Origin of the sequence: Chlorobium sp. (genome assembly GCF_049593655.1) — a bacterium.
Classification (GTDB): domain Bacteria; phylum Bacteroidota; class Chlorobiia; order Chlorobiales; family Chlorobiaceae; genus Chlorobium.
The window spans coordinates 1-41430 of record NZ_JBAWHG010000055.1 but is presented as its reverse complement, the minus strand read 5'-3'; the positions used below and the strand labels follow the sequence as shown (position 1 = coordinate 41430).

Genomic DNA, 41430 nt, shown 5'->3' with positions numbered 1-41430 from the left:
CAGGAAGGCTGCGGAATGCCGTTCCGCAGCATGAAAAGATATTCCGGCCGGAACCCTTACTCCCACTCGATGGTGGCGGGCGGTTTCGAGGAGATGTCGTAGGCTACCCGGTTGATGCCGCGCACCTCGTTGATGATGCGGTTCGAGACGCGGGCGAGGAAATCGTGGGGGAGCTGCGCCCAGTCGGCGGTCATGCCGTCGGAGGACTCCACGGCCCGCAGTGCAAGCACGTTTTCGTAGGTGCGTTTGTCGCCCATCACGCCGACCGACTGAACCGGCAGCAGCACGGAGAAGGCCTGCCAGACGTGCTGGTAGAGGCCGCTCGATTTCAGCTCTTCGAGATAGATTTCATCCGCATCGCGCAGAATGTCGAGCCGTTCCTTCGATACCGAACCGAGCACCCTTACGGCGAGGCCGGGGCCGGGGAAGGGGTGGCGCATGAGGATGTCCTCGGCAATGCCGAGCTCGCGTCCGACCGCCCGCACCTCGTCCTTGAAGAGTTCGCGGAGCGGTTCGATGAGCTTCAGCTTCATGCGCTTGGGCAGGCCGCCCACGTTATGGTGCGACTTGATGGTTTCCGACGGACCTTTCACGCTGACGCTTTCGATCACGTCGGGGTAGAGGGTGCCCTGCACCAGGAATTTTTCTTTGTGCAGCTGCTCTTCGAACACCTGAATGAAGGTTCTGCCGATGATCTTGCGTTTCTTTTCCGGCGAAGCCACGTTTTTCAGCCGTTTGAGAAAGAGCTCCGAAGCGTCGGCCAGCGTGAGCCTCAGGCCGAGATGCTTGAGAAACTGCATCACCTTGTCGGCCTCGTTTTTGCGCAGGAGGCCGTTATCGACAAACACGCAGTGCAGGTTTTTTCCGATGGCCCGGCTTACCAGAACGGCGGCGACGGAGGAGTCGACGCCTCCGCTGATGCCGCAGATGACGGTTTCCTCTCCGGCCGTCCGGCGGATCTCCTCGATCTGGTGATCGATGAAGTGTTTCGGCGACCAGTCGGGGGTGATGCCTGCGATGTCGATAAGGAAGTTGGAGAGCAGCTGTTTTCCGTACAGGGTATGCTGCACCTCCGGGTGGAACTGCAGGCCGTACACCTTAAGCGCGGCCATGCTTCCGCAGCTTTCGAGCGCACACATCTCCGAATTCGCGCTGCTTGCCGTGATGCGGAACCCTTCGGGAAGATTGACCACCTTGTCGCCGTGGCTCATCCAGACATCCGAGTCCGGAATGTTGCGGAAAAGCATGCTTTCCGTCTCGTCGTCCCGGCTGACCAGCATTTTCGCCCGCCCGAACTCCTGTTTGGCCGAAGAGGCCACCTCTCCGCCGAAGTGTTTGGCGATGGCCTGCAGGCCGTAACAGATGCCGAGAATCGGCAACCCGAGCGAAAAGATCCCTTCGTGGGGAAGAATGGCCGATTCCCCGTACACACTTGTCGGACCGCCCGAAAGGATGATCGCTTTCGGACTGTGCTCCCTGATCGTGTCCGGCGTGGTGTTGTAGGGCAGGATTTCCGAGTAGATACCCAGCTCCCGGATGCGCCGGGCGATCAGCTGGGTATACTGGGAACCGAAGTCGAGTACGAGTACGGATTGCATGGTGAATTGGTATTGATTGATGCCTCAGAACCCGCCCTCCCCGGCGGGTTCTTCGACGGGAGCGCCCTGGGGTTCCGTCGACTCGCCGCCTTCCGAAGGCGTGCCGGTTTCTTCCCCGTCGTTCCGTGCCGGCTGTACCGGACGGGATTTGTAATAGTTGAAGCCTCTCGGGGTGTAGTATTCGATATACACATCACTGCCCATCAGATCGGATGGCGTGTTGGTGTTGCCCGAAATCGGTACGGCAATCACGTTTTCAGGAATGTGGAAATACCGGTTTTCAAGCTTCAGCGACGGATCGCTGTACGCCCGTTTCATGAAGAGCGCCCATATCGGAAGCGCTGCTCTTGCGCCCTGACCGTACTCCATCGAGGTGAATTTGACGCGCTCATCGTCGAAACCGGTCCAGACGACGGCGGCAAGCTGCGGAGTGAATCCGGCGAACCATGCGTCCCGCATGCTCTGGGTTGTACCGGTTTTTCCCGCGGCTTCGTTGTCGAAACCGTAACGGGCCCTGACGGCAATACCGGTGCCTTTGTTGATCACGTCCTTGAGCATCGAAACCATCACGAAGTTCGAGGTCGAGTCGATGGCGAAACGGCTGTTGGGGCGGTATTCCGAAATAATCCGGTTATGCTTGTCTTCGACCTTCAGGATCGATACCGGCTCGTTCCAGATGCCGTTATTGGCAAAGGTGGAGAAAGCGCCGGCAAGTTCGAGCGGCGTGACTTCTGCAGTGCCGAGCACGATGGAGAGGTTCGAAGGCATGGGAGAGGAGATGCCCATTCTTCTTGCATAACTGATGATTTCCGGGATTTTCAGATGTTCGTAGGCCAGCCGTACCGTGACCTGGTTCAATGAGCGGCTCAGTGCTGAACGGAGGGTGGTGAGCCCGCCCGAGGATCCGTCGGAGTTTCTTGGCGACCAGATTCCGCTGCCGCTTTTCAGCGCAATCGGCTGGTTCAGCACCCTGAAATTCGCAGGAATACCCTTGTCGATGGCTGCGGTGTAGACAAAGGGCTTGAACGTGGAGCCGGGCTGCCGTTTGGCCTGCCAGACATGGTCGAACTGGTAGCGGTAATCGTCAGGGGAGAAGTTGTTGCCTCCGACCCACGCCTTGACGTGTCCGTTTTTCGGATCGATGACGACAAAGGCTACCTGTATTCTGGTTTTTTCGTGGAGCAGGTTTCTCAGCCACACCCGGTCCGCTTTAAGCCTTGCCATGGCGCTCTGTTCACTTACGCCCTCTTCACGGAGTTCCCTGAAGCGCGGACTCTCCCTGATGATCTGGTTTTTCAGCGGTTCCGGCCAGCGCCACGAACGGTCGAATGAGGACTGGAGCGACGAGAGATGCTCCTTGACGGCCTGCTCGGCATAGATCTGCATGCGGCTGTCGAGTGTTGTCTGAATGGTGAGCCCGTCACGGTAAACGTTGATATCTCCGAGCATCGAGGCCGGTTTGATGGTCTGGCGGATATACTCGGTGAAATAGGGGGCGAGCCCGTGATGGTTTACCGGGGTGAATTTCAAGACCAGACGGCTTCTTTTCGCCGCGGCAGCCTGTGCCGGGGTAATGAATTTTTCCTTTTCCATCAGCGACAGAATGAGATTTCTTCTGCCTATCGAGCTTGACGGATTCTTGACAGGATTGTAGCCGGTAGGGTTCTTCAGGGTTGCAATGAGCGTCGCACTCTCCGGCAGCGTCAGCTGGCTTGCCGGCTTGCCGAAATAGGTTCTCGATGCAGCCTCGATGCCGTAGGCTCCCGAACCGAAATAGACGGTATTGAGGTAGAGGGCGAGAATTTCATCCTTGGTATAGGTTTTTTCGAGTTCTATGGCCGTAATGAACTCCCTGGCTTTTCGGCTGATGGTCCGTTCCTGGGTCAGAAAGAGGTTTTTTGCGAGCTGCTGGGTAATCGTGCTCGCGCCGTGCCATCTTTTGCGTCCCTTGATCAGATTTTCACCCATAACCAGGGCGAGCCTTCTGAGATCGACGCCCCAGTGACTGTAGAACGAGACGTCCTCGGTGGCTATCAGGGCGTGCTGTGCCGATTTCGGGATGGATTTCAGGGGTATGAAGGTGCGGTTCTTCAGAAAGAACTTGTGCAGCAGCACGCCGTCTTCTGAATAGACCAGGGAAGCGAGTTCCGGGTTGGGATTTTCAAGTTCCTCGAGGCTCGGCAGTCCCATGAACGGGTTGAGCGCGAAGGCGGAAGCCGCAGAAAGTGAAATGAGCAGGAACGCGATAAAGGCGGAACAGAGGTTTTTTGCAAATGGTTTCTTCACAGTGTCGTTCGGTCTTTGGTTTTTCACGGGTAAACACATCGTCACGTAATGGTAGTCAGGGAATCATATACTGTTCACAGGGTTCAATCTCCCCGGGAGTCTTTTTATAAAATTGTCCGGCAAATTCAAAATGTTTTTTCAGTACGCCGCCGTACGCCGCCGTATCTTCAAGCATGGGCAGATGCCCCAGGCTCATGAACCGGGCAAGCGATGTCGGAGCCTCCGACTGCACCCTGCGTCTTTCGAAAAGGGTTATGGTGCCTTCCGGCGGAATGGTGTGGTCTTCCATTCCTACGCAGCACAGTACCGGAGAGGCTATGGCGATGACATGGCTGGTGTATGCCCTGAGAGCCTCTGGATCGATCGAGAATTTACCGACGGCGTTGGTTGCATCCCGGTCGGACATGGTGAAATCCTCGATGATGATATCGCTGTACTGCCTGCCGATCTCTTTTGCCGCAGCCCTCTTAATGAAAAGGCTTCTGAGCGGTTCCGCCTGGAAGATGTTTCTGAACTGCATGGACACGTCAATCAGTCCGCCGAGAAAAAAAAGGCCGAGCGAGGTGAAGGCGGTCTCCTCGAAAATGCCGCATGCGGTTATGGTTGCCGAGAGCAGGGCCTCCCTGTAACGCATGCAGAGCTCCGTGGCTACCATGCCGCCCATGGAGTGCCCGACAATGTGCAGGTTTCTTGACGTGTGCAATCCGAGATGCTCGATCAGTTCCGCAGCCTCGTCGGCGAACCCTTCGATGGTGAAGGACGGTTTGTGCCCCTTGATGAGCGTCCTTCCTGTTCCGCTCTGATCGTAGGTGATGCAGCGGAAATCACCGCTCAGCATATCCGTCAGCGGTTTCCAGTAGCGTGATGATATCGCCCATCCGTTTACGAACAGAACGGCAGGCTTGTCCTTCAGTGCCGGATCATGATCGGCACTGTCCTCATAAAAAAGCCTGCAGCGCGAAGAAGCCAGATAGCTCATGGTTAGCAAACCTTTGCCGGTGGAGTAAAAACGACAATATAATAATTAATTATGGCTTTATAATTCAGTCACTGCCCGCATCCGGCAGCGTTTCAGGCTGCCGGATTGCCGCTATCGTTTTGCGGGGAATGCCGCCAATCGCTACATTACGCATGCGCTCAGGAGCTCCCGATCTGTAAACGACAACGCATGGAAACATCTTTTACCGGCTTTCTTTATGCCGTAGCCGATTTTATCATCCATATCGACAAACACCTTCAGGTGCTTGCTTCGGAATACGGTTTGTGGCTTTACGGCATTCTGTTCGTGATTATCTTCTGCGAGACCGGTCTGGTCGTGACCCCTTTTCTTCCGGGAGATTCCCTGCTCTTTGCCGCCGGCTCGCTTGCCTCGGTATCCGGTTCGCAGCTCGACGCGCATCTGCTCTTTGTTGTCTTTTTCGTCGCTGCCGTGCTTGGCGACAGCGTGAACTATGCGGTCGGCCACAAGCTCGGCCCGAAAGTTTTCGATTTCAGGAAGTCGCGCTTTTTCAATCCCGACCATCTGGCAAAAACGCACGCCTTTTTCGAGAAGTACGGCGGCAAAACCATCATCATCGCGCGCTTCATCCCCATTATCAGAACCTTTGCCCCCTTTGTCGCCGGAATCGGAGCGATGGCCTATCCGAGATTCATTCTTTTCAATATTCTGGGGGCGCTTCTTTGGGTAGGGCTTTTCAGTTACAGCGGATATTTTTTCGGCCAGCTTCCATTCGTTCAGGAAAATTTCAAATTTCTGATTCTCGCAATCATCGTTTTTTCCCTGCTTCCCCCGGTTATCGAGTACCTCAAACACCGCTACGGAGCCTCGGGCCGGTAGGCCTGCAGGCTTTCTGTCCGTGTCGGCAGAGGCTTTTCCACAGGTTGTTGATGCAATGTTGATAACTTGTTTATGCCCGGGACCCGGAAGATGAGTTCAGGAGGGAAGCGGTGCTGTTTAACGGGGTGTATGTCTATTAAGTTGTTGATATGAAATGGTTTATATCAATAACTCCATGAAGGGGGCAGGCTCTCCTGAATTTTGCGGAAAAGCAGGTTATCCACAGCAAAACTGTTGATAACCTGTCCGGCAGGCCGACAGGGAGGGTAAAAACCCCGGGGTGGGGTGTCGGGGGATAACCGCCGGATTGTGTCTCCGGCAGCCTTTCTCGTCGAATCCTGAAAAATCCGTAAAAAAGTATTACATTAATTACCTGAATTTGTTATTATTGCTTCCCTTGATGGTCAAAATCGGCGTATAGCGCAGCCTGGTAGCGCACTTCCTTGGGGTGGAAGGGGTCGTGGGTTCAAATCCCGCTACGCCGACTCTTCTGTTTTTCCCCTGAAAAAATTTCATGTACAGCATTTGTGGTCCGTATCCCGGTCCAGCTGATCGCTTTCGGCAGCAGCCGTCTTTTTTCCCTTTCGCAACGATAACGCCTGTTGCTCTTTTTTTTAAAAAAAGAGGGGCGGTCAGCCCCTCTTTCGTAAAGATTGCGAGGCATTTCACGAAGGAAGGCCACCTGCCAGAATAAGGGCCAGCAGCTTCTGGAAAAAGGCAATGATCAATTGCAGTAGCAGGGCTGTCATGGCGTGCTCCTTTTTGGTTCGTTATAATTGTTTGGTCTGATGGGGGCAGAGTAACAAAATCTGCTTTTCAAAGTTATTCAAACTATTGCTGAATACCAACAGTGATTTTATGGTAAGCGCTTGCGGTTCTGCGGATAACCCGGCGGCGTTCCGGTTGTCATGACTGAAGAAAACGGTTTCTGATGCGCCCATGTATAACGATCGTCATATCATTGTAATCGGTGCGGGCATCGGCGGCCTGGCTGCCGGCGCACTGCTTGCCGCAGAGGGAGCCTTTGTGACCGTGCTCGAGGCTCAGGCCTTTCCGGGGGGATGCGCCGCGACATTCAGGAGAAACGGCTGCCTGTTCGATGCAGGAGCAACCGTTGGCTGCGGGTTTCATCCTGGCGGTCCCATGGACGAACTGGGCAGGGATCTCGGCATCGACTGGCCCGTCGAGGCGGAGCGGGTGGCATGGCAGTACCGGCATGGGGAGATGCGGCTCGATCTTGGCCGTTCGAGAGCGGAGATTTTCGAGCGGTTTCCCCATTCCCTGCCGTTCTGGAAAGAGCAGGCGCGACTTGCCCGTCTGCTCTGGCGCCTGGCTTCCGGCGGTCTGTCCTGGCCGCCCGGTAATCCGGGTGATCTCGCCGGACTTCTGCGCAAGGGGATGTATGGCCTGCCCGATTCTGCCCGTCTCGTTCAGTTCGCGCCGAAAACAGCCCTTGCATGGCTCGCAGCCCACCAGCTCGATGGCGACAGGGAGTTCGTGCGTTTCATCGATGCGCAGCTCCTGATTTCGACGCAGACAACCTCGCCTTATGCCAACGCACTCACTGCCGCCATAGCGCTGGACCTTCCGGCTTCCGGGGCGTGGCACGTGAAGGGGGGGATGGGGCGGGTAGCGGAACTGCTTGCAAAGAGCATTGAAGAGCATGGCGGGGCGGTGCTCTACGGGAAAAGGGCCGTCAGGATCGATTCGGTTCGAAAAGAGGTGATGGGCGTGGAGACCGCTGACGGAAGCGCCTATGCCGCCGATATGGTGCTTGCCAACCTTACGCCCGGTGCTTTTGCGGAGCTGGTTGGAACCCACTCTGCGGTTCGCCTGCCAAACAGGGGGACTTCTCCGGAGTGGAGCGCCTTTACGCTCTATCCCGTAATGGATACCTCCTCGTTCGCTCCTCCCGAATGCCGTCATCTGCAGATCGCAGCCTCGGGCGGGGAACTCGGTGAAGGTAACAGCATCTTTGTTTCGTTTTCCCGTCCGGGAGAGTCCGGCATTGCGCCTGAAGGTCTTTGTGCGGTCACGGTATCGACGCATACCCGTCCGGAGCCCTGGTTTGCAGCCTTCAGCCGAGGCGGCCAGGAGTATCTGAAGCTGAAGAACGCGTACACCGAAAGAGTGCTCGATCTCATGGCTTCCCAGCTTCCGGGCGCTCGCGAGGCAATCCGGTCGCTTGAGGCCGCAACGCCTCTCACCTGGCAGCGGTATACCGGAAGAGCGGGGGGTTATGTCGGCGGATACCCGCAAACTTCGCTTTTCGATGTCCGGGGCCCCTCCACAGGGTTCGATAACCTGTTCCTTGTAGGCGACTCCATCTTTCCCGGCCAGTCGCTTCCCGGAGTGGCAACCGGAGCACGGCGCACTGTCGAGCTGGTCAGGAGGGTGAAGCGTGTGGGCGGCGGGCAGTGAGCGGGAAGATGGGCGGGGTCGAGGAAAACCCGGATTCTTGACTATATTTTTCAGATGGAGACGCTCGACAAATTACAGATACTTTCCGGAGCTGCACGTTACGACGCTTCGTGCTCGTCCAGCGGCAGCCGGCGAGAGGGTCCGTCATGCGGAACCGGCAACACCTCCCAGGGCGGCATCTGCCACTCCTGGTCGGATGACGGCCGCTGCATTTCGCTCCTGAAGATTCTGCTCTCCAACGACTGCATCTACGACTGCGCCTACTGCGTGAACCGCGCCACCAACCCTGTTCCGAGGGCCTCCTTCAGCGCCCGCGAAGTGGTGGAGCTGACCATGGAGTTCTACAGGCGGAACTATATCGAAGGGCTCTTTCTCAGTTCGGCGGTCATGCAGAGTCCCGATCATACGATGGAGCGGATGGTCGGCGTGGCTGAGCTGCTTCGAACCGAAGAGCGGTTCGGAGGGTATATTCATCTGAAAATCATTCCCGGAAGCAGCAGCGCGCTTGTGCAGAAGGCTGGACTCTATGCCGACCGCATCAGCGTGAACATCGAGCTCCCCTCGCAGGAGTCGCTCAAACGGCTTGCTCCGCAGAAGCATAAACAGGCCATTCTCGAACCGATGTCCCTTATCGGCCGCCAGATACAGGAGAGTATGCTCGAGCGAAAGGCCAGCCGCCATGCGCCGCGCTTCGCCCCGGCGGGGCAGAGCACCCAGATGATCGTCGGTGCAAGTCCCGAAAGCGATCTCCAGATTCTCAGGCTCTCCGAGGGGCTCTACCGGAAAATGCATCTCAAACGGGTCTACTATTCGGCCTTCGTTCCGGTCAATGACGATAACCGCCTGCCGGTTCTCGCATCTCCGCCGCTGCTTCGTGAGCACCGCCTTTACCAGGCCGACTGGCTGCTGCGTTTTTACGGATTTTCGGCCGCCGAGATTCTCTCGGACGACGCCCCAAACCTCGACGAAACGTTCGATCCCAAAACCTCATGGGCGCTCCGTCACCCGGAATTCTTTCCGGTCGAGATCAACCGAGCCGACTACGGCACGCTGCTTCGTGTTCCTGGCATCGGGGTCACCTCGGCGCGCCGCATTGTCGCCGCCCGCCGTTTTTCGGTCATCACGCCCGAGGGACTGAAAAAGATCGGGGTGGTCATGAAACGGGCGAAATATTTTATCACCTGCTCCGGCAGGCCTTTTGAAAAGACAGACCGGCAGCCGGCTCTTCTGAAAAGCCGCCTTATGCTTGCCGGCAGCTCCGCTGCGGAACCTCCCGGGCAGCTTGTGCTGCCCGGTCTTTTTGCCTGATGCCATGAACCGCTACCTGTATGACGGAACCCCGGAAGGCATGCTCTCCGCGGCCGCCCGGATTTTCTCCGAGGAGCGCGATCCGGAGACGGCATCTCTGGATGAACGCAAGGATACGCTCTTCGAAGAGGGTGTCTTCATCGGTACCGATCCGGTATCGGCCGAAGCGTTTTTCAGGAGGCTCCGCCTTGCAGCCCCCGACGCCGCATACACCTTCTACTGCTTTACCCTTGCCGAAAAGGAGGGGATGGAGACCTCTCTTCTTCACTATCTTTCCCAGGCGCTTCGCCACGGCGACAGGGTCAACGGGAACCTTGCCCATCCCGCGGTACGGGAAATCGTTACCGTTTCACGAAAAGCCCAGCGCGAACTGCACCGCATGAAAGGGCTGGTACGTTTCGAGAAGCTTCGTGACGGGGCATATCTGGCGCGGATGGAGCCCGATCACAACATCCTGCAGCCGCTCGCCGGGCATTTCAGCCGGCGGCTCAGGGCACAGGACTGGTTCATCTACGACGTCCGGCGACGCTTTGCGGCCCGCTGGCACCAGGGCAGGCTGCAGTTCGGCTCTATCGAACAGTTCGTCGCTCCGGCGCTTTCGGACGAAGAAAAAGAGGTGCAGGCGCTCTGGCAGACATTCTTTCGTACCATCGCCATTCCCGACCGGAAAAATCTCCGTCTGCAGAAGTCGAACATGCCCATGAAGTACTGGAAGTACCTGACCGAGAAGCAGGGGGAGTGAGAATGGTCGCAATCCGGGAGTCGTGCACGATTTCAGGCTGACCGGCAACGGGAGCCGGGCGTTGTCCGTCGGCTCCGCGCAGGACAGAGCGGAGACCGCTTACAGCGGAAACTCCAGGCGCATGCCGGCGTAGCCCGGTTCGACGGGGCAGTGCAGATTCCGGCGGAAGTATGTTGCCGCAGCCTCGCCGGTGCAGTGGCAGGGGATGACGCGCCCGATGTCGAAGGTGTTGAGCTCATCGACCGTCAGCCGGAGGCGTTCGGGTGAAGCCGCCGAGAGGTGAAAGCCTCCGATGAGTGCGGCGATGCGTCCGCTTCCGGTCAGTTCGGTAACGTACCTGAGGGTGTTGACGATGCCGGCATGGCAGCATCCGGTCACAAGCACCAGTCCGTCACGGGTTTCAAGCCAGATCGAGAGATCGTCGTCGACAGGGTCGGGCCTGGTGCCCTCCGGGTCGAGATAAAACGGCCCCCCTGTATCTTCGTAGGAGGTTCTTCGGGGAACCGGTCCGGTAACCGCCGCACTGTATGAGAGCACGGAAGGCTGTTCGATGAGGTTCAGCTGCTGTTCCGGCAGCGAGTTGAGCGCAGTCAGGGCGGGCTCGGGCATATGCACCGGTTTGGGTATGCCGTCGCGGATGCTGTAGCGCTGCTGAAAAGCCGCACGATGCAGGAAAACGGATGCATCAGGCGCAAGTTCGAGCAGTTCGGCTATGCACCCCGTATGGTCGTAGTGCCCGTGGCTGAGTACGAGCTGTTTTGTCCTCGACAGATCCACGCCGAGTGCCGCGGCGTTCGAAAGAAGCGCGTTTTCCCTTCCGGTATCGAAAAGAATGGTGCTCTCCAGGGTTTCCATCAGCAGTGAAAAACCGTGTTCGGCGCTGCAGCCAGAGGCTGCATTGTTGTCCGAAAGGATGGTCAGCGACAGCGTGTTTCCGGCCATGGAATGAAATGGTTGGCTTTGTTGGAGAGAGGATAAAAAAGCCCGTCCTTGCAGACGGGCTTGTCCAGAGTCATGCTGATGCAGGGGTTCAGAGGCCTACTCTGAGGCCGAGCATCACGTTGTGGCTGTCGATGCTGAATTTTACATCGTCGAACTCGGCATCATCGGCGATCATGTAACGGTACTTCGCGTCGAGCGTCACCATCGGGGCGATGCTGAACCCGGCGCCGACGCCGATCTGGCCGGCAAGCACGGTGCTGCTGTCGTCGGAGAATCCAACGCCTTCATATCTGACGTCGGCAAGTCCGATGCCGGCGGTAAGGTAGGGAGTGATCGGGCTGGCGGGAACACCGAGGTCAATGTAGCCGTTGGCCATGTAGGTGGTTATCGACATATCGAGATCATCTGCGTCCTCTATGCCGTTCTGCTGATAGCCGATTTCACCTTCGAATCTCATTTTTCCGGTGTCCAGACCCACCGCTCCGGTGAGGGCATAACCGGTGTCGTAGGACTGGTAATAGGATACTCCACCATCCTCAACATCGGAATCTCCTCGAAAGACAAGGCCAACAGACCCGCTGATATAGGGCGTGGCGGCTTCGGCCATTGCTGCTGAACCCATAAGGATCATTGCGCCGGCGATTGCTGTTCTCATCATCTTCATCATGTTTTCCTCCATTGTTATCGTTGCATAATATAAGGGCCTAGACCCAACAGCAATGTAAGCACACCTGATGAGTCTGCAAATTTTTTTTTGCCGGGACGCAAGCATGTGCTGGATGTTGCCGGTTTCGCGGGGAATTGGTTATTATGGTATCGTTTACCTTCAACCGGAGCAACGCTCAACGACAGGAATCCATATCATGCACAAGGAAACAATCACCATTCTCGGTTGCGGCTGGCTCGGGCTGCCGCTTGCCAAAACCCTCATTGCCGAAGGACATGCCGTCAAGGGCTCCACGACGAGGGAGGATAAACTCGACCTGCTTCGCGATGCAGGCGTCGAACCCTTTCTGGTGAAGCTCGATCCTGAAATGGAGGGCGAGGATCTTGCCGATTTTCTGCAGAGCGATATTCTGGTGGTGAACATTCCACCTCCGCGCCGCGACGATGTAGCGGAGTTTCACATCCAGCAGATTTCGTCGCTTATCGACGCACTCCGGCAGTCACCGGTACGTTCGGTGCTGTTTGTGAGTTCCACTTCGGTCTATCCGATGCTCAACCGTGAGGTGAGCGAAGATGATGCCGTCGATCCCGAGTCTCCGGTCGGGCAGGCGCTGCTGCATGTCGAGGAGATGCTCCTGCAGGAACCCGGATTCCAGACCACCGTTCTGCGTTTCGGAGGTCTTGTCGGCTATGACCGCACTCCTGAAAAATATTTAGGTCGGATGACGGAAATCGCTTTTCCCGATCAGCCGATGAACCTGATTCACCGGGATGATTGCGTGCAGATCATGGCGGAAATCATTCATCTGCAGCAATGGGGTGAGGTGTTCAACGCCTGCAGCCCACTGCATCCCCGAAAGCTCGACTATTACAGCAGTGCTGCCGAAACATCCGGCATTCCTCTTCCGCCGCAGGCATCGGCAGACGGACCTTCGCCTTTCAAGCTGGTCAGCAGCCGGAAACTGGTCGGAGCGCTCAATTACACGTTTCTGCACACCGGTGCGTAAAGCGGAGGGCTGACTGAGGTCACAGGCATTATGGCAGCAAAGCAGACAGCATTTCTTCTCGCAGCGCCTTCAAGCGGTTCCGGCAAAACAACCATCACCCTCGCCCTTTTGAGGATTCTTTCCCGGAGGGGCTTCAGGGTTCAGCCGTTCAAGTGCGGGCCCGATTACCTCGATACCCGCCTGCATACGCTCGCGGCATCCTTCGGAGGTCGTGCGGCCGACGGCATCAATCTCGATACCTTCATGTCTTCGGAGGCTCATGTTCACGATCTGTTTCAGCGCTACAGCCGCAATGCGGACGTCTCGGTCGTCGAGGGCGTGATGGGACTTTTCGACGGAGCGGAAAAGGCACGGGGAAGCAGCGCCGAAATAGCCAGACTGCTCGATATTGCGGTCATCATGGTGGTCAATGCAAAGAGCATGGCTTATTCTGCAGCTCCGCTGCTTCACGGTTTCCGTACCTTCGACCCCCGCCTGCGGCTTGCCGGTGTCATTTTCAATCAGGTGAACACCCCTTCGCACTACCGTTTTCTGGAGGCCGCGGCTCTGGACGCCGGGGTGGAACCGCTTGGCTATGTGCCGCGGAACGAGGATGTCGTCATCAGCGAGCGGCATCTCGGGCTCAACACATCTGCGGGTTACGACCGGGAAGCGGTTATCGAGGCGATGGCCGCCCATGTCGAAAAAACCGTTGCCGTCGACCGGCTTCTGGCGCTTGCCGAAAAAGAGATTCCGCAGATTGTCACAGGCCGTGCCTGCCGTGGCAATCGCTCGCGCGAAACCCGTCGCCGGGTCATTGCCGTTGCCCGTGACGAGGCGTTCAGCTTTCTCTATGCGGAGAACCTCTCCGTTCTGCAGGATCACGGAGATATTGTCTATTTCAGTCCGATGGAGGATCGCTCTCTTCCGCAAGCCGATCTGCTCTATCTTGCCGGGGGCTACCCGGAGCTCTATGCCGGCAGACTTGCCGCCAACCGGGACATGCGCAAGGCGATTGCCGCCTACTGCGCCGCAGGCAGGGCGGCTTATGCCGAGTGCGGGGGCATGATGTATCTCGGAGAGTCGCTCATGACGGCTGACGGCACGCCGCATCCGATGTGCGGCGTGCTGGACCTCGACACCACCATGCAGGGAGCCCGTCTGACCCTTGGCTACCGCAAGGTGCGACTTGAGGGCCTTTATCCTGATGAGCTGCGGGGACATGAATTTCACTACTCCCGGATCGGGCGGCAGGGAGAACTCCGGAACATCGCCTCCGTCTCCGATGCACGCGATGAGCGATGTTCAACGGGGGTTTTTCGGGCCGGGAACACCGTTGCATCCTATATACACCTTTACTGGGGAGAGACGCGGGGCTTTCCGGAATTTCTCATGGAGCGGCGTTAGTCGGGGAGAAGAGCATGGAGGGGTACATCATTACCGGAGGGCCGGGAAGCGGCAAGAGCACCCTGCTCGACGCGCTGTGCCGCGCAGGGTACCGATGCTACGGCGAGGTGTCGCGGGAGCTTATCCGTGAGCAGAGTCAACTGCCGGATGGCGTGCTGCCGTGGAAAAATATGCCCGCCTTCGCTCGCCTGGCTTTCCATGCGATGGCAAGCCAGCATGAGCATGCCCTCCGGAGCGGCGGCATCTGCTTTTTCGATCGCGGACTTCCCGATATTTTCGGCTACCTCGAAGCCGGAGGCTATCCGGTGCCGCAGGAGTATCTTGACGTTCATGCCGCCTGCCGCTACCAGAGAAGGGTTTTTGTCCTGCCTCCCTGGCAGGAAATCTTCGTGAACGACAGCGAGCGCCCCCAGAGCTATCCGGAGTCCGTGGAACTCTACCGGTCGCTCTGCCGCGCTTATGAGCGGCTGGGCTACGAGTTGTGCGATGTGCCGAAAAGTACGGTTTCACAACGGGTCGCCTTGCTTCGCTCCGTTACAGGATAAACTCCAGATCGCACCCTTCCTTTTCGCTTTCACGGACGAACGAGAGAAGCTTTTCGAGGAATTCGAGCGTTTTCTGCGGATCTATCCTGCGCAGGTAGGCGACGGCAACCGGCTGATCCTGCCATCCGAGCACTATGGTTTCGCTCTTTTGCCGGTCGATTTTTCCTGCGGCATCCGACAGGATGGCCGCAAGCCTTGCAAGGTTGCTCCTGTGCAGGAACGCCTCATCCCAGCTGTCAAGGCCGTTTGCTGATTCAGAGAGAAAGGTCAGGGCATTGCACGCTTCGATGACTCGGTAGTGAAAGAGTGCCGCATAGTCGTGGGCATCGATCTCCAGAGCGGCATAGACGCGGTAGTCGGTGTCCTCCAGCCGGATTCTGTTGATGGCGCCGGACCGGCAGATCGACAGTTCGCGGTGTTCCGGGTTCAGGTCGTCGATAAGGATATGGTGAACGTTCATTGCTGTGCTCTTTACGTCAGAAACCTTTAATGGCGGGATGCTGTTTTGCTTTTACGGTCATTGGTTTTAAGGCCTGATATTTATATAATTAATTAAGGTTTATTGATGGTCATCCATATTTGATTGTTACACGACCCGAATGCCGGGTCGGCCGTTGCCCGGAAAGCCGGTGTGCCTGGTGCATATTCCGGTTTTCCAGCTCCGACCGCCGTGCAGTCGAGCTGTTTCGGACAGTAAAATAAAGATGCCCTGACCTGTATCGGGGAGCCGTTAGCGCAGAGTGACTTTCAACAGGGTTGTAAAACAATCTTATCATCATAGAAAAAGAAATGGAAGGAAATTTTTCGAATAGAGTACAGGACGTTATCCGGCTGAGCCGTGAAGAGGCGCTGAGGCTGGGTCACGATTATATCGGCACCGAGCATCTTCTGCTTGGTCTCATCCGGGAGGGGGAGGGCATTGCCGCCCGGATTCTGAAAAACCTTAAAATCGACCTGTTCAGCCTGAAGCAGAAAATAGAGGAGAGTACGCATCCCAAGGTGCCGGCAACGCAGATGGGCAATGTGCCGCTTACCAAACAGGCAGAAAAGGTGCTGAAGATAACCTATCTGGAAGCTAAAATCTGCAAGTCGAACGTCATCGGGACCGAGCATCTCCTGCTGTCGATTCTCAAGGGCGACGACAATATCGCAGCCCAGATTCTCGAGCAGTTCGGAGTGACCTACGATATGGTGAGGGACGAACTGATCAGCATCACCACGGGAAAAAGCGACTCCGACGAACCGCCGCTTGAGGGCTCCTTTTCTACCGGTTCGGCCGAGCGGTCGCCGAAAAAAGGCGATCCCAAGCGAGGGGAGCGCACCAAAACGCCGGTACTCGACAATTTCGGGCGCGATATTACCAGGCTTGCCCTTGAGGACAAGCTCGATCCGATTATCGGGCGAGAAAAAGAGATCGAACGGGTCGCACAGGTGCTCAGCCGCCGCAAAAAGAACAATCCCGTGCTGATCGGCGAGCCGGGCGTGGGAAAGACCGCGATTGCCGAAGGTCTGGCGCTCAAGATCGTGCAGCGCAAGGTTTCGCGCGTGCTGTACGACAAGCGGGTCGTGGCGCTCGATCTCGCGGCGCTTGTGGCCGGCACCAAATACCGGGGCCAGTTCGAAGAGCGCATGAAAGCGCTCATGAACGAGCTCGAGCGTTCCCGTGATGTCATTCTCTTCATCGACGAGCTGCATACCATTATCGGCGCGGGGGGAGCTTCGGGCTCGCTCGACGCGAGCAATATCTTCAAGCCGGCTCTGGCCCGCGGTGAACTGCAGTGTATCGGAGCCACCACGCTCGACGAGTACCGGCAGTACATCGAGAAGGACGGGGCGCTCGACCGCCGGTTCCAGAAAATCATGGTTGAGCCTGCGACGGTTGATGAAACCATCCAGATTCTCAACAACATCAAGTCGAAGTACGAGGCGCACCACCATGTGCAGTACTCCGAAGATTCCATCGAAAAGGCTGTCAAGCTGTCGGAGCGTTACATTACCGACCGCTTCCTGCCCGACAAGGCCATAGACGTTATGGACGAGGCCGGAGCCAGGGTCCATCTGAGCAATATTCATGTGCCCCAGGAGATTCTCGAACTTGAAAAGTCTATCGAGGAGATCAAGACCGAGAAAAACCAGGTGGTGAAGATGCAGAATTTCGAGGAGGCCGCGAAGCTTCGCGACAAGGAGAAGAGCCTGCTCGATGCACTCGACCAGGCCAAACAGGAGTGGGAGGAGCGTGCTTCGGAGAGCGTGTACGATGTAACCGAAACCGATATCACCTCGGTGATCGCCATGATGACCGGTATCCCGGTGGTCAAGCTTGCCCAGTCGGAGTCCAAGAAGCTGCTCTCCATGGAGGCCGACCTTATGAAGGAGGTTATCGGTCAGGACGAGGCCATCAAAAAAATCACCAAGGCCATCCAGCGGACCCGTGCAGGGCTCAAGGACCCTTCCCGTCCGATCGGCTCCTTCATTTTTCTCGGCCCGACCGGCGTCGGCAAGACCGAGCTTGCCAAGGCGCTGACCCGTTACATTTTCGACAGTGAGGATGCCCTGATCAGGGCCGACATGAGCGAGTACATGGAGAAGTTCTCCGTCAGCCGTCTTGTCGGCGCGCCTCCGGGCTATGTCGGTTACGAAGAGGGCGGCCAGCTGACCGAGAAGGTACGGCGCAAACCCTACTCGGTGGTGCTGATCGACGAAATCGAAAAGGCGCATCCCGACGTCTTCAATATTCTCCTCCAGGTGCTCGACGAAGGCATTCTGACCGATGGTCTCGGCCGCAAGGTCGACTTCCGCAACACCATCATCATCATGACCTCGAATATCGGGGCGAAGGATATCAAGAACATCGGAGCGGGCGCGGGCATGGGCTTCTCCCCTCCGGATGATACCGCGGGCAGTTACAAGGCCATGAAGTCCACCATCGAGGATGCGCTCAAGAGGGTGTTCAACCCGGAGTTTCTGAACCGCATCGACGATATCGTGGTGTTTCATCAGCTTGAAAAGCAGCATATTTTCAAGATTATCGACATCACCGCCGGCAAGCTCTTCAGGCGACTCCGGGAGATGGGTATCGAGGTGGAAATCGACGAGAAAGCCAAGGAGTTTCTTGTCGACAAGGGTTACGACCAGAAGTACGGAGCCCGTCCGCTCAAAAGGGCGCTGCAGAAGTATGTAGAGGATCCTCTGGCCGAAGAGATGCTCAAGGGCCGCTTTCCCGAAGGCAGCCTGATAAGGATCATCTACGACGAAGCCGACAAGGAGCTGCGTTTTATAGAGGGGCATGCCCAGGAGCCGAGCGGAAAGGTAGAGGTGACGCCTCCCGAAGGGAAATGACCTTCTGAAGGAGCGTCGTGGTCATTTGGCAGGGCACCCCCGGTTTTCAGGGGGTGCCCTTTTTTTTACCGTTCCGGTGGTTTCGGATGATCCTTCACGGCTTCGAGCGACTGAGCGAGCAGTTCTTCGGGCAGCGCGCAGTCTGTGAGTTTGCCCGACATGAAGGCGTCGTAACCCTGCAGGTCCATCAGTCCGTGACCTGACCAGTTCATGAGGATCACCTTCTCCTTTCCCTCCTCTTTCGCTTTTTTCGCTTCACGGATTGTCTGGGCGATGGCGTGCGAGGTTTCAGGCGCGGGAATGAACCCTTCGGTATGGGCGAAAAGCAGCGCCGCCTCGTAGCACTCGCTCTGCGGCAGCGCAGTGGCTTCGATGAGGCCAAGCTGCATGACATGGCTCACCAGCGGGGCCATGCCGTGGTAGCGCAGTCCGCCGGCGTGGATGGCTGGAGGAATGAAGCGGTGTCCCAGGCTGTGCATGGGCAGAAGCGGCGTCATTTTCGCAACGTCGCCGGTATCGTATATGTAGGGACCTCTGGTCAGGGTCGGGCAGGCCTCCGGTTCGGTGGCGATGATCTGCACCTGGCGTCCGTGGATTTTATCGCAGATGAACGGAAAGCTTATGCCGGCGAAATTCGACCCGCCTCCGGCGCATCCGATCACGACATCCGGATAGAGCCCTATTTTATCGAACTGCTTTTTCGCTTCAAGTCCGATGATGGTCTGGTGCAGCATCACATGGTTCAGGACGCTGCCGAGCGCATAGCGGGTATCATCGCGTTCGACGGCCTGCTCGATAGCTTCACTGATGGCGATGCCGAGGCTTCCGGGCGTATCGGGCATCTCCTCCAGGATTCTGCGTCCTGCGGCGGTCTGGGTGCTCGGGCTGGCGATGCACTCGGCTCCCCAGGTTTTCATCATGATCTTCCTGAACGGCTTCTGGTCGAAGCTGATGCGCACCATGAACACCTTGCACTCGATGCCGATCAGTTTGCAGCTCATGGCCAGGGCGCTGCCCCACTGGCCCGCTCCGGTTTCGGTGGTGAGATATTTGATGCCGAATTCCCGGTTGTACCAGGCTTGCGCAACGGCCGTGTTCGGCTTGTGGCTGCCGGCAGGAGATACCCCTTCGTTCTTGTAGTAGATTTTCGCCGGAGTGCCGAGAGCTTTTTCAAGCCTTTTGGCCCGGTAGAGCGGAGAGGGACGCCAGAGCTTCAGGATGCCGAGCACCTCTTCGGGAATGTCGATCCATCTTTCGGTGCTCATTTCCTGCTCGATCAGGTTCATCGGAAACACTCTGGCGAGATCGTCGGGCGAAATCGGCAGGCCGTTCATGCCAAGAGGCGGCGGCATGGGCGAAGGCAGATCGGCCTGGATGTTGTACCACTGTCTTGGCAATTCGTGTTCTTCGAGGATGACCTTGGTGAGATCGGCACTCATGGCGGTAAGATTTTTGTTTGCGAAAAAACGCTGAGAAAACAGGAAGGGTGGGCGCGCCACCTCCTCAAAGGTAGTCAATATCAGGGATAATGGGCAAGTCTTCGAGGGGAAAGCATGTGGATTGTGGTGCCGAAGGCGGGAATCGAACCCGCACGTCCATTGCTGAACACAGGATTTTAAGTCCTGGGCGTCTACCAGTTCCGCCACTTCGGCATCCGGAAAATCCGGGAAGGGAAGTCAATTTACTATCTTCCCTGTTTTTAACAAAATAATCGCGCCGCTATTAATCCGTGAGGCCTGGAATTTCCGGCTTCCGGTGCTGTCCTGCAGCGGTGAGCCGTTCGAATGACCCGGCTCCCGGCCTCACGTCCTGAAATGGTCGTAGCCGCCGAGATCGTCGAGGCTGAGGGTCATTCCGTAGATATCGGAGAGCAGGACGCCTTTCTCCTTTTCCGTTATTTCCCCGATAACCGAGATATCCCGGTTGCCGGCCAGGAAAGCGGCCTGTTCCTTCGGCAGGGTAAAGAGCAGCTCGTAGTCCTCGCCACCCGACAGAGCCCAGGCAAGGGCATCCTCCTGCAGTTCATCGGCTATTTCCCGGGCCTGGGTGTTGACGGGGATGGCTCGTTCATGAATAAGCGCACCGGTATCCGAACACCGGCACAGATGTCCGAGATCGGAGCTGATCCCGTCGGAAATGTCGATCATTGCGCTCGGTGTGACGCCTGAAGCGTGAAAAAGCCGGATCGTGTCGAGCCGGGCGGCGGGCAGAAGCTGACGGCGGATGGCATCGCTGTACTCCTGCAGGTCGGCCATGAGGCTTTTGCTGTATGGTTCGTTGTTCGACAGATGGTCGAGCATGATATTTTTTTCCCGCATAAGCATTTTCAGGCCTGCAGCGGCCCCTCCAAGCGTGCCGGTCACGCAGATCAAATCCCCCGGTTTTGCACCGCTGCGCATGGTGAGCCGTTCTTTTGCCGTCTCACCGGTCATGGAGATGGTGATCACCAGTCCGGATCGGGATGAAGAGGTATCGCCTCCGGCAATGGCCAGCCCGTAACCGGAGGCCGCATGGCTCATGCCGCGATAGAGCTCTTCGACCATCTCGACGGAAAAAGAGGGCGGTATGGCAAGGGAGACCAGAGCATAGGTCGGCAGGGCGTTCATGGCGCAGATATCCGACACGTTGACGCTGATGCATTTGCTGCCGAGATGCCGGAGCGGCGTGAAGAGCAGGTCGAAATGCACCTCTTCGGCAAGCAGGTCGGTTGTCGCGACCTGCATCAGGGTTTCCGAAAGCCGGTAGACGGCACAGTCATCCCCTATTCCTTTCACCAGGGATGGGGCTTCGGCGAGGGTTGGCTCGACAAGTTTCGAGAGCCGGCTGATCAGTCCGAACTCGCCGATATCCGAGATGGCTTTGTATGGCATATTTTTACGTACATTGAAGGGCACCTCTATAACTTGTTGCGTGAGCAGATTGCTGCGTTATCCCGATGCGTCAGGATCGAAATCTTCATCCCGGTTTACCGGGACTCAGGTTTCTCCGCTTCGTCCGGCCTGCTCTGTACCCGCTCGTGACACTTTTTGGAGGCCCCCGGTAAAATCCGGGTGCAACGCAAGGGATAAGTATGCAGCAATGTACGGCAATATCCGGAAATGCCGCCGGAGCGGATGCTCCACTCATTGCAAGTAAATAAACATAGACATTTTTCCGTTCATCATGGGTTTTTTCGACAATTTCAAAATATCGCGCCTTAAAGAGGGACTCAGCAAGACAAGGGATACGTTTCGTGAAAAGCTTTCCGTCATCACGCAGGGTAAAACCGAAATCGACGATGAGTTTCTTGAGGAGCTGGAAACCATTCTCGTTGCTGCCGATGTCGGAGTTGAAACCACGCTCGGCATCGTCGAAGCGGTAACCGAGCGGGCAAAAAAGGAGACCTATCGTTCTGAGGGTGAGCTGAACGGGATGGTGATGGAAGAGATTCAGCAGATGCTTCTCGATACCGACAGCGCGCATCCTCTTGATTTTGACGCGCAGCTTCCCGAACGTCCCTATGTGATTCTTGTGGTCGGCGTGAACGGCGCCGGCAAGACCACCAGTGTCGCCAAGCTCGCCCGCAATTACGACAAGGCAGGCAAGAAGGTCGTTATCGCCGCCGCCGATACCTTCAGGGCCGCAGCATATGAGCAGCTGAAGATATGGGCCGACCGGGCTGGAGTTCCGATCATCGGCCAGGGCCAGGGCGCCGATCCGGCATCGGTAGTCTACGATGCGGTCAGTTCCGCCGTGGCTCACCATACCGACGTTGTGCTTGTCGATACCGCCGGCCGGCTGCACAACAAGAGCCATCTCATGGAGGAACTCGCCAAAATCATGCGGGTTGCCCGGAAGAAGGTGCCTGCCGCACCCCATGAAGTGCTGCTGGTGCTCGACGGCACGACCGGTCAGAACGCCGTCCAGCAGGCAAGGGAGTTTACGAAGTTCGTCAATGTGACCGGCTTGGTGCTTACCAAGCTCGACGGTACCGCCAAGGGGGGGATCGTGCTCTCCATTTCCCGGGAACTGAAGCTCCCGGTGAAATACATAGGCGTCGGCGAAAAAATCGACGACCTGCAGCTGTTCGACCGGGAAAAGTTTGTCGAGGCGCTCCTGGGCCGTCAGGAGTAGTGTTCGCTGGAGCTGGTGGTTACGCCCATATCCGGAAGTTCCCCGAGGAGCCGGACGAGCAGCGGGCCGTAATCGGTGCAGTAGAGAAGATGGGTACTGTTTTTCGTGTCCTGCGCTCCGAGCCGAGCCGCGGGAACAGAGGTTTCGGGAGCCGCTTCGAGGTGGCGGGCCAGAACCGGTTCGAGTTTTTCCGGGCTCCGGATGATCAGGATATGGAAAATACATGATTCCGGACGGTCGAGCAGGTAATCGATATGCCAGTGCGGTTTTTTTTCGGAAGCGGCCTGCGGTGTTTCTGCAGCCATGCCGTTTTCCAGCAGCATCTGCTGTAAAGCTTTTCTTATGGCATGCGGCGTTCTCCCTGCGGTTCTTGACGCATGCCGCATCAGGCGCCGTGCAAGCGGGTACCGGTTGTTCCCCTTGCCGAGTGCCGAGCCGAGATAGAGATAGCAGCCGGCGGGCAGGAGCAGCGGGTTTCCTTTCCGGAAGCGGCCGAAAGGCAGCTGAACGGTTTTTGCAAGCCGTATGAACAGCAGATAGGCGCCCTGCTTTTCCATGCCGCCCGCAAGGGTGAACTGCCCTCCGGGAATTGTTTTTTCTGGATTTTGATGCAATATTAGCGGTGCCTGGTTAATGCAGGTAACGGTAATGCTGAAAATAAGGCTTTTGGAACTGCGGATAACTATCTTTTTCCGGAGGAGTTTCCAATGAATGAATCCGAAAAGATTATGGCCGCAAGGCGGAGCGAAATGGTCCGGGACCTCCGTCGTAAAGGCATTATCGATGAACGGGTGCTCGAAGCCATCGGAAGTGTCGAACGGCACCGTTTTGTTCATGAGGAAAGCCTTGATTATGCATATGATGATGCGGCCTGGCCGATAGGATACGGGCAGACCATTTCACAGCCCTATACGGTTGCCTATATGACCTCCCTGCTTGCAGCGCGATGTTCGCCGCCAGCAAAGGTGCTTGAAATCGGCACGGGGTCGGGCTATCAGGCGGCGGTTCTCGATGCGCTTGGTTACAGGGTTTATTCGGTTGAGCGCATTCCCGAATTGTACGAGCGGGCGGCAAGGCTCTTCAGGTCTCTCGGCATTCCGGTCAGGTGCAGGCTTGCGGATGGTTCCCTTGGCTGGGAGGAAGAGGCCCCGTTCGAGGGTATCATGGTTACGGCGGCCGCTCCGGATTGTCCGCAGCATCTTCTCGGGCAGCTTTCCCCGGATGGCTGTCTGGTTATTCCTGTGGGGGGGCAGGATACGCAGCAGATGACCGTCTGCAGGCGTTCGGGCGACAGGTTTGAAAAGGAGCTTTTTCACCATTTCGCTTTTGTTCCGCTGATCGGCAGGGAGGGTTGGAATTGAAATGCTTCTCTGTTAATTTGCTGTACAAATCGCTCGTGAAAAGGGGTGCAGTTGAAGAATGTAGGGCTGATATTTCATTAATATTATTCAAGAGGTGATGTGTTATGGCTTTAATGTCCAGCATGCGGGATAAGACGCATATTATTCTGTACACGCTACTGGCGGCATTTCTCGCGCTGATTGTTTTCGAGTGGGGAATGAACTTTACCGGTTTTAACGGAAAACAGGGCAGTGCGGCCGGAAAGGTGAACGGGAAAGAGGTGTCGAAGGCCCGCTACGAAGAGATTTACAAGGAGTTTTCCGAAAATTTCCGCAGAAACAATCCCGGAGTCGAGATAACGCCTGAAGTTGAACTCGGGCTTCAGGAGCAGGCATGGAAGATTGCCGTCGATCAGACACTGCTTGAAGAGCAGTTTGAAAAGTTCGGCATTACCGTCGAGGACAGTGAGATTGTTGCGGCACTCGACGGAGACAATCCTCCCATGATCATCCGGCAGAATTTCGTCAATCCCGCTACCGGAGTGATCGACCGCCAGAAGCTGGATGCCGCGCGTCGTGATCCCAAGAACAAGGAGATGTGGCTCCAGATCGAAGATATCGTCCGCCGCGAATTGAAGGTGAACAAGCTTATCCGGGCCCTGCAGACCATGGTGCCGGTTACCGATCGGGAACTTGACGCTGTCGTCAAACGGGAGTACACCAGGTTTTCCGCCTCCTTTATACCCGTTCCCCTGAGTTTTGCTGGTCCTGACAGCAACTTTCCCGTAAAGGCCGACGAGATACAGAAGTACTACGACGGGCACAAGGATATGCTCAAGCAGCCGCCGTCGAGAAAAGCCGATTATGTGTTTTTCCCGATCGTACCCTCCTCGAAAGACAGTGCGGTGGTGCGCAACGAGCTTGAGGGCATGCGCAAGGAGTTTGCTGCAACGCAGAATGACAGCGATTATGTAAGGGTTCAGAGCGACCGTCCCACCGGCATCGATGTGCCCTTGAGCCGTGCGGATTTTTCACCGGCCGCCGGCGCGGTTGTTTTCAGTCCCGGGAATGCCAAGCCGGGCTCGGTTATCGGTCCTGTTGCCGACAACGGCTACTACCGGATGCTGAAGGTCAAGAAAATTGCAGCCGGTGAACCGGTTGCCAGAGCGTCGCATATTCTGCTTCGTTTCAACCCTTCGAGCCGTGATGATGTAGCCAGCGTAAGGGCTCGCATGGTGACGATCTACAAGAAGCTTCAGGAAGGAGTACCCTTTGAGGTGCTGGCCAGAGAGTATTCGCAGGATCCCGGCAGCGCCGCAAGAGGCGGTGATCTTGGGTGGTTCGGACGCAAGAGCGTCGTTCCGGAATTTTCCGAAGCCGTATTCAGCACCCGTCCCGGCGCTCTCGCCAGACCGGTGCAGACGAAATTCGGCCTGCATATCATCAAGGTGTCCGGTTTCGATCAGAGCAGACTGGTTTGCTCCGAAGTTGTCCGGCTGATACGGCCGTCAACGGAAACGGTCGACAGCTCCAGGCGTCTTGCCACGGCGTTTCAGATGCAGGCGAAGGATCAGGGGTTCAACAAGAGCGCCGAAGCCGAAAAACTCCGTATCGCCAGAACCGGAGAGTTCGGCAAACACACTCCGATCGGACCTGTCGGTTATAACGAAAAGATCATAGCATTCGCCTTCAAGGGATCCGAAGGTGATCTTTCCGACGTGATTGAAACCGATAAGGGATTTTACGTCATGCGTCTGACCGGAAAGAACGATACCGGATACCGTCAGCTCGACGATACCCTGAAGAAAGTCATCACTGCGGAACTGGCCCGTGAAAAGAGAGAGCTGGCGCTTGAAAAGAAGCTCGCCGCCCTTGCGGCGCGACCCGGAGCAACCCTCGAATCGCTTGCCGCAGCCAACAAGGAGTTTACGATCGTCAGGGCGGACGATATCCGCTGGACTGACGGTTACATTCCCGGTTACGGCATTGACCGGCCGCTGGTTGAGGCGATTTCCGCAATGAAAGCAGGAAAGCTCTCCGGGCCTGTCAAGTCGATGATGGGCTATGCCCTTGTCAGGCTCGACAAGCGGGTGATGGCCGGGGATATCAATTTGAAGGAGGTAAAAGCCGGAATACTGCCGAACCTCGTTCGGGCAAAGCAGGAACAGTTCTTTGCCGAGTATTTCGCCACATTGCGACGGGATGCCAAGATCGAGGATCTGCGGCCCTGAGTCTTCCCTTGTATAACGCATAAAGAGCCCCTCGAAAAACCCTGATCAACCGGTTTTTCGAGGGGCTCTGCCGTTACAGGGTTGCCAGGAAATTTTCCAGGCGGCTTTTTATTTTTTCCGCAGAAGCGAGTTCGAGGCACTCGCCGGCAAGGAGTTCCGTTTCTGCGAGGGTAATGCTGGAGACCATTTTTTTCAGTTTGGCGATATCGGCACTAACCACACTGAATTTTCTCAGGCCGCAGCCGATGAGAAAGGGGAGGGTAAGTCTGTCGGAAGCCATATCGCCGCAGATGGATGCGGGGCAGCGGTTTTTCTGTGCTGTGGAGATGACCCGGTAGAGCTGCCGGATAATGGCCGGGTGAAACTTGTCGAACAGATCCTGGACAATGACATTGTTTCTGTCCACGGCAATGGTGTACTGGGTCAGATCGTTGGTTCCGATGCTTACGAAATCGACGCACCGGGTGATCTCTTCGATAATTTCCACAGCTGCAGGGACCTCGATCATCGCCCCGACAAAAGGCTTTTCACAGGCCAAGCCGGTTTCATCGGTGATTTGGTTGCAGAGCTTTTCAAGCCTCTCTTTGATGAAACGGATCTGCTCGATGGAGGTGATCATCGGCAGCAGAATGTGGATATTGCCGTGCGTGTTTGCCCTCAGCACAGCCCGGAGCTGGTTTTCAAGGATTTCCGGAACATCGATGAGAATTCTGATACCCCGCCACCCGAGATTGGGATTGGGTTCCCTGACCGGAGAATAGAGCAGCTTGTCGCCGCCGATATCGAAAAGGCGTACCACCAGCGGCATCGGAGCAATTGTTTCGGCCATCTCCCGGTAGTAGTTCAACTGCTCCGATTCCCTCGGCACCTTGGTTCCGTCGATAAACAGGTTTTCGGTTCTGAAAAGGCCAACCCCTTCAGATCCCGTCGTCTTGATTGCCGCCAGCTCTTCCTTGAAGTCGATGTTCGAGTAAAACGATATCCTGACGCCGCAGCGTGTGTAGGCGGGCTGCTCGGCAGTCAGCGAGGCATCGGCTTCACTCTGCAGTTCGTCGTCCCGTTTTCTGTTGTAGTGTTCAATGGTTTTTTCCGACGGGTTGATCACGACGGTGCCGGTTGTGCCGTCGATGATGATCTGCTTGCCGGATTCCACCGTTTGCGAGAAATTGCCGAGCCCCACAACCATAGGGATGTTCAGCGATTTGCAGATCAGCGAAATGTGAGAGGTCTGGCCGCCGGTATCGGTGACGAATCCTTTTACATTGCTGCGGCTCAGCAGAATGACGTCGGCAGGGGAGAGATGTTCTGAAATAACGATGGTGCCTTCAGGTATCCACGAGTGCAGTTTTCTGATGTGCAGGTTCCTGATGATCCGCTCCTTGATATCCCTGAAATCGCAGGCGCGTTCCTGAAAGTACTGGTCGTCGGAATTCCTGAACTGTTCGAGGTAGCGTCCGAACTCCTCGTCGATGACAAGAGCGGCGGTTTTCTGTTCTTCCCTGATTCGACTGGAGATGGATTCGGTCAGCACCGGATCGTGCAGCAGCATGATCTGGGCTTCGAAAAGGTTCGCATATCCCTTGCCGAGTTTTCGTGTCGTGACGCGTTCTATTTTTTTCAGCTCTTTTTCCGAACGGTGCAGCGCAACGACAAACCGCTCTATCTCGCCATCTATCTCTTCGGGTTCAAGTGTTTTGGCCTCGTGATCGTACTGCTCTTTTTCAAATGCATAGGATGTTCCGATGGCTATGCCTCGCGATGCTCCAATGCCGCGGTAGGCATCCTCGGCAGGGAGGCCTGCCGGGGATGCCGGATTTTTCTTCTGGACCTTTCCCACTCTGGAGGGGAGGGCAGGCTGCCCTGTGGTTTTCTCGCTCATTCGCTCTGCTTAAAAGGGTGCGTCGTCCTGATTGATAAAGGATGCCGAAGGGATATTGCGTGATTCCGGAGGTTCGGGCATCGCATGCGGGGCATCTTCATGGAATCCTTCATCCTGTCCGCCTGAAATATAGACATTCGCCGTTGACTGAAAGCGTCCGTAATTTTTCATGAACAGCAGGCGGATATCGCCGATCGGTCCGTTTCGCTGTTTGCCGATGACAATTTCGACGATGTTTTTTGTGGACGAACCATCCTCGAAGGTGTCCTTTCCGTACATTTCCGGACGTGAAAGAAACATCACAACGTCGGCGTCCTGCTCAATCGAACCGGATTCCCTCAGATCGCTCAGCTGCGGGCGTCTGTCTCCGGAACGCTGCTCGACGGAACGGTTCAGCTGGGCAAGAGCGATAACAGGAATGTTCAGTTCCTTGGCCAGCGCCTTGAGCGAGCGGGATATCTGCGCGATCTCCTGTTCCCGGTTGGATCTCCCGTCCCTGACAGGAGTGACCAGCTGCAGGTAATCCACCACAACCATGCCGATATTGTGTTCCTGTTTCATCCTGCGGGTTTTGGCCGACAGTTCCATGATGGAGATACCCGGCGTATCGTCGATGAAGAGTTTTGCGTCGTTCAGCTTGTCCATGCTGTTGATGATCCTTGCCATCATTTCCGGGGTGATGCGCCCGGTTCGGACAAGCTGCGATTCCACATAGGCTTCTGCGCACATGAGCCTGATGGCAAGCTGCACTTCCGCCATTTCAAGGCTGAAAAACAGCACCGGAGTGTTGAAATCGACCGAGGCGTTACGGGCAAGAGCCAGAGAGAATGCGGTTTTTCCGGCTGACGGCCGTGCCGCGATGATAATCATATCCGATGGCTGGAACCCGGCGGTAAGCTGGTCGAGTTCGGAATACCCGGATCCGATGCCGGTAATGGATGACTGGGAAGCTCTGAGGTTTTCAAGAATGCGGATGCCGTTCTTGACCAGGTCCTTGATCGGCGAGGCCTTCTTTTTGATGCCGGCCTGGGAGATATTGAAAAACTGCTGCGAAGCGTGTTCGACAAGATCGAAAATATCCATCGACGAACTGTAGGCAGCCGAGGATATCTTTGCCGATATGGAGATCATCCGCCGGTAAAGATATTTCTCCTTGGCAAGGCGGGCATAGTATTCCACATTGGCCGCACTGATCACCTTTCCGGAAAGCTCTGCCAGATAGTGCCTCCCGCCTACGGGCTCCAGTTCGTTCATTTTCAGCAGCTCCTCACTGACCGTAATGAGGTCGATAGCCTGCCGTTTATGGTAGAGCTGCATCATGGCGGTGAAAATGATCTGATGCCGGCGTTCGTAGAAAACCTCGGCGCCGTTTTCACCGAAAATCTGAATGACCTGTTCGACAGGGTCCTCTTCGAGCAGGAGGCAGGCAAGCACCTCCTGCTCGATTTCCGACGAGTATGGCGGAATTCGGCTTTCCCTGCTGAAATCGATATCCTGGCTGAAATCGATGACGTCGGGTTTGGATTTGCCTGATGTTCGTGTCATGGTTGTGAATCGCTCTTCTTCCCCTGAAGGGTATCGTAGTGACGGCGCATAAGCTGGACGTCCTCCCAGCAACCCCTTTTCCAGTTCGGGTTTCTCAGCAATGCTGCCGGGTGGTAGGTTACCACGCAGTCGAATTTTTTCCAGCCGATGATTTTCCCTCGCATGGCCCCCATCGACAGATTGTTGTCGAGGAGCGTATTGGCGGCCACTCGTCCGAGCAGCAGCAGCATGCCGGGGTCGATCAGTTCAAGCTGGTTCTGCAGCCAGGGAAGACAGCTGGCGATCTCATCCTGCTGCGGATTGCGGTTCTGCGGGGGACGGCATTTGATAATGTTGCAGATAAAGACATCTTCACGCCGGAAGCCTACCGCCAGGAGAATTTTGTCGAGCAGCTGTCCGGAACGACCGACAAAAGGGCGACCCTGGGCATCTTCATCGGCTCCCGGTGCTTCACCGATAACGACAAGGCGGGCTTTCGGATTTCCCTCACCGAACACGAAGTTGTTACGGGTGGCCGCCAGACGGCATTTCGTACAGGTTTTCGAGCCTTCGTAAAGCTCCTGCAAATCGCTGTACAAGGGTTTATCTCCCCCTGCAGCCGTCGGCTGCTGTCGGCTTTCGTCAAATAACAGGCCCTGCATAACTAACGTACTGTTTCTTGTTTTACCGTCCGGAATGCATCAGTTGCTCTATGCAATCGAGCAGCTGTCTCGCGGCATCCTTTTTCTGCATAAGGGGCAGGACGGTTTCTGTGTGGTTCCGGTCAATCAGGGTAAGCACATTGGTATCCACTTCGAAGCCCGATGTTTTCCGGTCGAACGTATTGAATGCCACAAGATCGAGATTTTTTTCCTGCAGCTTTCTGTAGGCTTCTTCAAGTCCGTCACCGGTTTCAAGGGCAAAACCTACCGCAAGCTGATCCGGGCGCTTTCCTGTACCGAATTCCGCAAGAATATCGGGATTTCTTATCAGATTCAGCTGCAGGTGCGAACTGTTTTTTTTCAGCTTGCCTTCAAGCACCAGTTCAGGGCGGTAGTCGGCAACGGCGGCGGCGGCGATGAAAACCGTACAGAGTCCGTACAGCGACTTTGCCGCTTCGTACATTTCACAAGCGTTTTCGACATCAAGACGTTCCACGCCCACAGGGGTGTCAAGATGGACCGGGCCAGTGATAAGGGTTACCTCCGCGCCCCGTTCTCTGGCAGCTTCGGCAAGGGCGAACCCCATTTTGCCCGACGAGTAGTTCGAGATGAAACGGACACCGTCGATTTTTTCCCTTGTCGGACCGGCGGTGACGACTACGCGGCGTCCCCTGAGCGGAGAGTCAGGGGTGGCGTTCTGCAGCGCCATGCCGATGCGTTGGGCGATGACGTCGGGTTCCGGCATCCGTCCGGTTCCGCACTGTCCTGAGGCAAGATCACCGTTTTCGGGTTCGATAACGGTGCATCCCTGACCGGTGAGCAGGGCGATATTGCGCTGAAGCGAGCCGGAGCGGTACATCTGGCCGTCCATTGCCGGAAAAATCAGTACCGGCTTTCCGGGGCGAAGCGTAATGAAGCATGCCGTGAGCATGTCGTCGCACAATCCTGCAGCCAGCTTTGCGATGGTGTTTGCCGTGGCGGGAGCTATGACCAGTGCGTCCGCCCACTCTCCGAGGGAAATATGCCGGGTGAAATCCGTTCCCGGAAGGTCCAGAGGGGGAAACATTTCCCTGAAAACCGGTTCCCCCGAAACGGTCGCCAGTGAGAGCTCGCTGACGAACCGGCTTCCCGATGCAGTAAGCGCTACCCGGACTTCCGCTCCGGCCTTTTTGAGCAGGCGCACAAGCTGGGGTGTTTTATATGCTGCGATACCTCCCGAGATGCCGAGGATGATTTTTTTTCCTTTCAAAATCATGGCGTGTTCGTTACAAAAGGGTAAAAAATAATGTATAAAAATATAAGCACTTATTTCTTCTCGTCCGATGACGGGGCTATGCGTTTCCAGAACCGTTCCCAGGTGTGGAAACGTTCGCGGTAGGAGACGCTTGCTCCCCAGGTTTCGGATGGTTTCTGCAGGTTTGTATTCGATGCCTCGCCGGTAAGCTGACCATAGGAACGGTAGGCTTCGAGATAGACTTTCGGCGTTACCCGGTACTCGATTTTCTGTGACGTACCGTAGTAGTTGAAAAGTGCCTTGTCCTTGATATCAGGGCTGCTGCCGGTGCCGACGAAGCGCACCTTTCCGCCTGTGCCGGGAATATTGACGGCAAAATAGAGGTCGAGTCCGCTGAGTGCGCCTTTCTTGTCGAGCCCCAGATTGACATTGAAACTCTCGATGCCGGCAATATTCTGCACGATCCTGGAGAGCTGTGAAGATACCAGTCCCGCTCCGGTGGAGAGGCCTGCGCTCGATACCTCAAGGTTGCCGTATTGCCCGGTGCTGCCGGGGGGGGCGTACCATTGTTTGGAAAGCAGCATGGAAAGTACGTTGATTTCCGCATTGGGATCGATCTGGCTGGGCTGGCCGCCGATCATGCTCTGGGAGGCATAGGGCTGCATCTGTTCGTTCAGATAGTAGCCCATTCCGACGCGGGGTTCATTGAGCGTTCCGGTTATGGCCAGCAGCAGGCGGACGTTATCCCGCTCACCGGTCTGGGAACTGGTGACGCTGAGGTATTTGGTGCCATACAGGTTATCCATCCGGCCATCGCGGATTTCAGCGTTGTTCCAGGTGATTTTCCCTCCGTTTTCCAGATCGAAGTTCGTGTTGGAAAAACGGTACTTGCCGCCCGTAATATTGACCGAACCGTAGAGGCGGTAGCGCTGGTTGCTTTTGTTGACGATCAGGTAAAGGTTGCCGATCGATGCCTCAAGCTCCTCACCCCGGAGGCGATCGAAAATTACCGTGTATTTCAGGGGTTCCGCGCCGGTAAGCTTCAGATCCCTGATCTGCAGGATGTCGAGCAGCGAGTAGTAAAACTCGGCAGGTTTTTTGTCTGAACCGTTTTTCGGGGAATTTTCCTTTTTTTCAGCCGGATAACGAGCTACGAATTCAATGAATTTTTCGGCGCCAACATATTTTGCGCTTTCATTGGAGCCTTTTCTGTAGAGCGAAAAGTCGGCCTTGTCGATCCGCATCGCCCCTTCGACAACCGGAGAGGAGAGGTCGCCGTGAAGCCTGATATTGCGGGTTGTTCCGGTAACCGTGCCGAACGATGTCTCGTCTTTCCGGTCTTTTTTGTTGTAAAGCAGGAGTTCCGAAAAGCTGGCGCCGAGATCGAGGGATCTGGGTTCGAGCTGTACAAGCCGGATCACGCCGCTGATTCTGCCGGAACCCTGCAGCAAATCCCTCACGATGATCTCCTTAAGCTCTACCTGACGAGGGTTGACGGCCACATCGCCGTTCAGGATATAGGTTGTCTGGGTGGGTTCGACGGTTATACGGGTATCGCGCAGACGGGTGGTAAGATAGATATCCGGTTTCGGCATCCGTCCGGCAATGGTCAGGGTTGTAGGAATAATGCCTTTGGCGTTTTCAAAGAAAGGCAGAACATATTCGAGAAACCTGGCGGAAAGATTTTCGGAACGGAATGACGCATTCACCGACTGCTGATCGGGAATCCTTATCTGAAACGGAACGTAGCTGAGCAGAAGGGGCATGGATCCGCTGCCTTCAATGGTATTCATCGCAACGGATGAGGTTTCGCCTGAAACCGGCGCAGCCGAACTCCGGAAATCGAAACTGAGGCGGCTTCCGATGTGGCGGGCGTTGAGCTGCATGCCTCCGAACAGCAGTTCTTCATACCGGACAGCCTGTCCGTTGAGGCTGAGGGTGCTCGTCTTGGATCCCGGGGACCCGTTTACAACAAGTGTTCCGTTTACGACTCCGGCAATCGTTCCGGGTGAACCGGCCGTCCTGTTCCGGTTGAAGCCTGCCAGATCGATATTCGAGAGGGTGCATTTGAACGTTCCGGCCTTGTTGCTGCTCAGCAGGCCGTCGAGCACAACCCGCTGGTTTCCTTTGGCAATACTCAGATTCCTGAAGGTTGCCGAAGCGCTGCCCACCGTGATGTGCGAGCCTGCAGGGATCTGCCAGAGGCCGCCACTGTTGCCCAGCGAGAGTCTGTTGAGTGTGATGTCATAGGTTCCTCCGCTGCGTCTGGCCGAGAGATCGGAACTGATTTTCCATGCCTGCTCGGGAAGGTCTCCATCAATTGCCACAGAGAGCTGGGCCGGCGTGTATATTGCGTCGAATGCCAGATTACCCGATTTCACTCCGGCAATGGTGAGGTTGGCGGCTTTGCCCTTCACTGCGGCTTTTGAAAGCCCTTTTCTGCTGCATTCCATTGCCGCCGCCGCCGTAAGGGCGTTCAGCGTCGTACCGGAACCGGAGGAAAATGTGGTGAGGTCTAACGATGAGGAGATGGTGCAAAGCCCTTTACGGTAAAGCAGTTCGCCTTCCGTGCTTCCCTGCATCTCCATATTGCGAACCGGCAGCAGAACGACAAGCGGGGTGACGTCCTTGAGGGTGATTCGGTAGGAGACCTTGAACGGGTTGTCCGGCTGGGGTACCGGAGGGTTTTCGACAGACGGCAGGCCGGCAGGCCAGAGGCTCTGGATTCCGATTTCCCGGGTAACGGCGTATCCTGCAAGCTGCAGGGCTCCGATCAGCTGTTTCAGGGAGTAGTCGCCACTGAGCGACGCATCGAGGAAGTCGCTTTTTACCGTTACCTGAGAGGAGGCTTCACGCTGTGCTATGGCTACAGCAAATTCGGATTTGTCCCTGAACCGGAATTCGTTGATCGAAGAGGGCTCGAAACGTATGGCGATTCCTGCGTTGAGCGACCGGGGATCGAATCCCTCGCCTTTCAGGGCAAACGTTCCGTTCAGATCGGTCACGAAATCGCGGGAGTCCAGTATTTTGGCGAGATTGATCTTCTTTATCCGGCCATTGGCCTTGTAGGGCGGGGAGGGATGGTTGAGGTCGATCTCTCCCGAGGCCTCGATGATCTCTGCGCTGTTCTGCAGCGAAATTCCGGTTTTGAGGACTTTCCGGCTGTAATCAGCACTCAGGGACCCTTTTTCGATATCCTGACGTCCCCAGAACGAATCCTTGATATCGGCTGACAGTGAGAGCGTTTCAAGGCTTTTCAGGCCCTGGCTGGTTCCTTCGAAAGAACCTGTTGCCCTGAGCAGGTTTTTGCCGCTTTTTCTGCCGGAGGCCTCGAGCAAGCGGTAGGCTTCAAGCTCGTCGAGCCTGAAGGCTCCTTTCCATGCGAGTTGTTTATCCATCGCACCTTTCGATTCGGCTTCGAGCGATATCCTGCCGATTCCGGTGATCAGATCGATAGCGGTTTCCGCCTGTTTGGGCGATCCCTCCGCTCTCGCCAGGAACGTTACGGTGCCGAGCTGTCCGGCCGCTTTCCCGAAGGGGGTTTCGGCAAACAGGGCCTGTAAAAAAACCGGTTCTACCGTTGAGCTGTCGCATGACACCTTGAAAGAGAGTGCCTCCTTCTGCTGCAGGTGGAGCAGTTCGCCCCTGAAGGCAAGACGGCTTTTCCCTCTGGATAGCCGTGAATCAAATACCTGAAGCGATCCGTCGGCTATTTTTGCGTTGCCTTTGAAACGGTAAAGGCCTTCCGGAAGCCTGAGGGCGGGGAAAAAAACTTTCAGATCGTCGGTATGCAGGTTCAGGGCATTGATATTGATGAACGAGCGGCTTTCCGCAAGTCTGTCGATAAAGCGCTTCGTTCCCCCCGGAGCGAAAATATTGAAATCATCGAGCGAAACTGAAAGTTCGGCATTGCTCCTGCCGCTTTTCGCTTTCAGGGCAAGCAGTTCCGAACGGCTTGTCGAGAAGTGGAATTTTGCCGATCCCTCCCTGAGGCGGAATGCGTGTGAAGGCAGGGACAAAGCACCTTTTTCGAGGATTCCGCTGAACAGGTTCTCCTTCAGCCTGAAGGAGGTGATTTTCAGATCGATGTTCTCTGCCCGGTAGTGCAGCGGAGCTTTTCCCGCGCTGTTTTTTATCCAGGAGAGGCTTCCGTTATCGACGGAGAGCTTTTTGCAGAAGAAGCTTTCCAGCGGCGCCCGGCTCGAATCGGGATCCCGGGAGGTGAAAATGATATCGATATTGCGTTTTCCGTCCTCCCGTTCGATAACCGTCGCCTGCAGGCTGTCGGCGCTGATTTTCCTGAACGACAGTCTTCTGATTTCCGGCTGCAGCAGCATGAGAAAATTAAAGCGCAACTTGATGTTTTTTGCCGAAAAAGCAGGTGTGGACGAACCCGGTTCATAGATTTCAGGCGCCACCAGAGTCACCCTGTTCGGAAAGTTCAGATGGGCCTCCCGCAGCTCCAGGCGTCCCAGGAACTCCTTGTTGAAAAGGGCGATCATCTGTTCCTGTGCGTACCGGTCAAGCATGCCGCTGTTGAGCACAACCGCAGCTATGAGCGAAAGCACAAGAATGCATCCGGAGACTCCTGTCAGGAGTACAAGCGTATAGTGCTTAATCTTTTCCAATGTCAGTCCTGCCGGCGTATCGTTGGAGAATGGTTTCTATGATGCCGCTTGTCGATCGTTCCTCGATAAGCGGCAGGGTTTGTACACTGCCTCCGCTTTCAAGTACGGCTCTGGCCCCGGCAATTCGCTCTACCTGCCAGTCAGCGCCCTTCACCAGAATGTCGGGAAGCAGCATGCCGATCAGTGATTCGGGGGTATCCTCGTCAAAGATCGTTACCGCATCCACAGCCTCCAGGGCACAGAGGAGGGCGGAGCGGTCGAGTTCGTTGCAGATCGGGCGGAGCGCGCCTTTAATGCGCCTGACCGAAGCATCGCTGTTCAGGCCGATCACCAGGGCGTCGCCAAGTTCACGGGCGGCGGCAAGGTAGTGCACATGTCCGGCATGCAGGATATCGAAACAGCCGTTGGAGAAAACAACCTTTTTCCCTGCAGATTTCCAGTTCCGGATCAGTTCGGCGGCCTCCTTCTGGCCAAGCAGTTTATGTTTCATAACAACAGCGGATGGGGCTCATTAAACACAAATGATATAAGCCAATTTCGGATATTTTTTTCAAATTATCGTATCAGCCGCAACGATTCAATGGAAAGGGGACAAACAACTTTTTCAGTGAGTGCCTGAAAGCTGCAGGGCGGTATTTGTTCAGAGGCGAAAAGCTGTTTACTTTAGGGCAAGAGCAACTATCCACTATAACGAACTCTCATGCGTTCAACCCTATCCCCGCAGAACATGATCCCGGCGATTCCGATCCTTTGCCCTGGAGCGGGAGCCAGCTTTCGGCCTCTCGGTGCGAGGACCCGGTGACCGGAAATCTGCCGGATACGCGGACGGCCATGCATAAGAAAAGAAAGAAGAAAAACCCTTTTGCCGACAAGTTGTTCTGCCGGTTTTTCATGTTTGCCGGTATCCTGCTGCGCATTCTCAGCCAGTCTCAGGCTGCACTGCTTGCCCGTTTTTGCGGCGACATGGTATACTCCCTTCTGAAAATCCGGAGAAATCTGGTTGAAGAGAACCTTTCGGCAACCTTTCCTGAAAAGAGTCGGGAGGAAATAACGCGTATCGCACGACAGGTTTACCGTAACCTTGCCGAAAATGTTTTCGAGGTGCTCCGTCTTCCCCTTCTCAGGACCCCCGAAGAGGCCGCCCGACTGGTTGACGTCGATGCCCGCGCCTTTCAGGCAAAAACGCGTGAAATGAACAAGGGCGCCGTGCTGATATCCGCTCATTTCGGTAACTGGGAGCTGCTTGGAATGGCGTTCGGGCTTCTGGTATCGCCGATCACCGTTGTTGTAAAACGGCTGAAAAACCGGGAAATAGACCGCCAGATCAATCGGTGGCGCGCCATGAGGGGAAACAGGGTGGTCTATAAACGCCAGGCTCTTCGGGAAGGGCTCAGAACCCTGCGGAACGGCGGAGTCATGAGCATTCTTGCCGACCAGTCCGATCCGAAGGGCGGTTTTTTCATGGACTTTCTCGGCCGCAGAACCTCGGTCTTTCTCGGGCCGGCCTTTCTTGTCCTGAAAACCGGAGTCCCGGTTTTTGTGGGCATCAGCCGGAAAATCGGGAACGGACGATACCTGGTGGAGTACGAAGAGATCGATTACTCGGATCTCGGCACAGGCAAGGCCGACGTCGAAGAGCTTGCCCGCCGCTACACCCTGGCGCTTGAAAGGTATATCCGCAGATACCCCGAAGAGTGGTTCTGGCTGCATGACAGGTGGAAGCGAACGGAAGGGTAGCAGGCAGACGCATGCGCCGTTTTAATATGGCATTATCCTTCTGTGGCATTGGAACTGTAAGGTATGGCGTGTTTGTGTGGTGAACGATTTTCAAGCAATGTGTTGGCTCCGGCAGTTTATGCAGTAATTGATGCAGGTGAAGCGATATGGTCAGGTTGCCTGATTTTTCTGCTGCAGGTTGAATATTGCGAGACGTAATTATGTAAAAATCTTACGTGTGAATTGTTGATATGACCGTTCTGTTTTGTGAGGTTTTTTGAGTGAACATGCATTTCAGCCATAAGAGCATATGGATAAGATTCTTGTTACCGGTGGTGCTGGTTTTATTGGCTCCCATTTATGCGACCGCCTTGTCAATCGTGGTGATGATGTCTTGTGTGTAGATAATTTCTATACAGGAAGCAAGGCAAATATAAAGCATCTCTTTGCTCATCCCTATTTTGAGTTAATGCGTCATGATATAACCTTTCCTTTCTATGTTGAAGTTGATCGAATATACAATCTGGCGTGTCCAGCATCACCAATTCATTATCAGTTTGACCCTGTACAAACCACGAAAACCAGTGTGCATGGTGCAATCAATATGCTCGGGCTTGCCAAAAGGGTCAAGGCTAAGATTTTACAGGCAAGTACCAGCGAAGTTTATGGAGATCCTGAAATTCATCCGCAACCTGAAAGTTACTGGGGCAAGGTAAACCCCATAGGCATTCGGAGTTGTTATGATGAAGGAAAACGTTGTGCCGAAACATTGTTTTTTGATTATTGGCGTCAACATGACGTGCAAATTAAGGTTGTTCGTATTTTTAATACCTACGGACCCCGAATGCACCCCAATGATGGGCGGGTGGTGAGTAATTTTATTGTTCAGGCGCTTAAAGGGGATCCAATTACAATTTATGGTGATGGCCAACAAACCAGAAGTTTCTGCTATGTCGACGATCTCATTGATGCCATGATTAGTATGATGGATACCGGTAGTGATTTTACTGGTCCGGTCAATATCGGTAATCCGGGGGAGTTTACTATGCAGGAGTTAGCCGAAACTGTACTCCGGCTTACTGGTTCAAGAAGTAAGTTGATCTATCTGCCATTGCCCTCAGATGACCCGAGACAAAGGAAGCCTGAAATCGAGTTGGCTAAAGAAAAGCTTTCATGGGAACCTGGTATCGGTCTTGAGGATGGTCTTAAGGAAACAATTCGATATTTCAAAAATTTGTTTTTTAATTGTTAGGTGAAATTCCGATCAATGAGTTTTTCTGAAAAGACCTGATAGTTTGGAAAATGAAATGCTGAAAGATATTGTTGGTCTTAAAAAAAATATGCAGCGTCAAATTAACTTATATATAAGTAAATTTGCCAAAAATATTGAACAGCCATTGTGTGGACATAGGGATGCAAGTTGGATGGCAGCACCACCATGGTTGTCAGACTATACGTCAGTAAAGGATATATGCAATCAAGATGAAGTTGAATGCTGGAAAGGTGATTCCATCAGTCACAGGGATATCGTTGCCTCTGGGGTATTAACGGTTAAACATGTAGGCGTTGTCGGCTACAGGCTTAATTGCGGATCGGATGCACAGGCCATAGTGAATCTTGCGGACAGATGGGGAATGCCTCTTTTTTTCCCATTCAAAAAACACTGGAATTTGAAGAGTCTGATACAGGAAATAACTTTAGGGCCAACAGTTATTTCAAGACAAAACAGAAGAAGGGCAGTGCTTCTTGGGAGTTCAAATGTCGGGTTTTATCATTTTCTCACAGAGGTTGTTGGCGATTGGTGGTTTTTAAAAAAAATGGGGTTCAATAAAGATTCGTTCGACCTGTTTATTATACATGATGGCGGGAAAACGTGGCAGAAAAACATTCTTGATCTGCTGGATATAGAAAAGGATAAAATACGGAGCAGTTTTGGTTTCAGGGAGAAAGATATCGATTTAGTGATCCCGTATAGAGGTAAAGGCAGTCCACTTAATGTGCCATCCTGGACTTGTCGTGCCCTCTGTGAGGAAATCGGTGTTCAGGAATCTCAAAAGAAAGGATATCGTAAGGTATATATATCCAGAAAAGATGCGACACGCAGAAGGATGGTTAATGAAGCTGTGCTGACAGGCAAACTTGAGAAAATTGGATTTGAAATAGTGGAGTGTGAGAATTTGAATGTCAGGGAACAGCAGGATTTATTTGGGAGTGCAAAAATAATAGTGGCCGGTCATGGAGCGGCTCTGACCAATCTGGTTTGGTGCCCTGAAAATGCATTGGTTCTGGACATTCATCAAGAAAGCCCTGCAGTTCCATGTTTCAAAATACTTGGCGAGCAGAGCAGGATTAAGTATGTGCCGATATTTAATGCAGCGGAAGAAATATACAGATATGGCGACTGGAAAATCAGCGAAAAAGCTGTGGAGATGATTTTAGATGAGGTAGCTGTGGCGCCCTGACTGTTGCTCAAGGGAGCACTTTTCGCTTCAGCTCAGCATTTCTCTGTCTGCCTCGGAATAAACTTTTGCACATAATTCTTGATTTCTCAATGTAAAATCACTACATTTCCTGCGTTTGGTAAAAATTCCTTTTCCTCTTATGACCGGGGCGGAGCTCCCCGCCATGAGTCCCCGGGGACCCTTCAATGCCGTCAGGATAGTTGTTTTTGATGCATTTGTTATTGTTCGTCACCAGTCTGTCTTGATTCATAAGCTTGTACCGTTGTTCCATTTCCTGGAACGATATGGTACGAGTAAAAAATTTGAAGAGTGATGCCCCCCCAGGACAACCTTCTTGTATCGATTGTCACTCCCTTTTACAATGAATCTGAAGGGGTGGAATCTTTTTTCGTTACCCTTACCCGCACCTTGGACCTGGTACCTCAGGTGAAGTTCGAGTTCATTTTCGTTGATGACGGAAGCCGTGACAAGACGCTGGACAAGCTTATATTTCTTTCCCAGATTGACTCCAGGATCATCGTTATCGAGCTTTCGAGAAATTTCGGCAAGGAAGCCGCGCTCTCCGCAGGTCTTGACTATGCTTCGGGAGATGCGGTCATCCCTATCGACTCGGATCTGCAGGACCCTCCTGAACTGATTCCGGCGCTTATTGAAACATGGCTTCAGGGATACGATGTGGTACTGGCAAAAAGAACGGACAGAAGTTCCGACTCATTGCTGAAAAGAAGTACTGCAAAGATGTTTTACTGGGTTCATAACCTGTTATCCGGCATTAAAATTCCTGAGAATGTCGGTGACTTTCGAATAATGGATCGTATCGTTATCGATGCGCTGAAAGAATTCCCGGAACGGCAGCGATTCATGAAGGGCTTGTTTGCCTGGTCAGGGTTCAGGACGACAAGCATTGAGTTTACAAGAGAAAAACGTGCAGAGGGCTTTACAAAATACTCGATCTGGAAGTTATGGAATCTGGCCCTCGAAGGGATTACCAGCTTCAGCACTGCGCCGCTTAAAGTCTGGACCTATCTCGGAATATCAGGAAGCCTGTTTGCGTTTTTGTACGGAGCCTTTATCCTTATGAGGACATTACTGTACGGCAGGGACGTTCCTGGTTATACATCCCTGATTGTTGTTATTTTATTTCTTGGAAGTCTTCAGCTTATCAGCATCGGCACTCTCGGCGAATACATCGGCAGGATTTATATTGAATCCAAGCAGAGGCCTAAATATATTATCAGAAATACATACGGTGAAAATGATGTCATGTTCAAGAAAAAAAATAATATGATAGTATCAATAAAATCCGTTGAGTTATAGGCGTTTTATTGAGAATTCAATATCAAAATACCCTTTCATCAATGTTTCCGGCTTTAATGCTGATTCAAGGTTGATATTCAGGCAGGAAAGTCGTTGTTTCTTTTTGCTTATTCACGTCTTTTTTTATCAGATCTCATATGTTTTGCTGACTCATCTCGATTGATGCAGTATTTATGGTACTGAATAGAGTCTGAAGTCAAGCTGGCAAAAATGTTTTCTTGCCGGTCAGTATATGTTCGGCTAATCC

General features: G+C 54.8%; 30 protein-coding genes and 2 tRNA genes. 16 read left to right on the top strand and 16 right to left on the bottom strand.

Features of this window, described 5'->3' with window-relative positions; translation table 11 throughout:
• Window positions 1–56: 56 nt before the first annotated feature.
• The 3 genes from guaA to WBP50_RS10175 all read right to left on the bottom strand — a co-directional run bounded on the left by guaA (window position 57) and on the right by WBP50_RS10175 (window position 4863).
• Entirely contained in the window at window positions 57–1598 is a 1542-nt protein-coding gene (gene guaA, locus WBP50_RS10185) for a glutamine-hydrolyzing GMP synthase (RefSeq protein ID WP_423934121.1), read from the bottom strand.
• A 24-nt stretch (window positions 1599–1622) separates the two neighbouring features.
• Window positions 1623–3788: a penicillin-binding protein 1A gene (locus WBP50_RS10180; protein WP_423934124.1), complete on the bottom strand. Its 2166-nt coding sequence runs from the start codon at window positions 3786–3788 to the stop codon at window positions 1623–1625.
• Between the two features lie 151 nt (window positions 3789–3939).
• Window positions 3940–4863, bottom strand: a complete 924-nt coding sequence (locus WBP50_RS10175; RefSeq protein ID WP_423934120.1) for an alpha/beta fold hydrolase — start codon at window positions 4861–4863, stop codon at window positions 3940–3942.
• Window positions 4864–5052: 189 nt separating this feature from the next.
• On the opposite strand from WBP50_RS10175, the gene WBP50_RS10170 reads away from it, so the two are divergent.
• From WBP50_RS10170 to WBP50_RS10150, 5 genes are all read left to right on the top strand, one after another.
• On the top strand, window positions 5053–5721 hold the full coding sequence (locus WBP50_RS10170; protein ID WP_423934117.1) for a DedA family protein: 669 nt from the start codon (window positions 5053–5055) through the stop codon (window positions 5719–5721).
• A gap of 411 nt (window positions 5722–6132) precedes the next feature.
• Window positions 6133–6206 (top strand) — tRNA-Pro (locus WBP50_RS10165).
• Window positions 6207–6660: 454 nt separating this feature from the next.
• The gene (locus WBP50_RS10160) at window positions 6661–8142 is read left to right on the top strand and encodes a phytoene desaturase family protein (protein ID WP_423934115.1); all 1482 of its coding nucleotides are present in this window, start codon (window positions 6661–6663) and stop codon (window positions 8140–8142) included.
• Window positions 8143–8196: 54 nt separating this feature from the next.
• Window positions 8197–9450: a putative DNA modification/repair radical SAM protein gene (locus WBP50_RS10155; RefSeq protein ID WP_423934113.1), complete on the top strand. Its 1254-nt coding sequence runs from the start codon at window positions 8197–8199 to the stop codon at window positions 9448–9450.
• Window positions 9451–9454: 4 nt separating this feature from the next.
• A complete protein-coding gene (locus tag WBP50_RS10150) occupies window positions 9455–10192 on the top strand; it encodes a TIGR03915 family putative DNA repair protein (protein WP_423934110.1) in 738 nt (245 codons plus the stop codon).
• Between the two features lie 99 nt (window positions 10193–10291).
• On the opposite strand, the gene WBP50_RS10145 is transcribed toward WBP50_RS10150, so the two are convergent.
• Window positions 10292–11134, bottom strand: a complete 843-nt coding sequence (locus tag WBP50_RS10145) for an MBL fold metallo-hydrolase (protein WP_423934108.1) — start codon at window positions 11132–11134, stop codon at window positions 10292–10294.
• A gap of 88 nt (window positions 11135–11222) precedes the next feature.
• Window positions 11223–11792, bottom strand: coding sequence for an outer membrane protein (locus tag WBP50_RS10140; RefSeq protein WP_423934106.1), 570 nt, complete (start codon window positions 11790–11792; stop codon window positions 11223–11225).
• A 205-nt stretch (window positions 11793–11997) separates the two neighbouring features.
• On the opposite strand from WBP50_RS10140, the gene WBP50_RS10135 reads away from it, so the two are divergent.
• From WBP50_RS10135 to WBP50_RS10125, 3 genes are read left to right on the top strand one after another with little or no spacing between them, the layout of a single operon-like run.
• Window positions 11998–12807, top strand: a complete 810-nt coding sequence (locus WBP50_RS10135) for an SDR family oxidoreductase (protein ID WP_423934103.1) — start codon at window positions 11998–12000, stop codon at window positions 12805–12807.
• A gap of 30 nt (window positions 12808–12837) precedes the next feature.
• Window positions 12838–14193: a cobyrinate a,c-diamide synthase gene (locus WBP50_RS10130; RefSeq protein ID WP_423934101.1), complete on the top strand. Its 1356-nt coding sequence runs from the start codon at window positions 12838–12840 to the stop codon at window positions 14191–14193.
• Between the two features lie 14 nt (window positions 14194–14207).
• Window positions 14208–14738 (top strand): AAA family ATPase, encoded by a 531-nt coding sequence (locus WBP50_RS10125; protein WP_423934099.1) that lies wholly within the window; start codon window positions 14208–14210, stop codon window positions 14736–14738.
• On the opposite strand, the gene WBP50_RS10120 is transcribed toward WBP50_RS10125, so the two are convergent.
• Complete coding sequence (locus WBP50_RS10120; RefSeq protein WP_423934097.1) at window positions 14728–15198, bottom strand: hypothetical protein; 471 nt, start codon at window positions 15196–15198, stop codon at window positions 14728–14730. The genes WBP50_RS10125 and WBP50_RS10120 overlap by 11 nt on opposite strands.
• Window positions 15199–15527: 329 nt before the next feature.
• Here WBP50_RS10120 and WBP50_RS10115 point away from each other — a divergent pair, with 329 nt between their 5' ends.
• A complete protein-coding gene (locus tag WBP50_RS10115; RefSeq protein ID WP_423934096.1) occupies window positions 15528–18077 on the top strand; it encodes an ATP-dependent Clp protease ATP-binding subunit in 2550 nt (849 codons plus the stop codon).
• A 65-nt stretch (window positions 18078–18142) separates the two neighbouring features.
• On the opposite strand, the gene WBP50_RS10110 is transcribed toward WBP50_RS10115, so the two are convergent.
• The 3 genes from WBP50_RS10110 to thiL form a co-directional block, all read right to left on the bottom strand.
• Entirely contained in the window at window positions 18143–19516 is a 1374-nt protein-coding gene (locus WBP50_RS10110; RefSeq protein ID WP_423934093.1) for a TrpB-like pyridoxal phosphate-dependent enzyme, read from the bottom strand.
• Window positions 19517–19640: 124 nt separating this feature from the next.
• A tRNA-Leu gene (locus tag WBP50_RS10105) sits at window positions 19641–19729 on the bottom strand.
• 150 nt (window positions 19730–19879) lie between these two features.
• Window positions 19880–20947: a thiamine-phosphate kinase gene (gene thiL, locus WBP50_RS10100; protein WP_423934091.1), complete on the bottom strand. Its 1068-nt coding sequence runs from the start codon at window positions 20945–20947 to the stop codon at window positions 19880–19882.
• 292 nt (window positions 20948–21239) lie between these two features.
• Here thiL and ftsY point away from each other — a divergent pair, with 292 nt between their 5' ends.
• Window positions 21240–22190, top strand: coding sequence for a signal recognition particle-docking protein FtsY (ftsY, locus tag WBP50_RS10095; RefSeq protein ID WP_423934089.1), 951 nt, complete (start codon window positions 21240–21242; stop codon window positions 22188–22190).
• Here ftsY and WBP50_RS10090 read toward each other — a convergent pair.
• Window positions 22181–22804 carry a GIY-YIG nuclease family protein gene (locus WBP50_RS10090; protein WP_423934087.1) on the bottom strand — a complete coding sequence of 208 codons (624 nt, stop codon included), beginning with the start codon at window positions 22802–22804 and terminating at the stop codon, window positions 22181–22183. The two genes, ftsY and WBP50_RS10090, sit on opposite strands and share 10 nt — an antisense overlap.
• A gap of 93 nt (window positions 22805–22897) precedes the next feature.
• Here WBP50_RS10090 and WBP50_RS10085 point away from each other — a divergent pair, with 93 nt between their 5' ends.
• A complete protein-coding gene (locus WBP50_RS10085) occupies window positions 22898–23551 on the top strand; it encodes a protein-L-isoaspartate(D-aspartate) O-methyltransferase (RefSeq protein ID WP_423934084.1) in 654 nt (217 codons plus the stop codon).
• Window positions 23552–23655: 104 nt separating this feature from the next.
• Window positions 23656–25761 carry a peptidylprolyl isomerase gene (locus tag WBP50_RS10080; RefSeq protein WP_423934082.1) on the top strand — a complete coding sequence of 702 codons (2106 nt, stop codon included), beginning with the start codon at window positions 23656–23658 and terminating at the stop codon, window positions 25759–25761.
• Window positions 25762–25834: 73 nt separating this feature from the next.
• On the opposite strand, the gene ptsP is transcribed toward WBP50_RS10080, so the two are convergent.
• The 6 genes from ptsP to rfaE2 are packed head-to-tail and all read right to left on the bottom strand — an operon-like array spanning window position 25835 to window position 36178.
• Window positions 25835–27640 carry a phosphoenolpyruvate--protein phosphotransferase gene (gene ptsP / locus WBP50_RS10075; protein ID WP_423934081.1) on the bottom strand — a complete coding sequence of 602 codons (1806 nt, stop codon included), beginning with the start codon at window positions 27638–27640 and terminating at the stop codon, window positions 25835–25837.
• Between the two features lie 9 nt (window positions 27641–27649).
• On the bottom strand, window positions 27650–29185 hold the full coding sequence (dnaB, locus tag WBP50_RS10070) for a replicative DNA helicase (RefSeq protein WP_423934080.1): 1536 nt from the start codon (window positions 29183–29185) through the stop codon (window positions 27650–27652).
• Window positions 29182–29826 carry a uracil-DNA glycosylase gene (locus WBP50_RS10065; RefSeq protein ID WP_423934079.1) on the bottom strand — a complete coding sequence of 215 codons (645 nt, stop codon included), beginning with the start codon at window positions 29824–29826 and terminating at the stop codon, window positions 29182–29184. Before WBP50_RS10065 ends, dnaB begins: the two co-directional genes overlap by 4 nt.
• Before the next feature lie 22 nt (window positions 29827–29848).
• The gene (gene coaBC / locus WBP50_RS10060) at window positions 29849–31081 is read right to left on the bottom strand and encodes a bifunctional phosphopantothenoylcysteine decarboxylase/phosphopantothenate--cysteine ligase CoaBC (RefSeq protein ID WP_423934077.1); all 1233 of its coding nucleotides are present in this window, start codon (window positions 31079–31081) and stop codon (window positions 29849–29851) included.
• Between the two features lie 50 nt (window positions 31082–31131).
• Window positions 31132–35688 (bottom strand): translocation/assembly module TamB domain-containing protein, encoded by a 4557-nt coding sequence (locus WBP50_RS10055; protein WP_423934075.1) that lies wholly within the window; start codon window positions 35686–35688, stop codon window positions 31132–31134.
• On the bottom strand, window positions 35675–36178 hold the full coding sequence (gene rfaE2, locus WBP50_RS10050; RefSeq protein WP_423934073.1) for a D-glycero-beta-D-manno-heptose 1-phosphate adenylyltransferase: 504 nt from the start codon (window positions 36176–36178) through the stop codon (window positions 35675–35677). Before rfaE2 ends, WBP50_RS10055 begins: the two co-directional genes overlap by 14 nt.
• Window positions 36179–36519: 341 nt before the next feature.
• Between rfaE2 and WBP50_RS10045 the strand changes: the two genes are divergently transcribed.
• The 4 genes from WBP50_RS10045 to WBP50_RS10030 all read left to right on the top strand — a co-directional run bounded on the left by WBP50_RS10045 (window position 36520) and on the right by WBP50_RS10030 (window position 41183).
• Window positions 36520–37425 carry a lysophospholipid acyltransferase family protein gene (locus WBP50_RS10045; RefSeq protein ID WP_423934071.1) on the top strand — a complete coding sequence of 302 codons (906 nt, stop codon included), beginning with the start codon at window positions 36520–36522 and terminating at the stop codon, window positions 37423–37425.
• 289 nt (window positions 37426–37714) lie between these two features.
• Window positions 37715–38656, top strand: a complete 942-nt coding sequence (locus WBP50_RS10040; RefSeq protein ID WP_423934070.1) for a UDP-glucuronic acid decarboxylase family protein — start codon at window positions 37715–37717, stop codon at window positions 38654–38656.
• A 43-nt stretch (window positions 38657–38699) separates the two neighbouring features.
• Window positions 38700–39866 (top strand): glycosyltransferase family 61 protein, encoded by a 1167-nt coding sequence (locus tag WBP50_RS10035; protein WP_423934068.1) that lies wholly within the window; start codon window positions 38700–38702, stop codon window positions 39864–39866.
• A 312-nt stretch (window positions 39867–40178) separates the two neighbouring features.
• The gene (locus WBP50_RS10030) at window positions 40179–41183 is read left to right on the top strand and encodes a glycosyltransferase family 2 protein (RefSeq protein WP_423934122.1); all 1005 of its coding nucleotides are present in this window, start codon (window positions 40179–40181) and stop codon (window positions 41181–41183) included.
• Window positions 41184–41430 lie beyond the last annotated feature (247 nt).

Coding starts and splice junctions, on each gene's coding strand:
- WBP50_RS10120 (WP_423934097.1), bottom strand. CDS start 15,198: ATGAACGTTCACCATATCCTTATCGACGACCTGAACCCGGAACACCGC.
- WBP50_RS10180 (WP_423934124.1), bottom strand. CDS start 3,788: ATGGGACTGCCGAGCCTCGAGGAACTTGAAAATCCCAACCCGGAACTC.
- WBP50_RS10110 (WP_423934093.1), bottom strand. CDS start 19,516: ATGAGTGCCGATCTCACCAAGGTCATCCTCGAAGAACACGAATTGCCA.
- rfaE2 (WP_423934073.1), bottom strand. CDS start 36,178: ATGAAACATAAACTGCTTGGCCAGAAGGAGGCCGCCGAACTGATCCGG.
- WBP50_RS10150 (WP_423934110.1), top strand. CDS start 9,455: ATGAACCGCTACCTGTATGACGGAACCCCGGAAGGCATGCTCTCCGCG.
- WBP50_RS10080 (WP_423934082.1), top strand. CDS start 23,656: ATGGCTTTAATGTCCAGCATGCGGGATAAGACGCATATTATTCTGTAC.
- WBP50_RS10085 (WP_423934084.1), top strand. CDS start 22,898: ATGAATGAATCCGAAAAGATTATGGCCGCAAGGCGGAGCGAAATGGTC.
- coaBC (WP_423934077.1), bottom strand. CDS start 31,081: ATGATTTTGAAAGGAAAAAAAATCATCCTCGGCATCTCGGGAGGTATC.
- WBP50_RS10170 (WP_423934117.1), top strand. CDS start 5,053: ATGGAAACATCTTTTACCGGCTTTCTTTATGCCGTAGCCGATTTTATC.
- WBP50_RS10125 (WP_423934099.1), top strand. CDS start 14,208: ATGGAGGGGTACATCATTACCGGAGGGCCGGGAAGCGGCAAGAGCACC.
- dnaB (WP_423934080.1), bottom strand. CDS start 29,185: ATGACACGAACATCAGGCAAATCCAAACCCGACGTCATCGATTTCAGC.
- WBP50_RS10130 (WP_423934101.1), top strand. CDS start 12,838: ATGGCAGCAAAGCAGACAGCATTTCTTCTCGCAGCGCCTTCAAGCGGT.
- WBP50_RS10115 (WP_423934096.1), top strand. CDS start 15,528: ATGGAAGGAAATTTTTCGAATAGAGTACAGGACGTTATCCGGCTGAGC.
- WBP50_RS10145 (WP_423934108.1), bottom strand. CDS start 11,134: ATGGCCGGAAACACGCTGTCGCTGACCATCCTTTCGGACAACAATGCA.
- WBP50_RS10040 (WP_423934070.1), top strand. CDS start 37,715: ATGGATAAGATTCTTGTTACCGGTGGTGCTGGTTTTATTGGCTCCCAT.
- WBP50_RS10175 (WP_423934120.1), bottom strand. CDS start 4,863: ATGAGCTATCTGGCTTCTTCGCGCTGCAGGCTTTTTTATGAGGACAGT.
- ptsP (WP_423934081.1), bottom strand. CDS start 27,640: ATGAGCGAGAAAACCACAGGGCAGCCTGCCCTCCCCTCCAGAGTGGGA.
- guaA (WP_423934121.1), bottom strand. CDS start 1,598: ATGCAATCCGTACTCGTACTCGACTTCGGTTCCCAGTATACCCAGCTG.
- WBP50_RS10065 (WP_423934079.1), bottom strand. CDS start 29,826: ATGCAGGGCCTGTTATTTGACGAAAGCCGACAGCAGCCGACGGCTGCA.
- thiL (WP_423934091.1), bottom strand. CDS start 20,947: ATGCCATACAAAGCCATCTCGGATATCGGCGAGTTCGGACTGATCAGC.
- WBP50_RS10160 (WP_423934115.1), top strand. CDS start 6,661: ATGTATAACGATCGTCATATCATTGTAATCGGTGCGGGCATCGGCGGC.
- WBP50_RS10045 (WP_423934071.1), top strand. CDS start 36,520: ATGCATAAGAAAAGAAAGAAGAAAAACCCTTTTGCCGACAAGTTGTTC.
- WBP50_RS10155 (WP_423934113.1), top strand. CDS start 8,197: ATGGAGACGCTCGACAAATTACAGATACTTTCCGGAGCTGCACGTTAC.
- WBP50_RS10030 (WP_423934122.1), top strand. CDS start 40,179: ATGCCCCCCCAGGACAACCTTCTTGTATCGATTGTCACTCCCTTTTAC.
- ftsY (WP_423934089.1), top strand. CDS start 21,240: ATGGGTTTTTTCGACAATTTCAAAATATCGCGCCTTAAAGAGGGACTC.
- WBP50_RS10140 (WP_423934106.1), bottom strand. CDS start 11,792: ATGATGAGAACAGCAATCGCCGGCGCAATGATCCTTATGGGTTCAGCA.
- WBP50_RS10135 (WP_423934103.1), top strand. CDS start 11,998: ATGCACAAGGAAACAATCACCATTCTCGGTTGCGGCTGGCTCGGGCTG.